General features: G+C 46.5%; 31 protein-coding genes. 8 read left to right on the top strand and 23 right to left on the bottom strand.

Going from position 1 to position 41,022, the window contains the following annotated elements:
- The 5 genes from HMPREF0645_RS04150 to HMPREF0645_RS04130 form a co-directional block, all read left to right on the top strand.
- Positions 1 to 1,260 (top strand): pseudouridine synthase (locus HMPREF0645_RS04150; RefSeq protein ID WP_044123292.1); only part of this gene is annotated, 1,260 nt, incomplete at its 5' end.
- 152 nt (positions 1,261 to 1,412) lie between these two features.
- Entirely contained in the window at positions 1,413 to 2,804 is a 1,392-nt protein-coding gene (gene asnS / locus HMPREF0645_RS04145; RefSeq protein WP_044123390.1) for an asparagine--tRNA ligase, read from the top strand.
- A gap of 348 nt (positions 2,805 to 3,152) precedes the next feature.
- Complete coding sequence (locus HMPREF0645_RS04140) at positions 3,153 to 6,449, top strand: hypothetical protein (RefSeq protein ID WP_007173621.1); 3,297 nt, start codon at positions 3,153 to 3,155, stop codon at positions 6,447 to 6,449.
- A gap of 69 nt (positions 6,450 to 6,518) precedes the next feature.
- Positions 6,519 to 7,046: a hypothetical protein gene (locus tag HMPREF0645_RS04135; RefSeq protein ID WP_044123290.1), complete on the top strand. Its 528-nt coding sequence runs from the start codon at positions 6,519 to 6,521 to the stop codon at positions 7,044 to 7,046.
- Between the two features lie 11 nt (positions 7,047 to 7,057).
- Positions 7,058 to 8,188 carry an OmpA family protein gene (locus HMPREF0645_RS04130; protein WP_007173619.1) on the top strand — a complete coding sequence of 377 codons (1,131 nt, stop codon included), beginning with the start codon at positions 7,058 to 7,060 and terminating at the stop codon, positions 8,186 to 8,188.
- A gap of 219 nt (positions 8,189 to 8,407) precedes the next feature.
- Here HMPREF0645_RS04130 and HMPREF0645_RS04125 read toward each other — a convergent pair whose 3' ends face one another.
- From HMPREF0645_RS04125 to HMPREF0645_RS04115, 3 genes are all read right to left on the bottom strand, one after another.
- Positions 8,408 to 9,313 carry a CvfB family protein gene (locus tag HMPREF0645_RS04125; protein ID WP_007173618.1) on the bottom strand — a complete coding sequence of 302 codons (906 nt, stop codon included), beginning with the start codon at positions 9,311 to 9,313 and terminating at the stop codon, positions 8,408 to 8,410.
- 12 nt (positions 9,314 to 9,325) lie between these two features.
- The gene (locus HMPREF0645_RS04120) at positions 9,326 to 10,081 is read right to left on the bottom strand and encodes an ABC transporter ATP-binding protein (protein ID WP_007173617.1); all 756 of its coding nucleotides are present in this window, start codon (positions 10,079 to 10,081) and stop codon (positions 9,326 to 9,328) included.
- A gap of 65 nt (positions 10,082 to 10,146) precedes the next feature.
- Complete coding sequence (locus HMPREF0645_RS04115) at positions 10,147 to 12,273, bottom strand: cation:proton antiporter (protein WP_007173616.1); 2,127 nt, start codon at positions 12,271 to 12,273, stop codon at positions 10,147 to 10,149.
- A gap of 166 nt (positions 12,274 to 12,439) precedes the next feature.
- Here HMPREF0645_RS04115 and HMPREF0645_RS04110 point away from each other — a divergent pair, with 166 nt between their 5' ends.
- Positions 12,440 to 13,447 (top strand): aspartate-semialdehyde dehydrogenase, encoded by a 1,008-nt coding sequence (locus HMPREF0645_RS04110; RefSeq protein ID WP_007173615.1) that lies wholly within the window; start codon positions 12,440 to 12,442, stop codon positions 13,445 to 13,447.
- 610 nt (positions 13,448 to 14,057) lie between these two features.
- Here the strand turns inward: HMPREF0645_RS04110 and HMPREF0645_RS04105 are convergent.
- The 13 genes from HMPREF0645_RS04105 to HMPREF0645_RS04045 all read right to left on the bottom strand — a co-directional run bounded on the left by HMPREF0645_RS04105 (position 14,058) and on the right by HMPREF0645_RS04045 (position 31,448).
- Complete coding sequence (locus tag HMPREF0645_RS04105; protein WP_007173614.1) at positions 14,058 to 15,224, bottom strand: OmpA family protein; 1,167 nt, start codon at positions 15,222 to 15,224, stop codon at positions 14,058 to 14,060.
- A 175-nt stretch (positions 15,225 to 15,399) separates the two neighbouring features.
- Entirely contained in the window at positions 15,400 to 17,259 is a 1,860-nt protein-coding gene (gene mutL, locus HMPREF0645_RS04100) for a DNA mismatch repair endonuclease MutL (RefSeq protein WP_007173613.1), read from the bottom strand.
- Positions 17,256 to 17,534 carry a hypothetical protein gene (locus HMPREF0645_RS04095; RefSeq protein ID WP_156777851.1) on the bottom strand — a complete coding sequence of 93 codons (279 nt, stop codon included), beginning with the start codon at positions 17,532 to 17,534 and terminating at the stop codon, positions 17,256 to 17,258. Before HMPREF0645_RS04095 ends, mutL begins: the two co-directional genes overlap by 4 nt.
- A 1-nt stretch (position 17,535) precedes the next feature.
- Complete coding sequence (locus HMPREF0645_RS04090; RefSeq protein WP_007173611.1) at positions 17,536 to 19,221, bottom strand: OstA-like protein; 1,686 nt, start codon at positions 19,219 to 19,221, stop codon at positions 17,536 to 17,538.
- 47 nt (positions 19,222 to 19,268) lie between these two features.
- Positions 19,269 to 20,720 (bottom strand): peptidylprolyl isomerase, encoded by a 1,452-nt coding sequence (locus HMPREF0645_RS04085; protein ID WP_007173610.1) that lies wholly within the window; start codon positions 20,718 to 20,720, stop codon positions 19,269 to 19,271.
- A 5-nt stretch (positions 20,721 to 20,725) separates the two neighbouring features.
- Positions 20,726 to 22,150, bottom strand: coding sequence for a peptidylprolyl isomerase (locus tag HMPREF0645_RS04080; RefSeq protein WP_007173609.1), 1,425 nt, complete (start codon positions 22,148 to 22,150; stop codon positions 20,726 to 20,728).
- Between the two features lie 71 nt (positions 22,151 to 22,221).
- Positions 22,222 to 23,706, bottom strand: a complete 1,485-nt coding sequence (guaB, locus tag HMPREF0645_RS04075; RefSeq protein ID WP_044123288.1) for an IMP dehydrogenase — start codon at positions 23,704 to 23,706, stop codon at positions 22,222 to 22,224.
- Positions 23,707 to 23,919: 213 nt separating this feature from the next.
- Entirely contained in the window at positions 23,920 to 26,148 is a 2,229-nt protein-coding gene (gene recQ / locus HMPREF0645_RS04070) for a DNA helicase RecQ (protein ID WP_007173607.1), read from the bottom strand.
- Positions 26,149 to 26,197: 49 nt separating this feature from the next.
- Entirely contained in the window at positions 26,198 to 27,442 is a 1,245-nt protein-coding gene (clpX, locus tag HMPREF0645_RS04065; protein ID WP_044123389.1) for an ATP-dependent Clp protease ATP-binding subunit ClpX, read from the bottom strand.
- The gene (gene clpP / locus HMPREF0645_RS04060; protein ID WP_007173605.1) at positions 27,423 to 28,121 is read right to left on the bottom strand and encodes an ATP-dependent Clp endopeptidase proteolytic subunit ClpP; all 699 of its coding nucleotides are present in this window, start codon (positions 28,119 to 28,121) and stop codon (positions 27,423 to 27,425) included. The genes clpX and clpP overlap by 20 nt, the downstream gene beginning before the upstream one ends.
- A gap of 351 nt (positions 28,122 to 28,472) precedes the next feature.
- Positions 28,473 to 29,825 carry a trigger factor gene (tig, locus tag HMPREF0645_RS04055; RefSeq protein WP_007173604.1) on the bottom strand — a complete coding sequence of 451 codons (1,353 nt, stop codon included), beginning with the start codon at positions 29,823 to 29,825 and terminating at the stop codon, positions 28,473 to 28,475.
- Positions 29,826 to 30,001: 176 nt separating this feature from the next.
- Positions 30,002 to 30,811: an LPS export ABC transporter ATP-binding protein gene (gene lptB, locus HMPREF0645_RS04050; RefSeq protein WP_007173603.1), complete on the bottom strand. Its 810-nt coding sequence runs from the start codon at positions 30,809 to 30,811 to the stop codon at positions 30,002 to 30,004.
- A 97-nt stretch (positions 30,812 to 30,908) separates the two neighbouring features.
- Positions 30,909 to 31,448, bottom strand: coding sequence for a beta-class carbonic anhydrase (locus HMPREF0645_RS04045; protein WP_007173602.1), 540 nt, complete (start codon positions 31,446 to 31,448; stop codon positions 30,909 to 30,911).
- A gap of 1,645 nt (positions 31,449 to 33,093) precedes the next feature.
- Here HMPREF0645_RS04045 and HMPREF0645_RS04040 point away from each other — a divergent pair.
- Entirely contained in the window at positions 33,094 to 33,852 is a 759-nt protein-coding gene (locus HMPREF0645_RS04040; protein ID WP_007173600.1) for an MlaE family ABC transporter permease, read from the top strand.
- Positions 33,853 to 33,862: 10 nt separating this feature from the next.
- Positions 33,863 to 34,687, top strand: coding sequence for an ABC transporter ATP-binding protein (locus HMPREF0645_RS04035; RefSeq protein WP_007173599.1), 825 nt, complete (start codon positions 33,863 to 33,865; stop codon positions 34,685 to 34,687).
- A gap of 38 nt (positions 34,688 to 34,725) precedes the next feature.
- On the opposite strand, the gene HMPREF0645_RS04030 is transcribed toward HMPREF0645_RS04035, so the two are convergent.
- The 7 genes from HMPREF0645_RS04030 to HMPREF0645_RS04005 all read right to left on the bottom strand — a co-directional run bounded on the left by HMPREF0645_RS04030 (position 34,726) and on the right by HMPREF0645_RS04005 (position 40,939).
- Positions 34,726 to 35,118, bottom strand: coding sequence for a hypothetical protein (locus HMPREF0645_RS04030; RefSeq protein WP_007173598.1), 393 nt, complete (start codon positions 35,116 to 35,118; stop codon positions 34,726 to 34,728).
- A gap of 323 nt (positions 35,119 to 35,441) precedes the next feature.
- Complete coding sequence (gene der / locus HMPREF0645_RS04025) at positions 35,442 to 36,755, bottom strand: ribosome biogenesis GTPase Der (RefSeq protein WP_007173597.1); 1,314 nt, start codon at positions 36,753 to 36,755, stop codon at positions 35,442 to 35,444.
- A gap of 165 nt (positions 36,756 to 36,920) precedes the next feature.
- The gene (gene era, locus HMPREF0645_RS04020) at positions 36,921 to 37,802 is read right to left on the bottom strand and encodes a GTPase Era (protein ID WP_044123287.1); all 882 of its coding nucleotides are present in this window, start codon (positions 37,800 to 37,802) and stop codon (positions 36,921 to 36,923) included.
- Between the two features lie 88 nt (positions 37,803 to 37,890).
- Positions 37,891 to 38,910 carry a beta-ketoacyl-ACP synthase III gene (locus tag HMPREF0645_RS04015; protein ID WP_007173595.1) on the bottom strand — a complete coding sequence of 340 codons (1,020 nt, stop codon included), beginning with the start codon at positions 38,908 to 38,910 and terminating at the stop codon, positions 37,891 to 37,893.
- Positions 38,910 to 39,095: a 50S ribosomal protein L32 gene (gene rpmF, locus HMPREF0645_RS13285; RefSeq protein WP_007573504.1), complete on the bottom strand. Its 186-nt coding sequence runs from the start codon at positions 39,093 to 39,095 to the stop codon at positions 38,910 to 38,912. The genes HMPREF0645_RS04015 and rpmF overlap by 1 nt, the downstream gene beginning before the upstream one ends.
- A gap of 21 nt (positions 39,096 to 39,116) precedes the next feature.
- Positions 39,117 to 39,644: a YceD family protein gene (locus HMPREF0645_RS04010; RefSeq protein ID WP_044123286.1), complete on the bottom strand. Its 528-nt coding sequence runs from the start codon at positions 39,642 to 39,644 to the stop codon at positions 39,117 to 39,119.
- Between the two features lie 131 nt (positions 39,645 to 39,775).
- Positions 39,776 to 40,939 (bottom strand): sensor histidine kinase, encoded by a 1,164-nt coding sequence (locus HMPREF0645_RS04005; RefSeq protein ID WP_007173593.1) that lies wholly within the window; start codon positions 40,937 to 40,939, stop codon positions 39,776 to 39,778.
- Positions 40,940 to 41,022 lie beyond the last annotated feature (83 nt).

Below are 41,022 nucleotides of genomic sequence, written 5' to 3'. Positions count from 1 at the left end.
AAGCGACCATCATATAACAATAACAACAACTATTATCAGTCGCGTGGAGGTTACCAACAGCGACAGGGAGGATATCGCCCACGTTACAATAACCAAGAAGGTGGGTATCAGCCCCGGCAGGGAGGATATCGCCCACGTTACAACAACCAAGAAGGTGGATACCAGCCAAGGCAGGGGGATTATCAGCCCAACTACAACCAAGAAGGCGGGTATCAGCCACGGCAGGGAGGATATCGTCCTCGTTACAATAACCAAGAAGGTGGATATCAACCACGGCAGGGAGGTTACCAACCGCGGCAAGGCGGATATCAGCAGCGACCAGGAGGATACCGCCCACGTTACAACCAAGGCGGAGGATACCAGCAGCGGCAGGGAGGATATCAGCCACGACAGAAAGGCTATCAACCACGCGGTGGATATGGTCAGCAACAAGGCGGGTATCAGCCACGCGGTGGGTATGGCCAACGTCCGGGCTATGATCCCAATGACAAATACAGCATGAAGAAACGCATCGAGTACAAGGAAGATCATATCGATCCGAATGAACCGCTGCGTCTGAACAAATTTCTGGCCAATGCCGGCATATGCTCGCGCCGCGAAGCTGACGAGTTTATCCAAGCCGGTGTGGTGACGGTTAACGGGGAGGTTGTAACCGAACTGGGTACCAAGGTGCTGCGCAGCGACGAGGTGAAATTCCGCGACCAGCCCGTGACACTGGAAAAGAAAGTGTATGTATTGCTGAACAAGCCCAAGAATTATGTAACGACAAGCGATGACCCTCAACAACGTAAGACCGTCATGGATCTCGTGAAGGACGCATGTCCGGAGCGGATTTATCCTGTAGGGCGCCTCGACCGTAATACTACGGGCGTGCTGTTGCTCACCAACGATGGTGACATGGCCAGCAAGCTGACACACCCCAAATTCCTAAAGAAGAAAGTATATCACGTGTTCCTCGACAAGAATATTGGTGTTGAGGATCTTCAGAAGATAGCTGAAGGTATCGAACTGGAGGATGGCGAAATTCATGCAGACGCAGTGGAATATGCCAATGAGAACGACAAGTCGCAGGTTGGCATCGAAATTCACAGCGGCAGGAACCGAATTGTACGTCGCATTTTTGAAGCTCTGGGCTACCGTGTGGTACGTCTCGACCGTGTGCTCTTTGCCGGACTGACCAAGAAGAACCTGAGGCGTGGCGACTGGCGATTCCTCACAGAGCAAGAGGTGGACATGCTGAGAAGCGGAATGTTTGAATAAACGTTTCACACAAAATAGAACTAAAATTTAAGGTGGCAATGTTAGAAAACTCACCTATATAGAATGATGGAGAAGCGGAGATTACCAGACCAAGTTTGTTTACGATAGTGTCTTGCCCAACCTCCTTTTCTCCTTCAAAATATTATATGATCATGAAAAGAACAAAAGTTATCGATGCATTGCGCAGTACGGACTTCGGACAGGACATTACTGTCAAGGGATGGGTGCGCTCACATCGAAGCAGCAAGGCCGTAGACTTCATTGCATTGAACGATGGTTCCACCATCAAGAACATACAGATCGTGGTGAATCCGGAATCGATGGATGACGAAGAGCTGAAGAGCATCACGACCGGTGCGTGCATCCGCGCTACGGGCACGCTGGTGGAGAGTCAAGGCAAGGGACAGGACTGCGAGGTGCAGGCAAAAGAAATTGAGATTTACGGCCTGTGCCCCGGAGACTATCCCATGCAGAAAAAAGGACAGAGCTTTGAGTATATGCGCCAATATGGCCACATGCGACTCCGCACGAACACCTTTGGTGCTGTGTTCCGCATTCGTCATAATATGGCCATCGCCATTCACAAATATTTCCATGAGCACGGATTTTACTATTTCCACTCTCCGATCATTACTGCCAGCGATGCAGAGGGAGCGGGAGAAATGTTCCAGGTAACGACGCTTGACCTCGACCGCGTGGCCAAGAGCGGGAAAGTGGAATATGATAAGGATTTTTTTGGGAAAAAGACCTCCCTCACAGTGAGCGGGCAGCTCGAGGGAGAACTTGGAGCAACTGCTTTGGGAGCCATCTACACCTTTGGTCCCACTTTCCGTGCCGAAAACAGCAATACTCCCCGACACCTGGCTGAATTCTGGATGATTGAGCCTGAAGTGGCTTTCATGGACCAGAAGGAACTGATGGATCTGGAAGAAGACTTTATTAAATATTGTGTAAGATGGGCTCTCGACAACTGTCGGGATGATCTCGATTTCCTCAACCGGATGATTGACAAGAACCTGATTCAGACTCTTGAATCGGTTGTCCATGAAGAGTTTGTAAGATTGACTTACACGGAAGGAATTGAAATCCTGCAAAAAACTGTGGACGGCGGACATAAGTTCGAGTTCCCGATCACGGGCTGGGGCATGGACCTAAGCAGTGAACACGAGCGTTATCTGGTGGAACAATACTTCAAGCGCCCCGTAATCATGACCGACTATCCTGCCGAAATCAAGGCCTTCTACATGAAGAAAAACGAAGACGGCAAGACTATGCAGGGCACCGATGTACTCTTCCCACGCATTGGCGAGATTATAGGTGGCTCGGTTCGTGAGGAAAACTTAGATAAGCTTGTCAACGAAATCAAAGCCCGTGGCATGGAATCACACGCCTATGACTGGTATCTCGATACCCGCAAGTATGGTTCGTGCCCACACGCCGGCTTTGGATTGGGCTTCGAACGCCTCATCCTCTTCGTGACCGGTATGCAAAACATTCGCGATGTCATCCCATTCCCGCGTACCCCCAAGAATGCGGAATTCTAACGAGACCCAGCTATGCGCCATGGATGAAATAGAATCATCCAAGGCGCGTTGGATGATTATACATCAATGAAACGAAGACAAATGTAAAAATAACCGATCGATTCTCCTTCATAAAAAAGGTAGGATAAAAAATTTGACTAAATTTAAAAAAAGATGCATTTTATTTGCTTGTTCTAATATTTATCTCTATATTTGCACCAAAATAATTTGCCTGAAATACGGTTACTATGTACATAAATCGTTTATTGGTATGAAAAAAATATTTGTGTTGGCTTCTTGACCGGAATCCAATGCAACATTAGTTAGTATATATTTAATTTTTATTGTTTTATTTAATTTTTATATCGTATGAGAAGAAAATTTTTTAGTACGTTGCTTATGGGTCTCCTTGTTTTTGGAGCCATGGGTACGGTTACTTCTTGTAAGGATTATGATGACGACATCAGTGCAAATACTGAGTCCATCAAAAACTTGCAGACTCAGATGACCACTCTCGAGAGTGCTTTGAAGCAGGCAAAGGAAGATGCTCAAAAAGCAGCTGCCACCTATGCTACAAAACAAGATCTCGCATCTTTGCAAGAACAAATTAAGAATTTGGTGACTGCAGAGAAGTTGCAAGATGCTATCAAAGACCTTCAAAAGGTTATCGACGGCAAGGCTGACAAGTCAGAACTTGAGGCTCTGAAGACTAAAATCGATGGTATCGATAGCCGTTTGAATGAGCTGGGTACAACTTTGAATAAAGCTGAGACCGCTCAAAAGGCAGTGAATGAAAACCTCCAGAACCAAATTGACGCTTTGAAAGCGTTCGAGAATGAGCTTGGTGGTAAGCAGGGCGCAGAGGAGCTGAAAGGTCAGGTTGCTAAATTGCAGGAAGACTTGAAAGCTTTGCAGGCTTCATCTGGCAATGCGCAAGCTATTAAGGAGCTGAAAGAACTCATGGAGAAAGCTAACAAGGATGTGGAGAAAACCGTTAAGAATATCAACATCTTGACAGTTTTCGTTAAGCGTAACTTGTCAAGCCTTATGTTGAAACCAAATTACTATTCTGGCGGTGTTGAGGGTATCAAGGTTCTTTCTGACTCTGCTGCTATTTATAAAGAAGGCGATGCTTCTCTCACATTCTTTAAGCTTACGGGTAAGGCAAAGATATTGTCTGGCATTGGTACTGCTATGTATCATGTGAATCCTTCGACTGTTGACCTGTCCAATTTTACCATTGATTTCTATGGCAATGTTGCTGAAATGGATAAGCCTTTGACTGGTTTTGAGACTCGTGCTGGTGCTGATATCGCTACCCCGGTATATGGCAAAACAGACGATTTGTTCAAGGCAGACAAGGACGCTTACAAGGATGGCATTCTCTCCATACCTTTCAAAGCCAACTTTAAGGCTATCGAAGCCAACCTGAAGGCAGGTAACGGTTCTTTCGTAGCTGCTCAGATTTCTAAGGGTGACACTACTGTTACTTCTGACTATGCTTTGATTGCACCGGTGAAGATTTACAACTTGCTTGTTGCAGACAAGTCCTTCGTACAAACACCTTTCGTTGACAATATTGTAACGCCAGCTTCGGGACATCTTCACAAAAAGTTCTCAGAGCTTGCAGTAGAGAATATCCCTGCTACACACACGGTTAAGTACAACGAAAATATTAATATTTCAGCTCTTCTTGAGACTCACTACACAACCGAAAAAGATCTTGCAACAGATAGTGCTAACGTAACTATTGACGCTGCCAAGGTTCGCAAAATGGATCCTGCTACATTCAAGGCTTTTGGGTTGAAGTATGTTGTTAAGGCTGTTGATTACACACTCGGCTCCAACAAGACCAGCGAAACACATCATATCCAGTTGGCTACTGACAAGGATGGCAATGTAATCGCTACTCCAAGAAACGTATCAAATACTGGTGAAACTATAAAGGATAAGGTAGCTAACGCATCTGCAGTTGGTCGTATGCCTATGTTGGTTATCGAAATTCAAGATGCAGAAGGCACAATTCTTGCCTATGGCTACATGAAGTTGTTGATTATAGATTTGGACGAGGTAGGTCCTCAGGATGTTACTTCTGATCCATTCGCCATGAACGATTACTTCTTCGATTGCAATGGAGCTAAGGATAAATTGACTTGGGCACAGGTTGAATTCCATATTTACAATGACTTGCTGAAGATTTCTAAGAAGAACTTCGACGAGACTTACAAGTTTGTTGCAGACAAGCAGTTTGTTCCTGATGGTAAGGGTGGTTACAAAGAGGCTACCGCCAACGAAATGCTTGGTACTGTTAAGGAACTCCATAACGCTGGTACAGTTGGTGCTCAGACGCATGTTCTTGAGTGGTCATTCGCTGCTGCAGATTATAAGAATGTAATGACAGCAGCTGCTCCTAAGGAAGGTGCTAGCACCAAGGACGTTACTGTTTATGTTAAGTATGAAAACAAGAAGAATGGTGGTGATGTTTATGTGCCTATGACAATCAAGGCTGGTAAGTTGCATTTCGCAACAGCTAACCTCAACGCTACAAAGACGTTGGCTCAATGGTACAAGTACCAGTCATCAGTTAATGCTCCTACAGCCACTGACGCATTCGAGGTTCGCGCCAATGTACCTGTACCAACAGAGACTGACAATAAGCTCGAAAATACTGAGTTTGTTAAGGATCTCCATGATTATTTCTTGAATGGTAAACTTTCTGCATCTCTGAAAAATGCTGAAAAGTTCCCTAAACTAAAAGAGGAGATGGCCGATCCAGCTAACCAGCCTAAGTTCAAGTTCACATTGCCAATGAAGGGTGTTAATGCTGACTTTAGCGCTAATGCAGCAAAACAGTGGACTGTCAAGGGCTATTCTGGCAATGAATACACTTTGGCTTTGAGCGATGACAATCTGACTATTAAGATTGTTAAGGTCAAGAAAGTCGGTGCAAAAGCTCCAGTCGCTGTTGACAAGAAGCTCGTAGGAATGGATGCTAATGGTGTTGCAACTTACATAGAAGGCGAAGAATCTGATGATATCTTGAACTTCGCATCTCACTCTAAGTTGGGAAGCAAGCAGACTTTCACAGCATACGTTCAGATTACATTGCCTGAATTGTGCTATGAGCCATACATGCCACAAACATTCTTCAACGTTCGCTTCTTGCGTCCATTGAATCTCTCTGGTGCAGATAAGTATGAAATTAAGGATGCTCCTAACGATTGGCAGAAGATTCCATTCTCTGAGCTCGTTAGCGTAACAGACTGGCGTGACTTTGCTGGTCTTGCTGACAATTCAAACCTTGGTAAGAATGATGGTAAGAAGCAGTTTGACTTCAAGTACTATGGCATCGACTTCATTGCTGATGTTGAAAATGCTTTGACCGACGCTAACCTTGGAACAGAAGCTCGCAACAGTTACAAGAATAATGCTGCTTATCGTGCACAGTGCGTGAAAGCTCTTGAGAACATTAAGAACTTGAACCTCGAGCAGGATGGTGACGTTGTCAAGTATAAGAACAACGGTGGTAACACTGGTACCTATCATATCTTCTTGCCTATCAAGATGAAGTATGTATTTGGAAACTATCCTACTTCACAGCAAAAGGCTTGGGCTGTGATCACAGTTAAAAATACTGCAGGTAATGCTAAAAAAATTAATTTCTAATTTGAATTTAGAATTGATGTAATAATTGGGGTGTCAATTTCTGGCACCCCTTTTTTAACTTGATATAGAATGAGAAAACGCTCTTATTTATTTAGTCTGTTTGTTTGTTTGCTTAGCATAACACTTGTGTCAAGCTGTAAAAACAAGCCTAAGGAACGCAGTTTAAAAGAAATGCAAGATGATTTCATTCGACCTGCTGAAATGACTTTGGCTAAATCAGACACAGACCAAGTAAAGTCATTAGTTCAGCTTTATCTTTCTCATCTTAAACAGGGTGACGTAGATGGAGCTCTTTCAATGTTGTATTATTTGAATAAGGATAGTATTACTACTTTGCCAACAGACTTGGCTAAGAAAGAAAGAATGACCTTGACAGCTTTCAAAGGTAAGGATGCTTCCGTGGAGGAAATACAATTCCTCAAGGAAACAGACAGCAAGGTTAGATATACGGTTACTCTTTTTGACAAGGCACCCGGTGACAAACGACCTAACACGATTTCTTTTGTCATTCGCCCTATTAGAAGAAATGGCAATTGGTATTTAACTTTGGCTGACTCAGAATCAGAATCAAATCATGGTTCAGAAATTTTAAATTAAAACTTACAACTATGAAATCATTTAAAACTTTACTAATTGTGAGCCTACTATCCTTAGGGGTTAATGCAATGGCTCAAGCAACCTACACTAATAATGACGGAAACGAATATCAGTTTAAGAAACATGCTTTCATCAATCTGCAAGGTGGTGCACAATACACATTAGGTGAAGCAAAGTTTGGGGATTTAATCTCACCCAACGTTCAGTTCGGTCTTGGCTATCAGTTCAATCCATGGTTTGCTGCACGTCTGCAAGGCAATGCATGGCAGAGCATGGGTGGCTATAACGGTATCAACGAACTTGGTAAAATAGCTGCTATCAACACTACATACAAATACAAGTATGTAGCTCCTGGCATTGATTTTATGTTTAATCTCTCCAATGCCTTCTGTGGCTGGAATCCAAAGAGAGTATTTAATGTAACAGCTTTCCTCGGCAGTGGTGCAAATATTGCATGGGGAAATGACGATGCCAATGCAATGGCTGGTGCCAATCACATGCGCTACAACTGGGATGGAACGAAAGTTAATCCATTTGGTCGTGCTGGTCTTGAGCTTGGTTTCCGCATAAGCGACGCTGTTAGTTTTGTTGTCGAAGGAAATGCAAATATCCTTACCGACAAATACAACTCTAAGAAGGCTGACAACCCCGACTGGTACTTCAATGCATTAGCCGGTTTGCGTATCAATCTTGGAAAGAGCTACACCAAGAAAGAAACCAAACCAGAGCCAGCACCAGAGCCAACTCAGGAGTATGTTGCTCCTACTCCAACCCCAACACCTGCTCCAGAACCAACTCCAGAGCCAGTCGCCAAGAAGATTGAGCCTATCCGTCGCGATGTGTTCTTCACGATCAACAAGTACGCTATTAGAGCTGCAGAGCAATCAAAAATTGACGAGATCGTATCCTTCTTGAAAGAGAATCCAGACGCTACAGTTTCTGTTACAGGCTATGCAGATGCCGGAACAGGTAACAACACTATTAACGACCGTTTGGCCGCTCAGCGTGCTGCTTCTGTGGTTAAAGCTATCAAGGACAAGGGAATCTCAGCAAACCGTATCAAATCTGATTCTAAGGGTGCTCGTGTTCAGCCATTCGCAGAGAACAACAAGAACCGCGTATCAATCATGATTGCTGAGTAAGAATACTTGATGCAACAATATTTTAAATCAAAAGAGTGTGCCCCTTGGGTACACTCTTTTGATATATTAAAAAAAACTCTATTCTTATCATAGAAGCGCTGGGGGAACTGTGCAACCTAAGTTGTTCATGTATCGAGCGCAAAACAGCAATGATCGTCATGGATTAAACAGGGTGACCATAAAAGGCAAGGTCAAGCCTGCATAGCTGAATAAATCCAACTACACCAATCGAATGCCAGAGTTGTCAATCACGATTAACCTTCGCTTATAAAGCTCCCCTATGGCACGCTTATAAGTCTTCTTGCTAACCTGAAACTGACGCTTAATTTCTTCCGCATCACTCTTGTCGCCCAGATGACACCTTCCCCCATTGTCTTGCAACCACTGCAACAAAGCTTCTGCAAAGTCCAATGTTTGCCTGCGTCCGGCCGGCTGTAGGCTAATATCGATTTTACCGTCATCCCGAATTTTCTGAATGTAACCCTGGAGTCGGTCACCCGTGTGTACATATTGGAATATTTGATCCTGATAGATCAATCCAGCATACCTGTTTTCGATAATCACTTTGAAACCCAAATCGCTTTTCTGCCACACTAATAGTTCTACGGGCGCCTCGTTCCGTTGCTTTTCATAAAACTCCCGTCGACGTTCCTCTGAATCTTCATTGATGTTTGTCAGGAATTTATCGATCTTTGCCGAGGCTGCAATACGATAGCTTTCCTCATCGACATACAGATAGACGATATAGCTTTCGCCTATCTCCATGCGCTTCTTCTGCTCGCGGAACGGACAGAATACATCTTTCATCATCCCCCAGTTAAGGAAAGCACCAAACTCATTCACCCATTCCACATTGAGGTAAGCGAAGTCGCCGACCTTGGCCAACGGTACCTCCAACGTGGCGATAGGACGTTCTTCTTGATCCAGATACACGAAGCATCGAATATCATCCCCCACCTTCACTCCTTCCGGCACATACTTCTGAGGCATCAGAATTTCTCCAGCCTGCCCACCATCAAGATAGATACCAAAGGTTTCTTTCCCTCCAAAAGAATGGGGATTAGGACGCTCTGCCACTTTCACTATCTTCAGAGTGTTATAGTCACCCAGTTTAATTTTATCCATATCTGAAGAGTTTTATAATTCTGATTTGTTATCGTTCAAAGGAGATTTGGCATCCTGCTGGTCACAGGCATTCTCTATACCCTCTTCCGAAGCTTCGACTTGCTCTTGGTCATGGGTGTCCACCAACAAGCCATCCTTCATATGAATGGTGCGGTCAGTGAGTGCTGCGAGCGATTCGTCGTGAGTCACTATTACGAAAGTCTGCCCAAATTTATCGCGCAAATCAAAGAAAAGCTGGTGCAGCTCTGCCTTGTTCTTGGAGTCGAGACTACCGGAAGGCTCGTCTGCAAGAATAACAGAAGGGTTGTTCACCAATGCCCGGGCAACAGCCACACGCTGCTTCTCTCCGCCGGAAAGCTCGCTGGGCTTGTGGTTTGCTCTGTCGCTTAAGCCCATGAACTCGAGCAGTTCCTCTGCCCTATCTCTGGCCTCCTTCCGCCCTAACCCGGCAATGAAAGACGGAATCATGACATTCTCCAAGGCCGTGAACTCCGGCAGGAGTTGGTGAAACTGAAAGACAAATCCCAATTTCTGATTGCGGAAAGTTGAGATTTTCTTACTCGACAGGCGGCTTACATCCACCCCATCAACAATCACCGTTCCGCTGTCAGGTTTGTCCAGCGTTCCAATGATTTGTAAAAGTGTTGTTTTCCCGGCTCCTGACGGACCAACCACAGAAACCACTTCTCCTTTGTCGATATGTAAATCAATTCCCTTGAGTACTTGCAAAGAACCAAAGGATTTTTTAATGTCCTGAACGTCTATCATATACTTAAACTTATTATAAATCCAAAATCCTTCTATATATTATATCACAATGCCGCTCTGCCATTTCACATATTTAGCTTGCGCCTTAACCATTCATGCAAGGCCTCGTAAGCCGATACTTCCTCTGTATGCTGTGGCATTGCAAATGTCATCGTGAGCAATTTATCGTCACTGTACTGGTCTGGAAATATGATCATCAGGTTCTTGCCCGAGAACCTCCGTGTCAACTCGTCCGGGAGACGGTCCAGTGCATTTTTATAAGACACGGTCCCCTTTCGGGCAGTGATGACCACAAAGAGATGGTCGTCAGCTATGGAAGAAGCCAACTTGGGCATCTCATTCCAATGTTCCATTACTAAGTATTCCGCACGAATTTCAGCATGTTTGTTCTTAATATATTCCCTGATCATCTGCAGCGTATCCGAACGCCCATGAAACTGTATGCGACATTCCAGAATCTTTGTCACCCGAGCGAGCCGCTCCAACCATCGGTAAAAGCCCGGCTCATACTGGGCTCGCGAGGGAATGGCAACCTGTATGCGTCGCAGTGTGGCAAGCGGGTAGTTGATACGGGTCATGATGATTTGTCGATTCAACCCATTGAATAGACTTTGGTGGAACTGCCCCCAAAATTCTGGAGAAATATTAGCATGATTGTGCATGCCGATGATCACTTCCGACGCATCAAATTCCTTAAAAGCATGCTTAATACCATTGGCAATATTGGCAGCCACTCTCACCTGAGTCTGCACCAAGACATCAGAGCCCGAGGCATACTGCGTCACCTGCTCCAGCAGTTTGCGGCCAAGTTCCTGGTTGACCCTCATTTTCTCATCGTCGTAAACCACATTCAAGGCAACAAGTCCACGGTTAAGCTTGGGATTGCGCATCATCATTCCAAGATGGATCAGCCGGTTGGCATATTCCGGATATTTTACCGGTATCAATATCCGTTCATCATCCTTGTCCGGCTCGTCCGGAGTAATTTCCTTATCGCGCAGAACAATCCTAAGTGCAGCTCGTTCGGTAATGATGGACGAAATGATGCAGGTAACCAATATCATGATCACCACCCCATTAAGCATACCCTCATCAACCACTGGCTCCCCAGAGACACCTTTCAAGGTCATTCCCACCATCACCATTGCTATTGCTCCGGCAGCATGGGCAGAGGTCAAGCCGAACATCATCTGACCGGAGGCTGGAGGCATGCGAAAAATGAAACCAGATAAATATGCAGCGATAGCTTTGCCTAAAGTTCCGAACAACACCATACAAAAAGCTACCCAGACGATATCACCCCCTTGGAACAACAGTCGTAAATTGATCAGCATTCCAACGCCGATCAGGAAGTATGGAATAAAAAGAGCGTTCCCTATAAATTCAATACGGTTCATCAAAGGTGAGACATGCGGTACATAGCGGTTAAGAATAAGTCCGGAGAAAAAAGCTCCGAAGATTCCCTCCAAGCCCACCAATCCAGCCAAAGCCGCGCCAAGAAACATGGACGAAAGAATGAAGATGAACTGCATCACGGCATCACTGTATCTCCGAAGGAACCACCGTGTGAGGCGTGGCATGAACCACAACAGCCCTCCGCAATACATCACCAATTTCAACACAAACCACAGCCAGAACAGTACGCCACTTCCACCATGATGAGAAACAACAATTCCCGCAAGCAAAACCAGAGCAATAAACAAGGCAATCATCGTTGCCCCCACACTCAACGTAATACTGGGTTTGCGCTGCAGTCCGTAGCGCGACACTATAGGGTATGCCACCAATGTGTTTGAGGACATGATACAGCCCAGCAGGAATGCTGCTACAGAGGTATAACCGAGCAAATAAATGCCCATCCAATATGTTAGTGCAAAAGGGATGCCGAAGGTTAACAGTCCAAAAACAATTGTGCGGATCTTACTTTTTTTCAAGCCATCCATATCAATTTCCAAGGAGGCAAGAAACATGATATAATATAGACCTACACGACCGAAAAGCTCAAAGGAGGCATCGCGATCCAAAATATTCAACCCATACTGGCCTACGAGGACACCCGCCAAAACCATTCCGACTATGTGTGGAATGCGGAGCTTCCCCATAATAATAGGAGCAAGCAAAATAATAAGCAACACCACGAAAAAGATTAGCGTGGGATCGGTTATTGGGAAGTATGATGCAATGTGCTCCATGAGCTCGAATATTTAACGCAAAGTTAATAATTATTTTCTAATCAGCTGCGAAACTTTCTTCGTTTTGTAAACAGAAAAGCAGAAAAAACTTTCACAAATTGCATTGTTGTCAACGAAAAGTAGTAATTTTGCAGCATATAGTTATTAATTTATAAAGTATTATAACATGAGAGTAGCAATTGTTGGAGCAAGCGGTGCAGTTGGTCAAGAGCTTCTGCGCATACTCGCTGAGCGCAATTTTCCGTTGGATGATTTAGTGTTGTTCGGTTCAGAACGTAGTGCCGGTAAAAAATACAGTTTCAAAGATAAGCAATATGAAGTTAAATTATTGCAGCACAACGATGACTTCAAAGATGTAGACATTGCGTTTACCTCAGCCGGCGCATCAACCAGCAAAGAGTTTCTTGAAACCATCACCAAACATGGAACGGTGATGATAGACAATTCGAGTGCATTCCGCATGGATGACGACGTTCCATTGGTCGTGCCCGAAATCAACGCAGAAGATGCTCTGACCCGCCCACGGGGAGTCATTGCCAATCCAAACTGTACTACCATCATGATGGTTGTGGTGCTCAACCCGATCAATAAGCTCTCGCCCATCAAGAAAGTGCACGTATCAAGCTATCAGAGTGCCAGTGGAGCCGGTGCAGCAGCCATGCAGGAACTTCAACAGCAGTACAAGGAAATGCTGGAAGACGGGAAAGTGAGTACCATCAACAAATTCCCTCATCAGCTGGCCTACAATGTCATTCCTCAAATAGATAAGATGACAGAGAATGACTACACGAAGGAAGAGATGAAAATGTATGATGAAACCAGGAAAATCATGCACTCGGACATCCGAACTTCTGCCACCTGCGTTCGTGTAAGTTCTCTGCGTTCACACTCTGAAAGCGTATGGTTCGAGACCGAACAGCCTATCAGTGTTAACCAGATCAGGGAGGCACTGAAAAAAGCACCAGGTGTAACACTTGTCGATGACCCGCAAAACTACGTATATCCTATGCCCTTGGAAAGTGCAGGTAAGGATGATATCTATGTGGGACGTATCAGAAAAGATCTTGCAAGCGACAATGGTAACACGCTTTGGCTTACCGGTGACCAAATTCGTAAGGGCGCAGCATTAAATGCCGTTCAAATTGGAGAATACCTTATCCAAAACGGAATATAATTCACAATTATTCGCAAGCTCATCAACTCGTCACAATTTTCAATTCACAATTCGGGTGTCACCGAATTGTGAATTTTTTATTATGAATTGTGAATTCAAAGCCTCTACGGGTTGCCCCAAATTTTGAATTGTGAATTTTGAATTATGAATTGAAAATGTGAATTGTAAAATTGATTAACCAAAATCTGATGATTTTTTTCACCGCAACCAGAGCAAAAAGCGCCATGTTTCTGAGGATGAAATTAATCTGGATGAGCGGAAAAAAGCAGAGGATTTGCCGTTAATATCTTCTCGCATTATGTTTTGGCCTTCATGATCGCACAGAAGAAGCCTATTTGCGATGCGATTCGACCTTCGTCGTCTTATAATTGATATCTAATCGCGATAGATAAAATGAAGAATGCAAGAACGATTTTTCTAACATTCTGACTACCAGAAGAATACAAATCCTCATATACTTGAGGAATTTCCGACGAAAGCCAAGTTGTTATTAAATTTTCAAAACACGGAAGCGTGTTTGTAAAGAAAGAGGTGCATTATCCATGTGGATAATGCACCTCTAAAATTATATTAATTACTTTCCTGGAAGAAAGTTAATTAAGAAACGATATTAGTCAGTAACCTGAACAGTTGCACGACGGTTGAATGAAATCGGTGAGAGGTCATCAACACCACCCTTGCCTACGGTTGAGATCTTGCTACGGTCGATACCAAGCTTAACAAGCTCGTCTGCTACAGTTGCAGCACGGCCTTCAGACAGGCGCTGGTTGATTTCAGGAGTACCTGTTGCGCTATCAGCATAACCGGTTACTGCCAACTTGCTGCCATTCTCCTTTGCATACTTAGCAACAGCCTGTACGTTTACGAGGTCCTTCTGAGAAGCAATGTTCGTGCGATTGATGTTAAAGAACACAGAAACAGGTGTTGTCACAAATTCCTTAACAGCCTTCGGTGTCTCTGGCTTTGGCTGGTTAGCCAACAGATTCTTCAGACGAGCGTTCTCTGCATTAGCATCGTTGAGCTGAGCGTTAAGAGCGTCGATCTGGCTCTGAGAAAGAGCTTTGATAGCGTCAACATCCGGAGTCTTCTCCCAAGTTGCCTTACCCAAGTTAAAGGTCAAACCAACTTCACCATATACATGGTTGTCCTTGTCTTCCCAACCACGGTTGCGATGTGTGTCAGCCAGAGCTGTTCCCTCATCAGCGGTGAAATCTTCTTCCAAACGATTCCATCCTGCCTCCAAGTAGAGGTTAACGTGCTTGCCCAAACGCCATGTAGACTGGATACCTGCACTCAGCTGCATAGCATAGAGGTTAGCGCTCATGTTGCGAGAAACACCACCACCCATGAAAGGAATCACGTTCCATACACGGTTAGGATTGTAACCACAGAAAAGGTTGCTCAGGTTGAACATGATATGCTCATTCAGAATCCACATATCAAAGTCGTTGCGTGCACCGGTCTTTTTGTTTATGTCTTTAGCCTGCCATGCCTGGAATTTGGTACGAAGTCCAAGACCCGGAGTAAACCACTTACCCAATGCAACTGCACCACCGAAAGTACGACGATCCGATGAAAAGAAACCAACGTCTTTTCTAAAGCCACGACCGTGCTCCTCATCAGGATACCATACGTTCCAATCGCCACCTAACTGAATAAACCAATTACTCCAAAATGAATTTGTTGCTACGCTGTACTTCTGTACAGGGTCAGCGTCCTGAGCAAATGCGCCCACGGACATACCGGCAATAGCCAGTGTCATTAATAACTTTTTCATAATCTATTATCTTAATGATCTAATATATATATTTTTAACTTTATTTCTCGTCTTGTACACTATTCGCTGACAAAGTTAATAATATTTTTCAATAGTAGGTACTTTTTGTTGGGAAATTTTGCGAAAATTTAAAAATAATGTCTTTAAAGGCTAAATATCAATGTCTTCGTGGCCATTATTTGAGCATTTGCTCTATTTCCACCTGCTTTAATATATATAAAATATTTTTACCATCAGGCGTATAATTGACGTTTGAACACAAGAATAAACCGTTTATCACATTCTCCATTTCATCGTTTGACAGCACTTGGCCGTATGGAATAGCTGCAGCTCGTGCCAAGCTGAGTGCCAAGGAATTGTTTATCTCATGTGCTGCCGGAGTTCCCGACTCTTCAGCCGACAACAGCATTTCGTGCACCAACCGGAGCACATCCACCCCTTCGATCCCCTCGGGTACTGCATTCAGAGCATACGTTCCGCCCCCCAAATTGGATAATTCGAAGCCCATAGCTGCGAACTCTTCATAAACTGTGCTGAGTGTACTCTCTTCTCGAGCTGAAAGCTGTATTGTTTCCGGGAAGAGCATTTTCTGCGAGTGCATCTTGCGGGCGCTCAGTTGCTTTTGATATTGTTCGAAAAGGATACGGATATGCGCGCGATGCTGGTCGACGATCATCAGTCCTGACTTCACTGCCGTCATAATATACCTACCCTTATACTGATAATGGCTGGGGGACTTGTCGGCTATCAGGCTCTTCTCCCCTTCTCCACTCTCTGTAAACAAGGTTTCGTGTGCAGGTGCCTCCTCCGGCTGCAGACCATTATATAATTCCTGCCACTGGTCAGGAATTTCCGAGCGCGTAAATTCACGCGACCCTTGGGTATGCTGCATCTTACCGGAAAGCTTCTCCCCGGATTCAATCGTACTATGAAATGGATTGTACTGAGGGTTCAGGTTCATTTGAGGGAGCTGAGCTTCCGTTTGAGAATTATATACAGGAATATCAGGTTTTCCCTCCGTATCGAAATCAATGACTGACACATCATTAAATCTTCCCAAGGCATCTTTTACCGAAGCCATAAGAATTTGCCAAATCGCTTGTTCATTCTCGAACTTGATTTCAGTTTTGGTGGGATGGATATTCACATCGATGTCTTTAGGATCCACATCAAAATACAGGAAATACGGAACCTGAGTCCCTTGGGGAATCAATCGTTCGAAAGCCGTCATGACAGCATTGTGAAAGTACGGATGGCGCATGTAACGACCATTAACAAAGAAATATTGGTGCGCACCTTTCTTTCTTGATGATTCTGGTTTTCCGACAAAGCCTTGCAGTCCACACAATGAAGTCTCTACGTTCACGGGCAGTAAATCCTGATTAACACGCTTGCCGAATACATCCAGAATACGCTGGCGAAGTCCTCCGGCACGAAGATTATACATCTCCGAGCCGTTGCTGTGAAAAGTGAAGGTAACCTCCGGATATACCAGCACAATACGCTCAAAAGCATTGATGATGTGATTCAATTCCGTCGCATTCGACTTGAGGAACTTTCTTCGCGCCGGTACATTATAAAAAAGGTTCTCTATCTTAAAGTTGGAACCCACAGGACACGCACAGGGTTCCTGACCGGAAAAGCGTGAACCAGCAATGGTGAGTTGAGTGCCGATTTCTTCATGTTCGGTACGGGTGCGCAGTTCTACATGTGCCACAGCTGCTACAGACGCCAGAGCTTCGCCACGAAATCCCATGGTATGCAGATTGAACAGATCGTCAGGCTTTCGTATCTTTGATGTGGCATGACGTTCGAACGACAACCGGGCATCGGTTTCCGACATACCCTTGCCATCGTCTATCACCTGTATCGAGGTTCTGCCGGCATCCACCACAAGAACATTGACATGACGTGCATCTGCATCCACAGCGTTCTCCATCAGTTCCTTGACCACAGAGGCAGGGCGCTGTATCACCTCACCCGCGGCAATCTGGTTGGCTACTGAATCTGGTAAAAGTTGTATAACATCAATCATAGTATCCACAGCATAACTAAAATGAGCAATACGAGCAACAGGAGGCTTGTACCCCAGACCTTGTAGGACTTTTCTCCTCGACGACCTCGCCACTCCTGTCGGTATCCTTCGAAGCGTAGGTTCCGTCTCCTGTCCGTCTCCTCTAACTCCGGGCTCTTGGCCATTTCCTCCTTGACCCGGCGCTTCAGTTGGTCTATCCTTTCTTTTCTCTCATCGCAATAAATCATCTCATGGTGAAACCTGCGGGGCCTACGGGTTGGGAAAAACAAACTCATGCTATTTCTCTCCTGCCTTTGTCTTATCAGGTTCCTCAAGCTCTTTTGCATCAGAGCGAATCTTTTGCAGGGGAGCCTCATGCCTCACAATATTTTTAATCTCTGATCCCTGTGTCTTACCACGCCAATTAAAGACATCATCTTTGTCCACAGGGCGAATATAGTCGAACCATGCAAAATTATCGAGCTTCAACTGTGAGGGAGGGATTTGGGTCATGGGATAGAGCGTGCCCTCTGCCTTGGGCATCCAAATCCGCTCTAAACTACGCTCGGGCGACAGGTACATCCTCATCGTATCGGTCTCGGTATAGTTAAGTCCAATAAGCGTGCTGTCCTTGTCGTCCAAAGGATAATAGATGGCCCGCACATTACTCTCGGCATCACTCCGGCGAATGTTCCCGTTAGTAAAGTAGGCGAACATATTTTTAGATGATATCTGGTTGTAATGCGTGCTGTCCGGCAACATTTCCACCGACAAGGCCTGGCCCAGGACATGAGCCTCGCGAATGGTGGAATCATTCATATACACCTTGATTACCTCGCCCAGCAGTTGCCTGCCCATATTCCACACGATGGGATCGTCATACATCGTCATGCACGAATCCCGAGAATCGAACACCAACGAGTCGCACACAGCTTGCAAGTCTACACGATATGCACGGATTTTTGTGTAGCAGTGCACCTTGCGGTACACCGAGTCGGTATTGATATTGAACGTCTCAATACGCATCGTGTCTGCATGCACATACAAAGTATCTTTCTGGGAGAAATCCATGGCCAACGCTTTTTTTGTGGCATACCCTCGCCCGTCTTTCTCACTGTACTCCACCTCTCCGCAGGTAAGCATGTTTTGATTCTTACTGTCAACGTAGACAACATTTCCCATCCCACGGTTGCGTCCGGTCTCACTGTTATAGAATAAGGTGTCGGCAGTAATCGTTTTCTCCCCGTCCACCACCGTCGATCGTCCATACATCTCAGCCTCATCTTTGGCCGTGTTAAAATAAGCATTGGTGGTGGTAATTGTACTGGTGCCGTTGGTGATAAGCGAAGGCCCTACCTCGCCCCGTCCCCTGTCCGGCGTGTACATACCCACCACATGAGCCCGAGATTTGGACGTGTCATAATATAATGTATCTGTAGAAACGCGGTTTTTGGGGGTCTGAAGCTGTACATCAAGATTAAAACGAGCCATACGAGTATTGGTATGGTATTCCCCCCAATCCGAACTCAGCCTACTCTTTCCGTCTATCAGTCTTCCTCCGTTAAAGAAATAAGCATACTCATAGAGACGGTCATAATTCAAACTATCCGTATACAGTCTTTGCTGGCGATGCTTCAACACCACGTTTTGTCGAGCCTCCAACATCTGTTGCTGACCATCATAGAACGCCCGGTCGCAAGTAAGCGACAACGTATCTCCCTGGCGAAAGCGCACGTGCCCGAAAGCTCTGACTGAATTCGTGGTTTGAAAAAAATATGCACTGTCACAATTCAGTCGCGACCCTTTATGCGTAAAGGCCACATGGCCTTTCACAATCTGTGCATCGGGATTAGGACCATACATGTCGTATCGCAGCTCATCGGCATGAACCAGATACACTCGCTCGTCCGCTACCTTCTTGCGTTTGCCCTTTCTACCGGCAGCATTGAGCATGCCCAGGACAAAGAGGCATAGAACCATCATCAAGATAACTCTATGCCCTGTACCTAAATTGCAAATGTTTCGGTGTCTCATTTATTCCACCCCTGATATTGAAATTGGCAATCTTTGTACCGGTCATTCATCCGGACATAGGTATGCTTGATTTTGTCCGAAATCCAATTGTTGATAACCTTCTCTCTCTCTTTGTTCACCACCATTTCTCTCATCACCTGGAAATCCTCGGTTATCGTGGCTTTATGTCCTTCAGTCCGGCTTTTGAGTTTGGCAATGGCAACTACTGTCTTACCCTTGCTGTTGATCATCTCAAACGGTTTCGAAATGTCACCCACCTTCATGGTTTCCACTACCCGAGCAATCTCAGTAGGCAACTCTTTCATCTGGAATCGTGATGTTATCTCGTTATTCGTTACGTTGGTCATCAGTCCACGGTTGTTCTTGGTATCCTTGTCGTCAGACAGATAAGACGCAGCCTCCTCAAACGAGAATTTACCCGAACGGATGTCCGTCCCTATGGAGTCAAGTTGCTCAGCGGCCCTCTTGATTTCCTCTGCCGAAACCTTTGGCTTGAGCAAGATGTGTCGGCATTTTATTTTATCACCTCGCTTGTCTATCAGTTGAATGATGTGGAAACCAAAATCTGTCTCTACAATTTTCGAAATCTTCTTGGGGTCGGTCAAATTGAAAGCGACATTGGCAAATGCGGGGTCGAGAAGTCCACGACCAATATAATCCATTTCGCCGCCCACCCGTGCAGACACCGGATCTTCAGAATAAAGCCGAGCCAAGGTTGCAAATGTTATTTCGCCATTGGTGACACGGTCTGTGTAGCTACGCAACAGGTCTTTCACCCGGTTGATCTCTTCCTGCTTTATCTTTGGGGAGCGCTCGATCACCTGGACTTCCACCTCTGTGGGTACGAAGGGAATGCTGTCTTGGGGTAGTGAGCGGAAAAACCTTCGCACGTCAGCCGGGGATACCTTGATATCCTCCACCAACTTCTGCTTCATCTTTTGGATGAGTTGTTGGTTCTTGAAATCGTCGTGTAGCGACATGCGCATTTCGTTTACACTCTGCTTGCGGTATTCTTCGAGTTTCTCCTGCCCACCGGCAGTTTCTATCCACCGTCTGATCTGCTGTTCTACGCCACTTGCGACCTCCGACTCGCTCACCTCGATAGAATCAATCGCAGCCTGATGCAGGAAAAGCTTCTGTACGGCCAACTGTTCCGGGATTGCACAGTCTGGATTGCTGCCCCAGCTAATGCCCTCTGCCATTCCCTGCATACGCATCATTTCTATGTCCGAACGGAGGATGGGTTCATCACCAACCACCCACACAACTTCGTCCACAACGCTGCCCTCTGGGAGAGTAACCTCCTCCACCTTTGAGGCTGCCTGTACCGCAGCCGTATCCTGCGAAACAAGATTTTTTGACGAACCACGACCGCTTCCCTCTGTCATGGCTACGATTCCTATAGGCAGCACCATTGCTGCTACCATTGTTATTTGTCTGATTCTCATGTATTTTATTCGTGCTTATTGACAGTCTCGAGCACATTCTCATTGACAGTCACTTGATATTTCCTACGGAGTTGAGCCACCCATTGCTTTTCAAGATAATCCTGATAGTCCGACACCACCAGCGCCCTCACGTCCGACATTTCCTTTGGAGCCTTCAGTTTCTTGCCATACACATTTGTATAGGGGAAATCTTTCATCAGGGCCGGCACAGTATCTGTCTTGAACATCTTCCGGTCTACCAGGGCGTTATCTCCTTTCTTGAATAGTCCCTTCTCTACCTTGATGCGTAGCACGGAGTCGGCATTGAACGTGGTCCGCAGTTTCTCTGCCCACATATCGAAAGGCAACTTCCTCACAGCCTTGACCACAGCCTTGACATCCTTTTTGTCCCGCGTGTGATAGGCAATCCCTTTAAAACGGGGTTCCTCCCATTTGTATTTTTTCTTGTTCTTCTTAAAAAATGCTTGCAGTCCACGTTCATCTTTCTGAGCCTTATCCCATACCGTACGATTGCTGATTTCATAGAGAAGTAATCCGTCGTAGTATTCCCGGATAAGATATTTCAGACTCGGGTCTTTTTCCTCCATTTCCTTGCGCTTGGCTTCAAGCAAAGCAGCCGTAGAGACATGTTCCTGCTTGGACAAAGTGTCGAGCTTGGCATTGATAATCTGCTCGCGCAACCCTCGCTGGTCGATGTATTTCATAATCGCATCGCGCTGACTGTCATAGCTGTAAAAATTCTGATGTCCTTTTTTCAACACGATATGCCAACCGGCCGGGGACATGAACGGCTCACTCATCTCGCCATCTTTCAGGCTCCAAGCCACATCCTCAAATTCCTTCAGCGTCTGCCCCTTCACAATCATAGGTAGCTCTCCGCCGTTGTTGGCAGAGCCAGGGTCCTGCGACACCTGCTTTGCCAGTGCAGCAAAATCCGCTCCTTTTTTCAGGGCCTCATAAACAGAGTCTATACGCACCTTGGCCTTCCGGTTCTCATCGGGTGTGGCTTGCTGCTTCATCATTACGAGGATATGAGCCACATGAACCATACCGCCATTTTGATCTACCTGCTGCTGTGTTTGTCTGTAGATCTTTCGCGCCTCTGCCTCTACATCTTCCTCGCTAATCATGGCAGGCCTGATTTGCTGGTCGCGATAGCCCGAAAACTCTTGCCGAAACGATAGCATCGTATCCAAGCCGGCTTCTTTGGCTGCCTCAACCTTCAGTTTATAATTTATGAAAAGGTCTACATATTCCTTCACGCTCTTCCTGTCGATCACTCCGTCAGTGTTGTTTTTATTATAGGAGTATTCAAATTCCGAACGTGGAACGGGCTTCCCGTTAACGGTCATGATGACAGGATCGGCGTTTTGGGCAAAAGACAAGGTGCCACACATCAGCGTGACGCCCAACAACAGTTTTATTTTCATTTCAGATCTTCTTTATAAACGCATAAGCGTGAGGAAGTGCACTCCCTCACCCCAACTCATGCCTTTCTTTTTCACTCGTGCCTTGAATAGTTCGGCGCCTCGCTCGTAATGGTGATGTCGTGTGGATGGTTTTCCTGAACACCGGCATTGGTTATGCGAGCAAACCGGGCATCGTGAAGAGCGTCTATCGTACCTGCACCGCAGTAGCCCATACCGGATCGTAACCCACCAACCAACTGGTAGATTACCTCCTGCACAGTACCCTTGTAGGGCACACGACCTGCAATGCCTTCGGGCACAAGCTTCTTCACATCACTCGTGTCGCCCTGGAAGTACCTGTCCCGAGAGCCATTCTTCTGCCCCATGGCCTCCAGCGAACCCATACCACGGTAACTCTTGAACTTTCGACCGTTGTATATAATGGTCTCACCGGGAGATTCCTCTGTTCCTGCAACAAGCGATCCCACCATCACGCAACTACCACCGGCAGCCAGCGCCTTGACAATATCGCCCGAATAGCGCAGGCCTCCGTCAGCAACAAGAGGCACATCTGTTCCTTTCAGGGCAGAGAATACGTCATACACAGCACTCAGCTGCGGCATTCCAACACCGGCCACAATACGTGTTGTGCAGATGGATCCGGGACCAATGCCTACCTTCACAGCATCAGCACCGTTGTCCACCAAATATTTGGCAGCCTCGCCGGTAGCGATATTGCCCACCACAACGTCTACATTGGGGAAAGCAGCCTTCACCTGATGCAACTTGTCAACCACTCCCTTGGAATGGCCATGAGCCGTGTCAATAACAATGGCATCCACGCCAGCATCTACCAAAGCCTGAGCGCGGTCAAGCGTATCAGCCGTGACGCCTACGCCGGCTGCCACGCGCAACCGCCCCTTCTCATCCTTACAGGCCATGGGCTTGTCCTTGGCCTTGGTTATATCTTTATAGGTAATCAGTCCTATCAGACGATTGTTGGCATCCACCACGGGCAGCTTCTCTATCTTATGCTCCTGCAAAATCTGAGCCGCAGCAGTCAAGTCTGTCTGCTGATGGGTCGTCACTAAGTTTTCAGAGGTCATCACCTCGTCTACGGTCTTGTCCAGACGGCGCTCAAAACGCAAGTCGCGGTTGGTAACAATTCCGACGAGGAAGTTGTCTTTGTCAACCACAGGAATACCGCCGATATGGTAATCGTGCATCATCTGCAGCGCATCGCGCACCGTACGACCACGACGGATCGTCACGGGATCATAAATCATGCCATTCTCAGCTCGTTTCACGATAGCCACCTGGCGAGCCTGCTCATCTATGGTCATATTCTTGTGGATAACCCCAATACCTCCCTCACGGGCAATGGCAATGGCCATGGCCGATTCGGTCACGGTGTCCATGGCAGCGGTCACAAAAGGTACGTTCAACTCGATATGACGAGAGAACTTTGTTTTCAACACCACCTCTTTGGGCAATACTTCGGAATAAGCAGGAATAAGCAGGACGTCGTCGAAAGTCAAACCGTCCATCGTGATTTTATCTGCAACAAATGATGACATAAAATGAAGATTTATAAATTTATTGCGTGCAAATATAGCAATATTTTCGCACATACAGATTGCCTTTTGCGAAATTCTTTGTAGTTTAATGCTATTTAACTTGGTGTCTAAATCAGTAATTATCAACAAGAACACCTCGGTTCCACCGAGACAGCCACATCGCATTTCTTACATTCGTGCAGCCCACTTCTGTTGATTAGGAAACACCATCGTTTAGTTTCCCTCTTCCGACATAAATTTAATGAGCACCAGTCGGGTCTTTTGTTCAGCCGTGAGACCATCCTCGTCATCATAGACATCAGCCTCTTCTATAGCCTCATCAATATCATCGGTCTCGCTGGTTCGGAAATACTCGTAAATATCGGCAACCTCATCCGAATCCACGACCTCATCATTATCAATATAATATCCAATATCCACCTTCATTCCTCCGTTCACGATCGACTCGATGTCATCAAGCAATTCATCGAAAGTGCATCCCTGTGACTTGGCAATCTCGTCTAGGGGCACGCGCTTGTCAATGAGTTCTATGATCTTAAGTTTCTTCTGCGACTTGTTCGGCAGGCTGATGACGCGCATCATATCGGTGCGCTGTATGTCGTTTTCCACACAATAGCGCTTAATCAGCTCTATGAACTCAGCTCCAAACTTCTTGGCCTTGCCCTGCCCGACGCCCTGTATCTGTAACAGTTCGTCCATGGTAATGGGATAGTTGGTGGCCATCAGTGTAATAGAAATATCCTGAAACACAACATATGGTGGCAGGTTATGCTTGCGGGCCACGTCTTTTCGTAGGTTCTTCAACAACTTGTACAGCTTGTCGTCCAAGGCTGTCACATTGCCATAAGCACTATCTTCCGCCTCATCAAACTGCCTGTCCAAAACCACAGTAAAGGGCTTCGGACTCCTGATGAATTGGCGCCCCTCGGGAGTCAGACGCAGAAAGCCATAGTTTTCCACATCCTTACAGATATAATGAGCTATCATAGCTTGACGAATGACCGGATTCCAAATCGTCGGATGGCGGTCATTAATCTCCATTCCGCCGCCAAACTCCGGAAGTTTATCGTGGCCGTGGCGTACAATGTTGTCAGTAGCCCGTCCTCTCACCAAGTCGATAATGTACGATTGGTCAAACTCTTCCTTCACGGCCTTGATAGCCTTGAGTACTGCCAGAAGCGCCTCGCCGGCTTCCTCTGTTTTCTGCGGATGCTTGCAGTTGTCGCAGTTCTCACAGTTCTCCTTCGTATATTCCTCTCCGAAATAGTGTAACAGGAATTTCCGGCGACACACCGACGACTCTGCGTAAGCCTTGGTTTCTTCCAAGAGCTGGCGACTTATTTCCTTTTCAGCCTCACCCTTGTTGTCGGTAAACTTCTCGAGTTTTTTCAGATCCTTGGGCGAATAGAAGGCGATACACCGACCTTCCCCACCATCGCGGCCAGCACGCCCCGTTTCCTGGTAATAGCCTTCGAGGCTCTTGGGAATGTCATAATGAATGACAAAGCGCACATCGGGCTTGTCGATACCCATGCCGAAGGCAATGGTGGCCACTATGATATCGATATCCTCGCGCAGGAAATCGTCCTGCGTCTGGGTGCGCACCTCCGTGTCGAGTCCTGCATGATAGGGAGCAGCTTTGTAGCCATTAATCTGTAGCTTCTTGGAAAGCTCCTCCACCTTCTTGCGCGAGAGACAATAGATAATGCCGCTCTTGCCCTCGTGCTGCTTTAAGAAACGGATAATCTGGCTGTCAGCATCTTCCTCACTTGCTTTCTGGCGTACCTCATAATATAAGTTTGGACGGTTGAACGAACTCTTGAAATCGCGCGCATCGACAATGCCCAAGCTTTTCTTGATATCCGAGCGCACCTTGTCGGTGGCCGTTGCCGTCAACGCTATGATGGGAGCACGCTTCTCCCCACGAGAGGATGCTATTTTATCAATCGTAGGTCGAATATTCCTGTATTCCGGACGGAAATCATGCCCCCACTCCGATATGCAGTGCGCCTCGTCAATGGCATAAAACGAAATCCTAAACGATTGGAAAAATTCAAGATTATCCGGCTTATTGAGTGACTCCGGAGCCACATAGAGCAATTTCGTCTTACCGGAATGCACATCCTCTTCCACCTGCGTAATCGCCTGCTTGTTGAGTGACGAATTGAGAAAATGTGCTACTCCACTTTCCTCAGTAAGGCCGTTGACCACGTCCACCTGATTCTTCATCAGGGCGATCAGAGGCGAGATGACAATGGCCGTGCCGTCCATGAGCAGCGACGGCAACTGATAGCAAAGGCTCTTGCCACCACCCGTGGGCATCAGCACAAAAGCGTCACTGCCACCCATCAGACTCTTTATGATTGCCTCTTGGTCACCTTTGAACGAATCAAAGCCAAAATACTGTTTCAAGCGTAGTGTCAGATTATCTTCCTTCATCATAGAGTTTTGTGTCTTTAAGCCTTTGGCTGTTTCATGGCACACTATCGTGTCATGCAGATTCGAGTTTCTGCATGTGTGCCTTGTCAAGCTGCGCCTTTGCATAATCGAGCGTCACCTCGAATTTTCTGATACGACGTGAAGGCGCATCATACATCGCGTCCATAATCACCGCTTCCACGATGGAACGCAATCCACGGGCACCGAGCTTGTATTCCACGGCTTTATCTACAATAAAGTCGAGGGCATCGTCGGCAAACGTGAGCGTTATGTTGTCCATGGCAAACAGTTTGACAAACTGCTTGGTGATGGAGTTTTTCGGTTCCACTAAGATCCGTCTCAACGCCTTCCGATCCAGTGGATTCAGGAAAGTGAGCACCGGCACACGCCCGATGAGTTCGGGAATGAGGCCAAACGACTTCAAATCCTGTGGCAGAATATACTTCATCAGGTCACCCTTGTCTATACTGCGCATGTTCTGCACCGAATTATAACCGACCACGTGCGTGTTGAGCCGCTGGGCAATCTTCCGCTCTATTCCGTCAAAGGCACCTCCGCATATAAACAAGATATTCTTGGTGTTCACATGAATATAGTCTTGGTCGGGATGCTTGCGTCCTCCCTTGGGTGGCACATTCACCACCGTGCCCTCGAGAAGCTTCAACAGTCCCTGCTGCACCCCTTCGCCACTGACGTCACGCGTGATGCTGGGGTTGTCGCTCTTGCGGGCTATCTTGTCTATCTCATCAATAAAGACTATGCCACGCTCAGCAGCTGCCACGTCATAATTGGCTACCTGCAGCAACCGACTCAGTATGCTCTCCACGTCTTCGCCCACATAGCCTGCCTCGGTAAACACCGTGGCATCTACGATGGTAAAGGGAACATCAAGGAGTTTTGCAATGGTGCGGGCCAGTAGTGTCTTGCCCGTGCCCGTGGATCCCACCATGATGATATTGCTCTTCTCGATCTCCACGCCGTCCTCGTCCGTAGGTTGCTGCAACCGCTTGTAATGATTGTATACCGACACGGCCATATAGCGCTTTGCCTCGTCCTGCCCGATGATGTATTCATCGAGGTAGGCCTTGATCTCCTTAGGTTTGGGAATCTTGCCAACGGCTTTATACTCCTGCCCGGCATTCTCGCCTTCGTTCGCCTCGTCAAGCACACCGGACTGCTGCACAATCCTGTATGCCTGCGAAGCACAGTCCTCACAGATATACCCGTTGAGTCCTGTGATGAGTAAGCCAACCTCGCTTTCTCCTCTTCCGCAGAAGTTACAAACTTTCCTTGCCATTTTCTGTTTCATTGTTTTTGCGTGTCAACACCATATCAATCATACCATACGCCTTGGCCTCCTCTGCGTTCATCCAGTAGTTTCGGTCGCTGTCCTTCCACACTTTCTCATACGACTGGTGGGAGTGGTTGGCAATGATGGTGTAGAGTTCCTTCTTGAATTTCAGAATCTCCCGAGCCTCGATCTCAATGTCCGATGCCTGGCCCTGCACACCGCCCAACGGCTGATGTATCATCACGCGGGCATGGGGCAATGCCGCACGCTTGCCTTCGGCTCCGGAAACGAGTAACACAGCGCCCATCGAAGCAGCCATGCCCGTGCAGATGGTCGCCACGCTGCTACTAATGAACTGCATGGTGTCATAAATACCCAGCCCGGCCGTCACGCTGCCACCCGGCGAGTTGATATAGATGGAGATATCTTTCTCGTTGTCCACAGAGTCAAGATAGAGCAGCTGCGCCTGCAGGGTGTTGGCCGTATAGTCGTCCACCTCTGTGCCCAAGAAGATGATGCGATCCATCATCAGACGTGAGAACACGTCCATTTGTGTCACATTGAGCTGACGCTCCTCAAGAATATATGGATTTAGGTAACGAGCCTGTGCCTTCACCACATCATCGAGCACCATGCCGTTCATTCCCAAATGTCCTGTTGCAAATTTTCTGAAATCGTTGTTCATACTTGATTTTATCAAAATAAAATGAGATTATAATTCCTTTCAGTCGGATTCTGTAAACCAGCCCTGCAGCCGCTAACTTGTATTCAGAACAACACGTTGACAAGTGCAGTACCCATAGACAGAATCCTCTTTTATACCTATTAATAACACAAAGATACTAAAAAAAGTCGACATGATCAACTATGTCTCGAATATTTTTTAGCATCATTCTGGGCAAAGAGCGTCAAACCATGGCCAGTATCAACGGTAATGGCTCCCGCGGCTTGGAAAGATGTCAGGGTAATTTCAAAACGAAGAGCCAAGGTTTACACCCTGGCTCCTCGTTTTTGATATCCCGGTTTCGGGCACAAACTATTCGGCCATCTTATTGAACTCGTCGAGGGTAACCTTTTTCTTATTCAACTTCACCGTTTTCTTCACGGCGTCGGCAAGTTTGACATCAATAGCACGGTCAACGAAGTTCTGCACCGTTTCCTGCTTCTTCAGCAGTTCATCGGCATAGTTGTTCACATACTCTTCCGGTACATTATTCATGCCATACTGGGCAAACTGGGCGCGCGCAGCCTCACGAGCAGCCTGCTTCACATCCTCGTCTTCTATCTTGATGCCAGCCTGTTCCACCAACTTGTTGCGAATAAGGCTCCAGGTAAGCTCCTTGATGCTTGGCTCATAATTCTTGTCGATGAACTCCTGATCCTTGTCCTTGTTGTTGTTCTTCATAATTCGCTTCAACAGGGCGTCAGGATATGTCAGCTGACCAACCTTGTCTTCTGCGTATTTGCGCATGTCAAGCAGGAATTTATAGTTGCTTTCGCTGGCCAACTGGGCTTTCAGTCCTTCTGCGATCTTGGCACGGAAGTCCTTCTCGTCCTTAACCACACCTTCGCCAAAAGTCTTGTCGAACAACTCCTGGTTCACTTCATGATTGCGGAAACGCTGAATCTCGGTTACCTGATAGCTGAAGTCGCCAGAGTGTTCGGCTATCTCCTCTTTCTTGATTTTCAACAGTGCAGACACCTCCGTATCACTCTCCGGATAAGCCTTGCGCGGATTGAAGGTGATGATATCGCCAGTCTTAGCACCGTCGAATAGTTTTTTCTGGTCGTCTGCCTTGATATAGTTAGGCATGATGACGGCTGCCTCAACGGTCAGTCCCCCCTCCTTGGTGCTGCCCTTCTCGTCGAGTTCGCGCAGGTCGCCCTTCAGCATGTCGCCGTCCTGATATTCCGCCACCGTCTCATATTTACCCGAACGCGATGCAAACATTTCGACCTGACGGTCGATCAAGGCGTCGTCAACTTCGATTTCATAGAAATCTATCTTGTCCTTGGGGGTAAATTCGATGTCAAACTCCGGTGCAACGGCAATGTCGAATATGAAAGTATAGGGCGCGGCTTTTTCCAAATCCTGCGGTTCCTGTTTCTCCGAAGCCAGCGGTTCGCCGAGCATCTGAACTTTATTGTCTGTGATATACTTTTGTATCTCGTTGCCAACCAACTTGTTGATGGCATCCATCTTGACAGACGTACCGTATTGGCGTTTGATAATTCCCATAGGAACCTGACCAGGGCGGAAACCGGACATATTGGCCTTCTTCCGATAGTCCTTCAGTGTCTTCTCGACATCGTTTTTATAATCATCCTCTTCAACTGTGATGGTTAACACAGCATTAAGCTTGTCGGGATTTTCAAATGATACTTTCATCTCTTCTTATTCTATTTATAATTTAATTGTTCTTAAGGGAGTTGTTGCAATTTTGAAGCGCAAAATTACTCATAATTAACGAGTAAACCTAATATACAAAACAAAAATTTGTTTTTTTAACCATAGTCGCACCCGTGCAGACACCCATCAAGCGAATGAGCCGAAGCGTCATGCACTCACCTCGCTTCGGGAACCTGCCTACCCATTTCTTCTGCAAATTGCCGGTCCTCATCGTTCCATTGAAAGCGCCGGTAAACAAAGTTGTCACTCAGATAGTTCTTTCGAACGATCTTGTTGGCTGCCAGCTCTTCCGGAACACCCTGAAACAGGATGCGTCCCTCAAAAAGCAGATAGGCCCGGTCGGTCACCGAGAGGGTTTCCTGCACGTTGTGGTCGGTTATCAGAATGCCGATATTCCGGTATTTCAGTCGCCACACGATGTGTTGTATGTCTTCTACAGCAATGGGATCCACTCCGGCAAAAGGCTCGTCGAGCATAATAAACTTCGGGTCGATGGCCAGGCAGCGCGCTATCTCCGTGCGTCGCCGCTCTCCACCTGACAGGCGGTCACCCTTGTTCTTGCGCACCTTGTTAAGCCGAAACTCGCCTATCAGGCTTTCCAGTTTGGCCAACTGCTGCTCGTGGGTGAGATCAGTCATTTCAAGCACGGCCATGATGTTATCTTCCACGCTCAACTTCCTGAACACGCTGGCCTCCTGCGGTAAATAGCCGATACCGGCGCGCGCACGCTTATAGACAGGATATTTGGTTATCTCCTTATCGTCTATGTACACATGCCCCTCGTTGGGCACAACAAGTCCCGTGGTCATATAGAACGAGGTTGTCTTCCCGGCACCGTTGGGACCGAGCAAACCCACGATTTCACCTTGGCGCACGCTGATGCTCACCTCGTTGGCCACCGTTCGCTCTCCGTAGCGCTTGACAAGTCCCTCTGTACGAAGGGTAGAAAGTTTTTCAGATTCCATCTTGATGAATGACTTTGCCTGCAAATGTACGAAATTACATTGTAAAATAAAAGAGATTGCGCCAACAATTGGCAAAGGCACCCCGCTGTCGACCCGCTTATTTGACTTCGCTCAACTCTCCTGTATATGAGTCTATCATAAATCCCCGCACAACAAATTGCCGCGGCATCAGTGGGTGATGCTGAATGGCTGTGACAATACGCCGCACATCCTCTTCTATATCCTCAAAACCACTGAGATAATTTTCAAGATCAACGTGTTTGGACGCCTCAGCCAGAGCTTCGTCGCTGACACCCCTTTGCTTCATGAGGTCGATGAAGTGTTGGGCTTCCAGATGACAGAGTCCACAATCGGAATGGTGCACCACCATAATCTCCTCGCACCCCAACTCATATACAGCAACCAGCAATGACCGGATTACCGAGTCGTAGGGCGACAGCATCGTTCCACCGGCTACCTTAATAAACTTTGCGTCTCCGTTCCTAAGCCCCATAGCCTTTGGCAGCAGCTCGGTCAGTCGGGTGTCCATGCAACTCAGCACTGCCAGTTTCCTGGTTGGCTGTCCCGTTGTGGCATACTTCTCATATTTTTTCTCTGCCACAAACTGGGCATTGTATTTCAAAATATCTTCTATCATCGTCGTTAGAATTATTTGCCGAATGGCTAATTATAAATTGCCAATTGTCAATTATAAATTATATCCCGTTTCAAAGATATAAATATTTTTGCAAAGTGTAAACCAACAAGTGCAATTTAACACGATAGTTTTGAATATTCTATGGCATTCTTGTTTGTGAGCACAAATTGCCATCTTTGTCTTCTATTTTCGCAATACCCACCTCTTTCTCGTACATCTCTAAGGTGGGACTCACCTCCGGCGGGAGAAGCGGGGCGAGCTTTTTATCGTCCTGGGTAGGGCTTTCTATCCCAAATCGTGAATAAAGCTACCGCCATTTCCTAAAAGAACTGGTTGATACATTAGTCGCCTCGCAGAATGACTTATGGTGTAGGTTTTCATCATGTGCGACACATTTTCATCATGTTATTTACGGCAACTGTCTCCATCATTTAACAACTGTTGCTATAGAACTGCGATTGCAAATGCCATTAAAAGTCCTAAAACCGTGCATGACACCGACCCTACGCAGAACGCAATCGTTATCCATCTCCATTTCCTATGCCATCTCTCGTCCTTCTTCTCAAAATGTTTGAAATACATCAAATACCTGTCGTTGGAAAATACAGCCCTATAAGCCGGAATATAACAAAGACCGATAGGCAGTCCGAATATAACAGGCTCATCGACATTTGGAGTGATAACCCTTATTTAACACGAGAAGCAAGATGATTCCTGACGAGATCACCTCCTCTGTCCTATTGCATCAATTAAAATGGATCATTGTTCATCCATGCAGTTTTGTTCTCATCAACAGATGTCCTGGATGAATCCTGAGACAACAGATACTGACATTTTTTCTGACAAACATCTCTCTGTATTTCACGAATTTAAAAATAAGAATCCTTTGGTTCGAAATTAGCAAAATTTGAGATAATTCGTAGTGGGTTGACAATCAGAGCTTTAACGAAAATCATTTTACTATACGATTTTTGTCGTTTATGATTAGATATCAAACGCCACTGCGGTTAAACGCTAATCACCATGCGACAAAGGTTCGATCGCGCAATCGATAAGCTCGAATCGTGGTGCCACAAGGCTGGAATCGCATCAGTCTTGTGTTTTTGACGCTCTTCGGGATTGGAATTATCCGCAAAAACATGGCGCTTTTCTGCCCAGATGCGACGAAAGGAATTAGCCGGAAACGGTAATAATATTTTATAAAGGGAAGAGAGAAGAATGAAGAAGGAAGAATGAAGAGAGAAGGAAGAATGAAGGATGAAGAATCAGCGCCCAGTCTAATTGTGAATTGTAAATTATGAATTGTACATTGTAAATTCCTCCGCACCGCTATGCGGTATCTAAGAATATCCGGAGAATATCCTTTTATAAATGAAAAGCTCATCGCAGAAAATCTTACACTCTTGCTTCGCAAGATAATATTAGAATATCTGCTCACCCTAACCGCGCAGCTCAAATTATGAGGGAAGAGGGAAGAGGGAAGAGGGAAGAGGGAAGAATCACTGCGCAGCCTAATTGTGAATTGAAAATTGTGAATTGTGAATTACAAATGACACAAGCGTAATAAAACATAAAAACCTCAAGCAAGTGAGTGGTTTCATCAGCTTTTTTGATTACTTTTGCATCAATGAATTATTGACATGACATGCTAATCACGAAATTAGTACACAAACACCTGACCACCTTCGGCAACTACCTGATTCTCATGGGGCGGGCGTTCTCTCGTCCGGAGAGAATGCGGATGTTCCTTAAACGCTACGTCAAGGAGATGGCGCAGTTGGGGGTAGACTCCATCGGTATCGTGTTGCTCATCAGCTTCTTCATCGGAGCCGTGATCTGTATTCAGATGAAGGTGAACATCCAGAGTCCGTGGATGCCCCGTTGGGTAACGGGTTATACGACTCGCGAAATCATGTTGCTGGAGTTTTCGAGTTCGATCATGTGTCTTATCCTTGCGGGCAAGGTAGGGTCGAACATCGCCTCTGAATTAGGTACCATGCGTGTGACTCAGCAGATTGACGCCTTGGATATTATGGGCATCAACTCAGCCAGCTATCTCATCCTGCCCAAAATTGCAGGACTGGTGACCATCATGCCCTTCCTCGTGATTTTCTCCTCGGCCATGGGCATCGTGGGCGCATACGCCACGGCTTACATCGGGCAGCTGATGTCGCCTGCCGACCTGACGGCCGGCATGAACCATTCGTTCAACGAATGGTATATGTGGATGAGTATTATCAAGAGTTTGTTTTTCGCCTTTATCATTGCCAGTGTGTCGTCGTACTTCGGATATAGCGTGAAAGGTGGATCTGTGGATGTGGGCGAGGCCTCGACAGACGCTGTGGTGTCGAGCAGTGTGCTGATACTGTTCTCAGACGTATTTCTGACACAGTTGCTGTCTTAATTCCGTTATTATGATAGAAGTAAGAAACCTAAGCAAATCTTTCGATGATAAAGTTGTGCTCAAGGGCATCAGTGCGACCTTTGAGACGGGCAAGACCAATCTGATTATCGGGCAGAGTGGATCGGGCAAGACCGTGCTGGTCAAGAATATTGTGGGACTGCTCGAACCCACCAGCGGAGAGGTTCTCTATGACGGGCGGAACTTGATAACCATGTCCAAGAAGGAACGTGTCATGATGAGACGCGAGATGGGGATGATTTTCCAAAATGCAGCCTTGTTCGATTCGCTGACGGTGCTCGAAAATGTGCAGTTCCCCCTTGATATGTTCTCCGATATGAATCTGCAGGGAAGAATGAAACGCGCACGGGAATGTCTCGACCGCGTGAACCTGACAGATGCGGAAAACAAATATCCCGGCGAGATATCCGGGGGTATGCAAAAACGTGTGGCCATAGCCAGGGCTATCGTGATGAATCCCAAATATCTCTTTTGTGATGAGCCCAACTCTGGATTGGACCCGAAGACATCGCTCGTGATCGACAAGTTGCTGTCGGACATTACCAAGGAATATAACATCACCACCATTATTAATACCCACGACATGAACTCGGTCATGGGTATTGGCGAGAATATTCTCTTTGTTTACAAGGGACGGAAGGAGTGGCAGGGCACCAAGGAGGAAGTGATGAATGCCACGAACAAGCGACTCAATGACCTCGTGTTTGCGAGCGACCTGTTCCAGAGGGTGAGGGAAGCGGAAATGGAGGAGGACGAACACGGGAAGCAAATCACCGGGAACGACTTCTCCACGCAAGAAGGCCTCAGGGGACTGTAGCCAAGGGGTGATGGTCTTGCAGCCGGAAGCCGCTGTTGTCAGCGGGTGTACCACACGCCGTTGTGCTCTACCATGGGCACAAGAACTTCTTCGCTGGTGCTGTCGCCATAGACAAACAAAAGAAATACTTGGGTCATGTGTCCGGCTGTGTCGGCCTTGGCATTGACCACGCGCACCTGTTTGAGCCCTTTGTGAGCCGTTTCCTGTTCGCCCATGAACATCTTGGCATTGGCGATAAGTTGCTCGCGGTATGAGGCGGGTATTGAATCGGGCACGTAGCGGCCGTCGACAAATTGTTCATACTTGCCCTCTATAAGCAAGTCGTAGTAGGCCTTGGCTGCTTGTGCAGCAACATCCTCGGGGTTAGGCTTCCGGCTACAACTTGAGCACAAGGCACAAAACCCTAACATCAGCAACAACAAATTCTTCATTTTCTATATTAACAGTGTAGTTTCAATCATTGACTCTCACAGCGATATTGATTCATCGCAAACAAAGCACAGTATACTCCAATTGTGAATTGTGAATTAAAAATTCCTCCGCACCGCTATGCGGTATCTAAGAATATCCGGAGAATATCTTTTTTTGAATGAAAGGCTCATCGCAGAATATCCTCCCGTTTGCTTCGCAAACAATCTTAGAATATATGCCCTACCTCCACCGCGCAGCCTAATTGTGAATTGAAAATTGTGAATTGTGAATTACTACCGCGCAGCCTAATTGTGAATTGTGAATTTTGAATTTTGAATTACAACTACTTTTTCCTGACAAACACATTGATGGGACATCCATGCATGGGCCAATGCTCACGAATCTTATTTTCCAGGAAACGACGGTAGTTCTCCTTGACATACTGTGGCAGGTTGGCATAAAATACGAATGACGGAATCTGAGTGTTGGGCAACTGTGAGCAGTATTTAATCTTGATGTATTTGCCCTTGATCGAGGGCGGCGGAGTCTGCTCGATAATAGGTAGCATCACCTCGTTGAGCTTCGTGGTACCAACACGTGCTTTCCGGTTGATATATACTTGTTTAGCAGTTTCCAGAACCTTGAATATACGCTGCTTGGTAAGTGCCGAAGCAAAGATAATGGGGAAGTCTGAAAACGGGGACATGCGCTCGCGTATGGCATTCTCGAACGTCTTGACGACTTGATGATCCTTGTCTTCGACCAAGTCCCACTTGTTGACCACCACAACCAAGCTCTTGCGGTTGCGTTGAATAAGCTGGAAGATATTCATGTCCTGTGCTTCGATGCCTCGCGTGGCATCAATCATGAGAATGCACACGTCGCTGTTTTCAATGGCGCGAATGCTACGCATGACACTGTAAAACTCCAAATCCTCGGTCACCTTGTTCTTTCGGCGGATACCTGCTGTGTCCACAAGGTAGAAGTCAAAACCAAATTTATCGAAACGCGTGTAGATACTGTCGCGCGTGGTGCCTGCGATTTCGGTCACTATATGGCGATCCTCACCAATGAACGCATTGACAAGGCTCGACTTGCCAGCATTTGGGCGGCCCACAACGGCAAAGCGGGGAATCTCTTCTTCGATCTCTTCCTCGTTGTCGGAAGGCAGTGTCTTGACGACAAGATCAAGAAGGTCTCCAGTTCCACTGCCTGAAATGGCACTGATGCTCACCGGGTCGCCCAAGCCGAGCTTATAGAACTCAGCGGAGATATATGCCTCGCCACTGTTATCTACCTTGTTGGCCACAAGAATGATGGGCTTCCTGGAACAACGGAGTACCATTGCCACGTCCTCATCCCAGTCGGTGAGGCCGGTTTCGACATCCACCAAAAAGAGGATGAGGTCGGCTTCGTCGGAAGCAATCCTAACCTGCTGACGGATGGCATCCTCAAAAATATCATCTGATTTAACTACCCATCCACCGGTATCGACAATGGAAAACTCACGTCCGTTCCAATTGCATTTTCCATACTGGCGGTCACGGGTGGTGCCCGCAATGTCGCTGACTATAGCATGACGCGTGCGGGTCAGGCGATTGAAAAGTGTGGACTTGCCCACATTTGGGCGCCCAACGATTGCTACTAAATTTGCCATTTTGTTGTGGTCTTCCCCCCTGTGTGGGGGATGAGCGAGGTCATGTGCTCTGTTAATATTTGCCGAGGATGACCAATCCCCAGCCCTTGCCTTCGCAAGAGTTTGTCCTACTTCCAGTCAGGACAGATTGAATTTCCCGATTACTACAGGAAACTTTTCAATTTGTTATTGCGGGTTATACCCGAAACTATTGAGTTCTCTCTGAGAGTTTCGCCAATCCTTGTCCACCTTGACAAAGACTTCGAGGAATATTTTCTTATCGAAGAATTTTTCTAAGCTCTTGCGAGCCTCGGTAGACACTTTCTTCAAGGCCATGCCCTGACGGCCGATGATGATTCCCTTCTGAGAGTCGCGCTCCACATAAATCACGGCATTGATATGCACATGTCGTTCGTCTTCCTTGAATTGCTCCACGACAACCTCTACGGAATAAGGGATTTCCTTGTCGTAATAGCGCAGAATCTTCTCACGGATAATCTCCGAGACAAAGAATCTTGCTGGCTTGTCCGTCAGCTGATCCTTGTCAAAGTAGGCAGGACTCTCCGGCAGTAGCTCTGCAATACGCTTCATCAGAATGTCGGTTCCAAACTTGTTCTTTGCAGAAATGGGCAGGATCTCAGCATTGGGTAGCAGCGCATGCCATTTCTCCACAAGATCACCAAGCTTCTGTTGGTCGGTTTCGTCAATCTTGTTGATAAGCAGGATGACAGGAATGGTCATTGTCTTGACGCGATTGAGGAAATCCATATTCTTCTCCGGATTCTCCACCACATCCGTGACATACAGCAAGATGTCGGCATCGGAAAGTGCAGACTCCGAGAAAGCCAACATCATTTCCTGCATCTTGTAGTTGGGCTTCAGAACACCGGGCGTATCGGAGAACACGATCTGCATTTCGGGCGTATTAACAATGCCCATGATACGATGACGTGTGGTCTGTGCCTTGAATGTGGCAATGCTGATCCGCTCGCCGACAAGCTGGTTCATCAGCGTAGACTTACCAACATTGGGGTTGCCAACAATATTTACGAAACCTGCCTTATGCATATCTGTATTTGGTGTTAAAAGAAAACGATAAAGAAAAAACGCATGATTCATAATGATGAAGGATGCGTTTTCGAATAAGTTAATTAAATTACTTGTTGTCTGCTACTGCCGCTCCGTCATATCCCCATTTGTAATATGAGGCTCCATGAACAAAACCGGCTCCGAAAGCTGTCAGCACAACATTGTCTCCCTTGCGTAACTTGGATTCGTTATCCCATAAGGCCAACGGAATCGTTGCAGAACTGGTATTGCCGTAGTGATCGATGTTAATCATGACCTTCTCGATAGGAATGTCAGCACGTTTGGCCACGGCTTCTATAATCCTAAGGTTTGCCTCGTGAGGGACTACCCAGTCTACGTCATCGGCGGACAAATCGTTGCGCTTCAAAATCTCCTCAACATCATTGCCCATATCAGTAACAGCGTGACGGAAAACGTTACGCCCCTCCTGATAAAGATAGTGCAAATGATGATCCACTGTGAAATGAGATGGCGGACATACGCTGCCTCCTGCTTTCAAATGCAGGAAAGGAAGCCCCCTGCCGTCCGTGCGGAGGAATGAGTCTTGAAATCCAATCCCCTCTTCTTCCGTAGCCTCTACCAACACTGCACCAGCTCCGTCGCCAAAGAGAACACAGGTCTGCCGATCTGTGTAGTCTACAATAGAAGACATCTTCTCAGCAGAAACTACGATAATCTTCTTATAGCGTCCGCTTTGAATCATCGCCGAAGCTGTGTCCATGGCATAAAGGAATCCACAGCATGCACACGACATATCAAATGCATGGGCATGCTTAAGCCCGAGCTTACCAAGAACAATACTTGCTGTGGAAGGAAACGCGTAGTCTGGGGTTGTGGTGGAAAGTATGAGTGCATCAATGGTGTCCGGATCAACTCCGGTCTTCTGCAAGAGTTGCTTGGCTGCCTTACGAGCCATGTAACTGCTTCCGAGCCCCTCCTCCTTGAGAATGCGGCGCTCCTTGATGCCCACACGTGTCGTAATCCACTCATCACTGGTGTCTACCATACGCGACAATTCCTCGTTGGTGAGGACATAGTCGGGCACGTAGCCACCAATTCCTGTGATTACAGCGTTGATCTTGCTCATTATTCAGCAGCTTCCTTTACAATAGCAACCTTACCACGGTAGTATCCGCATGTAGGGCATACAGTGTGATAAACATAGTATGAACCACAGTTAGGGCAAATGGCCAATGTAGGTGCTACTGCCTTATCGTGAGTTCTTCTCTTAAGAGTACGTGTCTTAGACTGTCTTCTTTTAGGATGTGCCATAATGCTTTAATGTTTAATTTATTATTCTTTGTTTTTTAACTTACTTAGTGCTTCCCATCGGGAATCCACAGGTTTCCCTTCATCTCCATCACCGCTTCGGACGGTCGAATGCTCCTTTAGGAGTTTCATCATGGCAGGATTGCATTTTCCAGGTGCATGCACATGCCTGATTGGAATGCTGAGTTCTATGAATTCATAGATGTACCAGGAAACGTCGAGTATTCCTTCTCTCTCGTTCACCGTTACCAGGTCATCGTCTTCAGAGTTGCCTTCTCCAAGCTGGGCTGACAGGCAGTCGTCTGTTACTATTTCCTGATTCATGTCATCAAGGCATAAGTCACAAGGCACCACCACCGAGCCCTCAGTGTGGAAAACCAAATTATAGAATCCCTCTACATATTGGATACTCAATGTCGTATGCAGCCGACCACTCCTTACCATAGGGGCTTGTATTGCCTCAAAGTAAGAATCATCCAAGTCGAACTCGAAGACTTCACCCCCCTCGCCCAGCCTTTTTAGGTCTATCTTAAACTGCTCTAAATTAGACATATCCACACTTTGGGCTGCAAAGTTACTGATTTTTTCTGACAATAAATCATTAAAAAGCGAAAAAAGCTCGAGAAACACACAAGTTTATAACTTTTCACTGGCATTATGACCGATTTGCCAAGAATCAAGTTTTATTTACGCAACTCTATACAGAAAGTCGTTCCCCGGCCAATCTCAGAACTTTTTACATAAATTTTTCCTTTGTGATATTCCTCAACGATACGCCGTGCAAGGCTTAATCCCAAGCCCCATCCCCGCTTCTTGGTTGTGAAACCAGGGCGAAAAACATTGCTTATATCCTTCCTTCTGATACCCTTACCTGTATCAGAAACATAGACCAACACCTTAGTCTCTGTATCCTCAACTCCTATCGTAATCCTTCCGGAATCAGCACCCATGGCATCTACAGCGTTCTTGGAAAGGTTTTCCAACACCCATTCGAACAAAGAGGAGTTTAAGTTCACAACCACATCATATGGCGGTAATTGCTTCACCATCTCCACCTTTTTACTTGTCCGGCGGTCCATGTAATCTATCACATGATCTATAACCTCATTAAGACTCGTTAAATCAAGTTCAGGGAACGAACCTATCTTTGAGAAGCGGTCGGCAATAAGCTGAAGTCTTCTTATATCCTTATCCATTTCCGGAATCAACTCGTCTTGTGGATAATTTTCCTTCAAGATCTCCGCCCACGCCATCAGACTGGACGTAGGTGTGCCAAGCTGATGAGCTGTCTCCTTGGAAAGTCCAACCCAAACCTTATTCTGTTCCGCCTTTTTAGAGGTAAGTAAGGCAAATATGGCAACCACAACAAAGATAAGAACAACTCCAAGCTGGACAAACGGATATATCGACAAACGTTTGAGCATCAAGGACTGGTCATAACAAACAATTATATCATCATTACTCTGGTTGTCAACAGCTATACAAATAAACTGTTTATTGGCCAGTAATCTTTTCCCGATATCAGTCACTTGCTGCAAACTATCTTGGTAATTCCTGGCATCTAAAACAATGTTTCGGAAATCCGTCACTTCACCCGTTGAGTTAAATACGATCACAGGGATATAGTCATTATCATTAATAACCTTAAGCACAAGCGTCAGGTCTGTGTTTTCATCAGCTGTGTTTAAAGCTCGCATGGCCTCGCCCCAGACTTCCATCTTATGCTGCTCCTGTATTTTCAAATCACGAGTCAGAAAATGTGATACAAGCAATGATCCCACAGCGATTAATATCGCTGCTAACATCAGGAATATCTTGACCTGCCTAATTCTATCCGTCCATTGCATAACGATGATAACAACGCATAAAAGCAACGTTTATTGCGCGCATTAAATCAGAAAAAGCCCTCAGGACACGGTGTCCTGAGGGC

The organism is Hallella bergensis DSM 17361 (assembly GCF_000160535.1).
Classification (GTDB): domain Bacteria; phylum Bacteroidota; class Bacteroidia; order Bacteroidales; family Bacteroidaceae; genus Prevotella; species Prevotella bergensis.
Note: the sequence above shows the minus strand (reverse complement) of the source record. Positions and strands in the feature narration are given on the sequence as shown.

Coding starts and splice junctions, on each gene's coding strand:
- asnS (WP_044123390.1), top strand. CDS start 1,413: ATGAAAAGAACAAAAGTTATCGATGCATTGCGCAGTACGGACTTCGGA.
- HMPREF0645_RS04140 (WP_007173621.1), top strand. CDS start 3,153: ATGAGAAGAAAATTTTTTAGTACGTTGCTTATGGGTCTCCTTGTTTTT.
- HMPREF0645_RS04135 (WP_044123290.1), top strand. CDS start 6,519: ATGAGAAAACGCTCTTATTTATTTAGTCTGTTTGTTTGTTTGCTTAGC.
- HMPREF0645_RS04130 (WP_007173619.1), top strand. CDS start 7,058: ATGAAATCATTTAAAACTTTACTAATTGTGAGCCTACTATCCTTAGGG.
- HMPREF0645_RS04125 (WP_007173618.1), bottom strand. CDS start 9,313: ATGGATAAAATTAAACTGGGTGACTATAACACTCTGAAGATAGTGAAA.
- HMPREF0645_RS04120 (WP_007173617.1), bottom strand. CDS start 10,081: ATGATAGACGTTCAGGACATTAAAAAATCCTTTGGTTCTTTGCAAGTA.
- HMPREF0645_RS04115 (WP_007173616.1), bottom strand. CDS start 12,273: ATGGAGCACATTGCATCATACTTCCCAATAACCGATCCCACGCTAATC.
- HMPREF0645_RS04110 (WP_007173615.1), top strand. CDS start 12,440: ATGAGAGTAGCAATTGTTGGAGCAAGCGGTGCAGTTGGTCAAGAGCTT.
- HMPREF0645_RS04105 (WP_007173614.1), bottom strand. CDS start 15,224: ATGAAAAAGTTATTAATGACACTGGCTATTGCCGGTATGTCCGTGGGC.
- mutL (WP_007173613.1), bottom strand. CDS start 17,259: ATGATTGATGTTATACAACTTTTACCAGATTCAGTAGCCAACCAGATT.
- HMPREF0645_RS04095 (WP_156777851.1), bottom strand. CDS start 17,534: ATGAGTTTGTTTTTCCCAACCCGTAGGCCCCGCAGGTTTCACCATGAG.
- HMPREF0645_RS04090 (WP_007173611.1), bottom strand. CDS start 19,221: ATGATGGTTCTATGCCTCTTTGTCCTGGGCATGCTCAATGCTGCCGGT.
- HMPREF0645_RS04085 (WP_007173610.1), bottom strand. CDS start 20,720: ATGAGAATCAGACAAATAACAATGGTAGCAGCAATGGTGCTGCCTATA.
- HMPREF0645_RS04080 (WP_007173609.1), bottom strand. CDS start 22,150: ATGAAAATAAAACTGTTGTTGGGCGTCACGCTGATGTGTGGCACCTTG.
- guaB (WP_044123288.1), bottom strand. CDS start 23,706: ATGTCATCATTTGTTGCAGATAAAATCACGATGGACGGTTTGACTTTC.
- recQ (WP_007173607.1), bottom strand. CDS start 26,148: ATGATGAAGGAAGATAATCTGACACTACGCTTGAAACAGTATTTTGGC.
- clpX (WP_044123389.1), bottom strand. CDS start 27,442: ATGGCAAGGAAAGTTTGTAACTTCTGCGGAAGAGGAGAAAGCGAGGTT.
- clpP (WP_007173605.1), bottom strand. CDS start 28,121: ATGAACAACGATTTCAGAAAATTTGCAACAGGACATTTGGGAATGAAC.
- tig (WP_007173604.1), bottom strand. CDS start 29,825: ATGAAAGTATCATTTGAAAATCCCGACAAGCTTAATGCTGTGTTAACC.
- lptB (WP_007173603.1), bottom strand. CDS start 30,811: ATGGAATCTGAAAAACTTTCTACCCTTCGTACAGAGGGACTTGTCAAG.
- HMPREF0645_RS04045 (WP_007173602.1), bottom strand. CDS start 31,448: ATGATAGAAGATATTTTGAAATACAATGCCCAGTTTGTGGCAGAGAAA.
- HMPREF0645_RS04040 (WP_007173600.1), top strand. CDS start 33,094: ATGCTAATCACGAAATTAGTACACAAACACCTGACCACCTTCGGCAAC.
- HMPREF0645_RS04035 (WP_007173599.1), top strand. CDS start 33,863: ATGATAGAAGTAAGAAACCTAAGCAAATCTTTCGATGATAAAGTTGTG.
- HMPREF0645_RS04030 (WP_007173598.1), bottom strand. CDS start 35,118: ATGAAGAATTTGTTGTTGCTGATGTTAGGGTTTTGTGCCTTGTGCTCA.
- der (WP_007173597.1), bottom strand. CDS start 36,755: ATGGCAAATTTAGTAGCAATCGTTGGGCGCCCAAATGTGGGCAAGTCC.
- era (WP_044123287.1), bottom strand. CDS start 37,802: ATGCATAAGGCAGGTTTCGTAAATATTGTTGGCAACCCCAATGTTGGT.
- HMPREF0645_RS04015 (WP_007173595.1), bottom strand. CDS start 38,910: ATGAGCAAGATCAACGCTGTAATCACAGGAATTGGTGGCTACGTGCCC.
- rpmF (WP_007573504.1), bottom strand. CDS start 39,095: ATGGCACATCCTAAAAGAAGACAGTCTAAGACACGTACTCTTAAGAGA.
- HMPREF0645_RS04010 (WP_044123286.1), bottom strand. CDS start 39,644: ATGTCTAATTTAGAGCAGTTTAAGATAGACCTAAAAAGGCTGGGCGAG.
- HMPREF0645_RS04005 (WP_007173593.1), bottom strand. CDS start 40,939: ATGCAATGGACGGATAGAATTAGGCAGGTCAAGATATTCCTGATGTTA.